Source organism: Hyphomicrobium sp. CS1GBMeth3, from assembly GCF_900117455.1.
Lineage (GTDB): Bacteria > Pseudomonadota > Alphaproteobacteria > Rhizobiales > Hyphomicrobiaceae > Hyphomicrobium_C.
This window is the reverse complement of sequence record NZ_FPHO01000002.1, coordinates 336474-394144: the sequence shown is the minus strand read 5'-3', so window position 1 is coordinate 394144 and position 57671 is coordinate 336474. Positions and strand designations below refer to the sequence as shown.

Sequence of the window (57671 nt, the reverse complement as noted above, 5' to 3'; positions counted from 1 at the left end):
TCGGCTCCACGCTACAGAAGAATGCCGAGCTAGCCGACATCCTCTCCGCGCGCGCCATCGACTACAAAACCGAGCTGGACCACCCCCTGCACCAGGGCGATATCGCGCTGCTCGCGGGCGGAGAGAACGTCACCCATCGCAGCTTCGTCACGGAGGCCTGGGTCGACAACCCGATCGAGGATCTCCTGCGCCGCCTTCCCGCGTACCGCCGCTAGCGACCAGTTGCCGGTCGGACACTCTGCCGTTCGCCGACGGTCAAAGTCCCTCCCAACAGGGATTACTTTAAGCGGCCTTTAACGGCTGTCCATTAATCGTACCACACGGTGTTCGCTGGATCGTTTGCATGGCGACGCACAAGCGGGGCGCAGACCTCGGTGCAAAGAGAGAACATTGCGATCCGGAACCCAGGGATAGGACCTTCGCCACAAGGAGAGACCACAGTGTTTGCCATGCGCCGCCCCGGCGATACCAAGACCGGCGATTCCAAGACCTCCGTCGACTCTCAAGCCACCATCCCGACCGGTACCACCTCGCAGGACCTTGTTGCGGCCATTGAGGAATTGATCCGCGACAGGCTGCACGCGAACGTCGTTGTCGACGGCCCGATCTCCGAAGCCCTGTCCCGGCTCGTCGCATTGGTGCAGACGGCCTACACCAACCAACTCAGGCTGGCCGGCGACCTCGGCAAGGAAGCCTGCGAAGCCGCCGTCAATATCGGCTGGCTGTCCCATGATTTCAGCGAGGTTGCACAGTCGACCGTATCGATATCGAGCGCCGTCGAGGAAATGGCAGCTTCCATTGCCGAGCTGTCGACCGTTTCCGCCCAGAGCGCGAACCAGACAGAGAATGCGCGCGATACCATGCGCAGCTGCATCAACGATGCCCGCGCCGCCGTCGATGCCATGAGCAATATCCAGAACCAGTCGAGCAAGATCGGCGATCAGGTCTCCGTGCTCCAGGCCGCCGTCGACCAGATCGGCGAGATGGCGACCTCGATCGACTCCATCGCCCGCCAGACCAACCTCCTCGCCCTCAACGCCACCATCGAGGCCGCCCGAGCAGGTGAGGCCGGCCGCGGCTTTGCCGTCGTCGCCGCCGAGGTGAAGACGCTGTCGGTCGAGACGGGCAAGGCCACACAAGAGATTCGCTCCCGCGTCGAGGCCCTCACCCGTGAAATGCGCGAGATCCGCGCGGCCGTGACCGACAGCCTCAAGTCGGTCTCGTCCGGTAGCTCGGTCGTGACCCAGGTCGGCACCATCATCGAAAGCATGGGCGACGAAGTAGCCGAAGTCGCCGAGCGCATCCGCAGTCTCTCGGACGTGCTCGAGCAGCAGCGTGCAGCCACATCCGAGATCACCCATAACGTCGTACGCATCTCGGAGAAAGCCACCAAGAGCAAGGACGAGGTGCAGAAGATCGGCAAGCGCCTCGAGGATTGCGAGGGCATCCTGCGCAAGGCCTTCGACAGCGCCGAGCTTCCGGTGCGCTGTCAGGCCCTCATGCGGGTCGGCGCCGAAGCCCTGTTCTGGAAGCGCCAGCTCGCACAGATCCTGCTCGGCGCAACGCCGGCGCCCGCGACAGCGCCGCAGCTTCCCCAGGCGGGGGTCATGGCCGAGGCCGAGGAGATATCACGCACGACCTCCGGCGCCTCCATGTTTGCAGCAGACCTCTCATCGGCGCTTTCCGCCGCCCAGACGCAAGCCGCGAAGATGGTCGACGAGGTTCGCAACCAGAACTGGGGCGCCGCGACGCCGGCTTACATCGCTTGCGACGAGGCCATCGCCAAGATCCACGAGGCCGTCGGCAAGCTGCTCGAGCGCGCTAATATCGCTGCGGCGGCGTAACGCAGGTTCATAGAGTTCTCCCAAACGATCAGGGCGGGTGCCACACGGCATCCGCCCTGATCGTTTGTGCGCATGCGCGAAGGCAAGCTCATGAAAGCACCCGGCAAGAGCCCTTACACGAGATCCTTGAGCCGATAGTAGAGCATCCCCAGTGCCAGCAATTGATTGCCGAGGAACTGCCCGACCGGTAGGCGGATGTGGCGAATCTTCTCGAACAGGTCGAGCTTCTCCATCGTGCCCGAGATGGCCTCCGCCACGATCTGCCCCGCGATGTGCGTGGTATTCACACCGTGCCCGCAGTAGCCCTGCATGTAATAGACGTTCGGCTCTCGCCTCCCGATGGCGGGAACGCGCGTCAGCACGATGTCGATCTTGCCGCCCCAGGCATAATCGAGCGTCACATCCGCGAGCTGCGGAAACACCTCGACCATGCGCGGCCGCAACGTCGCACGGATGTCGCGCGGATCGCGGTTCGAATAGTTGCAGCGCCCGCCGAACAAGAGCCGCTTGTCGGCCGAGAGCCGGAAGTAGTCGAGCACGACGTTGCTGTCGGCGACCGCAAGATCCTGCGGATTGATCTTGGAGACGATGCTCTCCGGAAGCGGCTCCGTCGCCACGATATAGCTGCCCGTCGGGAACAGGAGCCCGTGCAACGGTCCGGTCTGGAAAGACGGATCCATGATACCGGCCAGCACGATGGACGCCGCATCGACACGCCCGTTGGCCGTCACCGCGTAGGGCTTCGATCCTCCGACGACCTCCGTGACCGGGCTTTCCTCGAAGATCTCAACGCCAAGCGCCGCCGCGGCCCGCGCCTCTCCAAGGCAAAGGTTGAGCGGATGCAGATGCCCGCTGCGACGATCCACCATCGCGCCGTGATAAAGCTCGGAACCGATCACGCCCCGCATGTCGCCCGGCTCGACCAGCTCGAGCCCATCGCCATCGCCCGCCGCGCGCCGCTCCTCTACGTAGGCACGCATCGCCTCCATGTGGCGCGGCCGCGCCGCAACCTCCATCCAGCCCCGCTTCAGATCGCAACGGATCTGATGGCGTGAGACGCGATCCTCGATGATGTCGTTGCCGAGGTAGCGGATGTCGCTCAAAAGCTTGCGCCCCGCCTCGCCGAGCTGCTTCTCCACGCGGTGCTCGCCGCTGATGCCGGCGATCATCTGCCCGCCGTTGCGCCCCGACGCGCCCCATCCCACGCGCTGCGCTTCGAGCACGACCACCTTGTAGCCGCGCTCGGCCAGCGACAACGCCGTCGCGATGCCGGAGAAGCCGCCGCCGACGATGCAGACGTCCGCCGTGATCGTGCCTCGAAGCGCCGGATAGCGCGTATCGTCGTTGGCCGTGGCCGCGTAATAGGAATTGATGTGTGTCGCCGACATGCGCGTTTATCTAAGACGTGTGCGGCCCGGTTGCGAGCGGGAAAGCGCCGCATCGTGAACCCGGACCAGATGTAGCACTCTGGCTGACACGGAAGCGCCAGCCTCTGTTTTCCCCTGGCCCTGCTTTACCTCTCCCCGTCGGGGAGAGGTGGGCTTCCGAGCGGACGCAAGGAAGACGCGTGAGGGACTGCGGTGTCTCACAGTTAGCAACATCCGCCCCCTACTTGGCGCCCGCGTCCACGGCCGCAAGCTCACGCGCCTGCCGCTGACTCGCGCGCTTCGTCGTATAGGACGCCACCAGCACGCCGATCGTCACCAGCCCGATCATGATCGTCGACACGGCGTTGATCTCGGGCGTTACGCCCAAGCGAACCTGGCTGTAGATCTTCATCGGCAGCGTCGTGGCGCCGGGCCCCGTCGCGAAGCTCGCGATCACAAGGTCATCAAGCGATAGCGTGAAGGCCAACAGCCACGCCGAGATGACGGACGGCGCGATGATCGGCAGCGTCACCTGCAGAAACGTCTGCACCGGCGTGGCGCCGAGGTCCATGGCCGCTTCCTCCACCGACTTGTCGAAATCGTAGAGGCGCGCCTGTACGACCACGGCTGCAAAGCACATCGAGAAGGTCGCGTGGGCGATGACGACAGTCCAGAAACCACGATCGATGTTGATGGCCACGAATAGGAGCAACAGCGACAGACCCGTGATCACCTCCGGCATGACGAGCGGCGCGAAGATCATACCCGAGAATAGCGTGCGCCCGGGAAAGCGTCCCATGCGCACCAACACGATGGCCGCCAGCGTACCGAGCACCACCGCAAGCGTCGACGAAACGATCGCGACGCGCAACGTGACCCACGCTGCATTGAGGATGCTCTCATTCCGCAGCAGGCTTCCGTACCACTTCGTAGACCAGCCACCCCACACCGTCACCAGCTTCGACTCGTTGAAGCTGTAGATCACGAGCAGCAGGATCGGGATGTAGAGAAACGCGAACCCGAGTGCGATCGAGGTAGCGTTGAACCAGCTGAAGCGTCTCATCACCCGGCCTCCCGCAATTTTTGCTGACTGCGCTGGAACAGCACGATCGGAACGACGAGCACCAAGAGCAGCACCACCGCCACCGCCGACGACACCGGCCAGTCACGATTGTTGAAGAACTCGGTCCACAGCGTCTTGCCGATCATCAGCGTATCCGAGCCGCCGAGAAGATCCGGAATAACGAACTCGCCGGTAGCCGGGATGAATACGAGGAAGCAACCCGCCACCACGCCCGGTAGCGACAGCGGGAACGTCACCTGCCAGAACGACTTCCACGGCGGCGAGCCGAGATCGGCGGCCGCTTCGATCAGCGAGGGATTGATCTTCTCGAGGCTCGCATAGAGCGGCAGGATCATGAAGGGCAGATACGAATAAACGATGCCGATATAGACCGCCGTCGGTGTGTTCATGATCGTCAGCGGCTCGCTGATGACACCGATGTTCATCAGGAACATGTTGAGCAGCCCTTCCTTCTTCAGGATGCCGATCCAGGCATAGACGCGGATCAGGAACGAGGTCCAGAAGGGCAGGATCACGAGCATGACCAGCGTCGGCTGCCACTCCTTGGGCGCGCGCGCCATGCCGTAGGCAATCGGGTAAGCCACCAGCAGCGTGATGAACGTCGAGATCGCCGCGATCTTGAGCGCCGAGAAATACGCGTTCACGTACAGGGAGTCCTGCATGATGAAGACGTAGTTCTCAAGGTCGAGCTGGGACACGAAATCGACGATCCCGGCGAACCCCTGCGAGAGATCCAGCGTCGGCGTATAGGGCGGGATCGCCGTCGCAATGTCCGACAGCGAGATCTTGAAAACGATGAAGAACGGGACAAGGAAAAAAACCAGGAGCCACAGGTAGGGCACCGAGATCAAAAGCCAGCGGCGCATGTGAAATCTCCGAGCCTAGCGGGTGACGACGATCCCGGTCTCCGGTGGCCACTCGAGCCACACCTTGTCCTCCCAGCTGATGGGATGATCCACGAGGCGCGACGAGTTGGTGCGCAAGGCCTTCACCCGTTGGCCGTTCTCGAGTTCCACGTGGTAGTGCGAGATCGAGCCGAGATAGCCGACGTCGACAACCTTGCCCGGCACCGCGTTGCTGGCGTCCGATGGCTTCTCGAGAGAGATATGAATTTTCTCGGGCCTCAGCGTCAGCCAGACCGTTTGATCCCCGACGCATCCCTCCGGCGCGATGGCCTTGAAGCGAGCCAAGCCCGGCCCCCAATCCAGCTCCGCAAAGCCGCCGGACACGCTAACGACCTTGCCCTGCAGCAGGTTCACGTCACCGATGAAGTTCGCCACGTAGCGCGAGTTGGGCGCTTCGTAGATGTCTCCGGGCGTCGCAATTTGCACGAACTCGCCGTGATCCATGACCGCGATGCGCGAGGAGACGGTCATCGCCTCCTCCTGGTCATGCGTGACGATAATGAAGGTCGTGCCGGTGCGCTCCTGGATGCCCATGAGCTCGAACTGCGCCGTCTGCCTGAGGCGCTTGTCGAGCGCGCCGAGCGGTTCGTCGAGCAACACGATGCGCGGCTTCTTGGCGATCGCACGCGCCAGCGCCACGCGCTGCTGCTGACCGCCCGAGAGCTGATGCGGCTTGCGCTTGCCGAAGCCGGAGAGCTCCAGCATCGTCATCGCTTCCTCGACACGCGTCGCGATCTGATCCTTCGGCATGCCCTCCTGCTTCAGGCCGAAGCCGATGTTCTGCTCGACGGTCATGTGCGGAAACAACGCGTAGGACTGAAACATCATGTTGACCGGCCGCTCGTAGGGCGCAAGCTCCGTGATGTCCTCCCCGCCAACGAGAATGCGCCCGCTGGTCGGCTTCTCGAAGCCTGCCAGCATGCGCAGGAGCGTGGTCTTCCCGCAGCCCGACGGTCCGAGCAGCGCGAAGAACTCGCGCTCGTAGATGTCGAGCGTGCAATCCTTGACGGCGACGAAATCGCCGAACCTCTTGACGACGTTCTCGAAGCGCACGATCGGCCGTTTCGACGGATCTTTCCATGGCGCGAAACCGGACTGCGGCGCGGGCGTACGGCCTGTCGGTATCTGGCCGGTCCCGGTGACTGTGGCTAGCGACGAGGTCTGCACGGCGGCCCCACTCATGATGAAATTCCTCGCGTTTCGCGGCGAACTCGGGATCGCCGCCGCGGCCTGAACGAAAACCGCGCCCGGGAGCCTCCCGGGCGCGGCGTAGGTTTCTCTATTGGCCGGTCACCACCTTGGTCCAGATCCTGGTCACGGTCCGTTGCGTCTTGGCGTCATAGGGATCCTTGACGAAGAGCCGCTTGAGCGTCTCCTCGTCGGGGAAGATAGAGGCGTCGGACTTCACCTCCTCGTCGATGAACTCCAGCGAGGCGATATTGCCGTTCGCGTAATTCACATAGTTCGACGCCTTGGCGATCGCCTCCGGCTTCAGGATGTAGTTGAGGAACGCGTGTGCCTCCTCGATGTTCTTCGCGTCCGCCGGGATGGCCAATTGATCGAACCACATCTGCGCGCCTTCCTTCGGAATCTTGTAACCGATGGTGACGTTGTTCTTGGCCTCCTCCGCGCGATCGCGCGCCTGCAGGATGTCGCCCGAATAGCCAACAGCGATGCAGATGTCGCCATTGGCCAGAGCGTTGATGAATTCCGAGGAATGGAATTTCTGGATGTTGGGCCGAATAGACTCGAGCAGCGCGCCGGCTTTCTGCAGGTCACCCGCATCCTTGCTGTTGGGATCGAGGCCAAGATAGAGCAACGCCACAGGGATGATATCGTCCGGGGCATCCAGGAGATAGATGCCGCAGTCCTTGAACTTGGAGACGATCTCCGGCTTGAAGATCAGATCCCAGGAATCGACGGGCGCATCCGGCATGCGTTCCTGGATCTTGGCTTCGTTGTATCCTATGCCCGTCGTACCCCACATGTAGTTGATCGAGTACTCGTTGCCAGGATCGTAGAGCGCTGTGCGCTCGGCGATCAGCGGCCATACGTTTTTGAGGTTCGGAAGTTTCGACTTGTCGAGCTTCTGAAACACGCCGGCCGTGATCTGCCGCGAAAGGAAAGGCCCGGTCGGAACAACAAGATCGTAGCCGCTACCCCCCGCGAGGAGCTTCGTCTCGAGCAGCTCGTTGCTGTCGAACACGTCGTAGATCGGCTTGATGCCGGTCTCTTTCTCGAATTCTTTCAGCACCTCCTCGTCGATGTAGTCCGACCAGTTATAGATGCGAACCTCTTTCGCAGTCGCCGCCCCGGCAACGAACAACGACATCATGGCAACCGAGCCTGCAACGTAAGCACGGGCGCTGGAAATCTTGATCATGCGACTCTCTCCCACGGGAGCTATGAAATTCGAACGGTCCAAGACCCTGCAGCACCGATTTCCGCCGCCGGCCCGACGTGCCCATTGTGATCACATTATTCGCGCGCTACAAGTCTTTCGTTGAGGTTGGCGCACGAGATCGACACGGAGGCAGTCACGCTTTCGTGCAGAATTCGGAGTGATCGGATTTGTGCAATGCGCAACGATAAGGCAGGAGAGCGGACTTTGGCGGAGAGATCCGGGCGCAGCCGCCGTCGCGAACGAGACATCGAAAGCGTCACCCCCGCACGTCTCAGTCCCGCGCACCGCCCGACATCGGCCGACCGCAGTCAAATCGCTGTCACGACGCACGAAAGCGTCTATCGCGGACTTCGCGATCGCATCCTCTTCGGTGGCTTCCTGCCGGGCAGCGCCGTGACGCTGCGCGGCCTCGCCGAGGACCTGGGCGTGAGCCCGATGCCTATTCGTGAGGCAGTGCGCCGCCTCATTGCCGAGCGCGCCTTGAAGATGCAGGACAATCGCCGCGTCCTAGTACCGCCGATGACGAGCGAGGCCTTCGAACAGATTGTTTTTGCGCGAAAAGCACTCGAACCGGAACTCGCCGCCCGTGCCATGGATCACATCGGCCCCGCCGAGCTGCGCCGCATCATCACGCACGACAAGGCCGTCGATCGCGCCATGGCCGCAGGTGATGTGCACGGCTACATGGAGAACAACTTTCGCTTTCACTTTGCCATCTACAAACACGCCCACGCCGACACGCTGCTGGCCCTCGTCGAGAGCATCTGGCTGCAGTTCGGGCCCTTCATGCGCATGGCCTACAACCGCTGGGGCACCTCCGATCTCGAGGACCAGCATCAGGCCGCAATCGCCGCCCTCGAGCGGCGCGATCGCAAAGCGCTGCGCTCCGCCATCGCCGCCGACGTGAGCCAGGGCATGACGTTCATCGGAGAAATCGTATTGAAGCGCTCTCAGTAAGGATTTGAAAACCAAGGCAACCTTTTTAACCGGGAAATACCGGAAATGGGCGACCCTTGAGTTTTGGCGGCTTTTGTGATCACATTATCAGCAAACTTGAGCCGCCCCCGGAGACGCAATCGGGAACGTGATGCGCACCGGGCGGCGGCGTGCGCCGGGCTCGTCACAGGGCCAGCCGCACGAGACCTCAGCCTATTCGATCAAGGTGGATAATGTCAGCCGACACGGGAACGATGGCCAGTCTGACGGGGGAAACATTCGGCGACGGAACGGAGCCGGAGAAGCTGCGCGCCTGGCTGCAGCACCACCGCATCGAGGAGGTAGACTGCGCGGTCCCGGATATTGCCGGCGTTGCGCGCGGCAAAACCATGCCGGCAGAGAAGTTCGCCAAGCTCGATCCGGTGCACCTTCCGATCTCGATCTTCCACCAGACGATCACCGGCGACTACGTCGGCTTCGAGGAGGACGGCCAAGCGCTTTACGCCGAAAGCGATCTCCTTATGGTGCCGGATCTCAGCACCATCCGTCCCGCACCTTGGGCGTCGAGTCCGACGGCCCAGGTCATCCATGACGCCACCTGGCAGAACGGTGCGCCGGTCGAGATCGCGCCGCGCTCGGTGTTGAAGCGCGTGCTCGCCCTCTACGAAAAGGAGGGCTGGACCCCGGTCGTCGCCCCGGAGCTCGAGTTCTACCTGACCAAGACCAACCCCGATCCGGATTATCCGCTTGAGCCGCCGACGGGCCGCTCGGGCCGCGCTGGCGCCGGGCGTCAGGCTTACAGCCTCGGCGCCGTCGACGAGTACGACAAGATCGTCGACGACATCTACGAGTACGCCGAGCGCCAGTACCTGAAGATCGACACTATTATCCAGGAAGGCGGCGCCGCGCAGCTCGAGATCAACCTCTTGCACGGCGACCCCGTCGACCTCGCCGATCAGGTATTCCTGTTCAAGCGCACCATCCGCGAGGCGGCGTTCACGCACAACTGCTACGCGACGTTCATGGCCAAGCCCCTCGCCAACGAGCCGGGCAGCGCCATGCACATTCACCAGAGCGTCGTCGACGCGAAAACCGGGCGCAACATCTTCACCGACGAGACCGGTGGAGCGAGCAAGCTGTTCTATCAGTTCCTGGCCGGCCAGCAGCACTTCCTTCCGCCCGCGACCTGCCTCCTCGCGCCCTACGTCAACTCCTACCGCCGCCTCGTTCCCGGCGGCGCGGCGCCGATTAACGTCGAGTGGGGCCACGATAATCGCTCGGCCGGCCTGCGCGTGCCGTTCTCGTCCGCTTCCGCACGCCGCATCGAGAACCGTCTCGCCGGTTCGGACGCCAACCCGTATCTCGCCATCGCCGCGAGCCTCGCCTGCGGCTACCTTGGCATCAAGATGGGGCTCGAGCCGCGCGAAGCGGTGATCGGTAATGCCTACCGCAACGATCACCAGCTGCCACGCGGACTTCTCGAAGCGCTGACGGCCTTCGAGGATTCGCCCGAGCTGCACGAGATTCTCGGCAAGCGCTTCTGCCACGTCTATCTGTCGCTGAAGCGCAGCGAGTTCGAGGAGTTCATGCGCGTCATCAGCCCCTGGGAGCGCGAGCATCTCTTGCTCAGCGTCTGAACGCCCTGCTTACGTGCCAACAGGAAGACGAAACGTGACACCGATCGGCCAGCCCACGAAGACGCGCAAGACGGAGCTCCTGGAGCTTTGCGCGCGCATTGGATTTACGCCGCCGAACCCGGTCTGAGCCTGCGCGCAAGCGCGGCTAATGCGTCTCGCGTCGCGGCAGCCCCGCGCGAGGCAAGAACCGTTCCGAGCCCCCGCTCGCACTGGAGGATCTTCCATGTCGAATAAAAGAGTGAAGAACAGCACCGCCGAGTGGCGCGATCTCGATGCCCGGCATCACTTGCATCCCTTCACCCAGCACAACACGCTGCGTCCGGCTGGCGCGCGCGTGATCGTCAAGGCCGACGGCTCCTACATCTGGGATAGCGAGGGCCACCGCATCCTTGACGGCATGGCCGGGCTTTGGACGACGAACATCGGTTACGGCCGCGCCGAGCTGGCCGATGCCGCGCGCGACCAGATGCTGGAGCTGCCGTTCTACAATACCTTCTTCAAGACCACGCACCCGCCGGTCGTTGAGCTGTCGCAAAAGCTCGCCGAGCTCGCGCCGCCGCATATCAACCAGGTGTTCTACGGCTCCTCCGGCTCGGAATCGAACGACACCGCCATCCGCCTCATTCGTCACTACTGGACGCTCAAGGGCGAGCCCAACCGGCGCATCATCATCTCGCGCAAGAACGCCTACCACGGGTCGACGATCGCCGCGGGCTCCATGGGCGGCATGTCCCACGTGCACCAACACAGTTATCCCGTCTATGAGGGCTTCCGTCACGTCATGGACCCCTATTGGTACGGCGAAGGCAAGGACGGCGAGAGCCTGGAGGAGTTCGGACTGCGCGCCGCCAAGGCGCTGGAGGACGAGATCCTGGCCGTTGGCCCCGAGAACGTGGCAGCCTTCGCCGGCGAGCCCGTTCAAGGCGCCGGCGGCGTCAAGATCGCGCCCGATTCCTATTGGCCAGAGGTGCAGCGCATCATCGACAAGTACGGCATCCTGTTCCTCGCCGATGAGGTCATCACCGGTTTCGGCCGTCTCGGCACATGGTTCGGCTCCGAATACTATGGCATCAGGCCGAACCTGGTCACTTTCGCGAAGGCCGTAACCTCGGGCTACCTGCCGCTCTCAGGCGTGCTGATCGACGACACGATCGTCGAGGCGCTGATGGCTCATAACGACGACTTCAACCACGGCTACACGTTCTCGGGTCACCCCGTCGCCTGCGCCGTGGCGCTGAAGAACATCGAGATCATGGAGCGCGAGAAGCTGGTGCCGCGCGTCGCCGAGTACAGCGGCCCCGCCCTCGCCCGCCTGCTTGCCAAGTTCAAGGATCATCCCCTCGTCGGCGAGGTCCGCTCGGTCGGCATGATGGGCGCCATCGAACTCGTGGCGGATAAGCGCACGCACCGCCGCTTCGACAACCCTGGCCGCGTCGGTCTCATCTGCCGCGATCATTTCTTCCACGAAGGCTTCATCATGCGCGCCGTCTTCGACACCATGGTCTGCGCCCCGCCATTGATCTGGAGCGACGAGCAGTTCGCGGAAGCCGAGCGCGTCATCAAGAAGGCGCTCGACCAGACGCTCGCCGACGTCGCCGGAGAGATCGCAGCATGAGCCGGCCGGTCGTCATCATTCCGTGCGACACTAAGGTGATCGAAGGCATGACCTTCGACGCCGTGGGACGCAAGTACTCGGCGGCCGTGGCCGAGGTGGCGGAGTGTCAGCCGTTGCTGGCGCCGCTCGGCCCCAGCATGCTCGACATGGGCGCGCTGCTCGACATCGCCGACGGCATTCTGCTGTCCGGCGCCATCTCGAACGTGCATCCGAGCCATTACGGGCTCGATGAGCCGCCGCTCAACGAGACGGCCATCGACCACGAGCGCGACAGCCTCACGCTGCCGCTCGTGCGCGAGGCGCTGCACCGCAAGCTGCCGCTGTTCGCGATCTGTCGCGGCTTCCAGGAGCTGAACGTGGCGCTCGGCGGCACGCTGGATCAGGCGGTGCACGCCGTCGAGGGACGCAACGACCATCGCGAGCGCTCGGACATCCCGATCGACGAGCGGTTCGGCCCTGCACATCCGGTGAAGCTCTCCGGGACACTCAGGAATTGGGTCGGTCAGGACGAGATCATCGTCAACTCGCTGCACTGGCAGGGCATCCAGCGCCTTGCGCCTTCGCTCGCGGCGGAGGCGCACGCCAAGGACGGTCTTATCGAAGCGGTGCGCGGGCCCTCCGAACATCCATTTCTGCTCGGCGTGCAATGGCACCCGGAATGGCAAGCGAAAAACAACAAAGCCTCAGTCGAGATCTTCCGTCGTTTCGGCGACGCGGTTCGGAATCTGAGCTCCAACGGTCTCGCAGCATGACCAACACACCGATCACAGTCGACGAGACCAAGGAGTTCCTGGCCGACAACCCGACGGTCAGATGGATCGACGTATTCACGTTCGATCTCAACGGCATCGCGCGAGGCAAGCGCTACCGCCGCGACGACCTCCTGAGCCTCGCCAAGAGCGGGCTCATGATGCCGGCCTCGGCCTTCATCATCGACCCCCGCGGAAACTCCATCGGCGAGACCGGCCGTCTCTGGGAAACGGGTGACCCTGACGTTCCGGCGCACATCCTGTCCGGCACCCTGACACCTGTCCCCGTCAACGGCGCGACGCATGCGCAAGCCGTCATGAACCTCGAGACCGACGGCGAGATGGACGCGCGCGCCATCCTCGCCAATCAGGTCGCCCGCATGAAGAGGCAGGGCCTCACACCTGTCGCAGCCGTCGAGCTTGAGTTCTATGTCACGCTACCCGGCCCGCACGGCGCCTTCACGTTGGAGCCACCGGCCGGCCTGACCACCGACCCGGATGCAGCCGGCACTTATGAGTTCGCCGACCTCGATGCGCTGGCGCCGTTCATCGACGACATCTATCGCATCGCCGCCGCCCAGGGCCTGCCCGTCGACGCCGTGATCCAGGAGAGCGGCCCTGCGCAGTTCGAGATCAACCTCAAGCACCGCGACGACGCCGTGCGGGCGGCGCTCGACGGCCTGCTCTTGAAGCGCGCCGTCAAAGCTGCCGCGCGCGAGCACAAGCTGAACGCCACCTTCATGGCCAAGCCGCATCATGACTGGTGCGGCTCCGGCATGCACATTCACCTGAGCATGCTCGACAAAGCGGGCGCCAACGCCTTCGCCGGCAAGCCCATCTCGCCGCTATTCCGCCACGCCATCGGCGGCCTGTGCGCGACCATGTCGGATTTCATGGCCATCTGGGCACAGTACGCAAACTCCTACCGCCGCTACGTTCCCAAGTCCTACGTCGCGGCCGCGCCGCACTGGGGCTACAACAACCGGACCGTGGCTCTGCGCATTCCGCCCGGAAACGGCCCGGCAACGCGCATCGAGCACCGCGTTGCCGGAGCCGACGCCAATCCCTATCTCGTGATAGCAGCGATCCTCGCCGGCATAGCCCACGGCATCGAGGCCAAGGCCGATCCCGGCCCGCACGCCCAGGGCGACGCCGAGGAGATCGACGCGCCGGAGACGCTGCCGACGGCGTGGGTGAACGCGCTTGAAGTTTTCGAGCGTTCGGCGGTCGCCCGGGAGGCATTCGGCGCCGGCTTCCATGATGTGTTCACGCGCCTGAAGCAGACGGAGCGCGTGAACTTCGAGCGCATCGTCACCGCGCTGGACCATCTTTGGTACGCGCACGTTGCATGAGGCCCAGACATGACCTCGACAGAGTGCTTCCGGAAAAGTGGATCCGGTTTTCCGAACAGAAGCACGATCAAAATAAAAGCGAGGGTGTGAAAATCCACGCCACACGAGGTATGCAATGACAACGCAACACACCCTTGCACACTTTGAAAAAGTCGCCGGAAGCATCGCTCTTCCCGGCAAAGCCGTGATCGACGGCGAGACGCTCGCCGCGGTGAGCGGCGTCACGTTCGACAACGTCTCGCCGCGCGACGGCCGGGTGCTGAATCAGGTCGCGGCCTGCGCCGCCGCCGATATCGACATCGCCGTTGCCTCTGCCCGCGCCGCGTTTGACGATGGCCGCTGGCGCAAGCTCTCCTATCGCGACAAGAAGCGCCTCCTTTTCAAGCTCGCCGATCTCATGGAGCGCGAGACCGAGAACCTCGCCGTGCTCGAAAGCCTCGACGTCGGCAAGCCGATCTCGAACGCGCTATCGGGCGACGTCCCGCAGGCCATTCGCACCCTGCGCTACTACGCCGAGGCGCTCGACAAGATCTATGGTGAGGTCGCACCCGAAACGCAGGATCGCTTCTCGTTCGTCGTGCACGAGCCGCTCGGCGTCATCGGAGCCATCGTGCCGTGGAACTTCCCGCTGCACATGGCGATGTGGAAGGTGGCGCCCGCGCTGGCCATGGGCAATTCCGTCGTGCTGAAGCCCGCGGAACAAAGCCCGTTGACCGCGCTGCGGCTCGGCGAGCTTGCGCTCGAGGCCGGCCTGCCGCCCGGCGTTCTCAACGTGGTACCGGGCCTTGGCGGCGACGCCGGAAAGGCGCTGGCCTTGCACAACGACGTCGACATGATTGCCTTCACGGGCTCGGGCGCCGTCGGCCGGATGCTCATGAAGTATTCGGGCGAGAGCAACCTGAAGCGCGTCAGCCTGGAGCTCGGCGGCAAGTCCCCGCACATCATCTTTGCCGACTGCCCGGATCTCGACAAAGCCGCCGAGCACGCAGCTTGGGGCATCTTCTACAATCAGGGTGAGGTCTGCACGGCGGCCTCCCGGCTTCTCGTGCACGAGAGCATCGCCGACGCCTTCCTCGACAAGCTGCTGCGCGTCGCCGAGCCGATCGCAGCCGGCGATCCGCTCGAGCCCGCGACGGTATTCGGCGCCATGGTCTCGGCCGAGCAGATGCAGACCGCGCTGCGCTACATCGAGACCGCCAAGAAGGAAGGCGGCGTGCTGCGCCTCGGCGGAAATCGCACTCGCATGGAATCGGGCGGCTATTACGTCGAGCCGACCGTGTTCGACGACGTCGGGCCGCAAGCGACGCTGTCGCGCGAGGAGGTCTTCGGACCCGTCCTCGCCGTGACGCGCTTCACCGACACCGCCGACGCGTTGCGCATCGCCAACGATACGCCCTTCGGGCTGGCCGCCGGCCTCTGGACGCGCGACGTCAGCCTCGCCCATCGTGCCGCACGCGAGATCAAGGCCGGGCTCGTCTGGGTCAACGGCTGGGACAGCTGCGATATCACGATGCCGTTCGGCGGCTTCAAGCAGTCTGGCTTTGGCCGCGACCGCTCACTGCACGCCCTTCACAAGTATGCCGACCTGAAGTCGGTCTCCATCACGCTTCCCTGACGGAGAGAGCCATGAATGTTTCGCCTCCCCGCTATCCCAACGCCGCACTGATCGGCGGCGACTGGGTAACAAGCAAGGACACCTTCCCGGTCTTCGACCCCGCGACCGGCGCCGAGATCACACGCGTGCCGAACCTCGGCGCCGCTGAAACCAAACGCGCTATCGACGCCGCCGAAGCCGCGCTCCCCGCGTGGTCGGCCAAGACCGCGAAAGAGCGCTCGCAGATCATGAAGCGGTGGTTCGACCTCATCACCACCGAAGCCGAGCAACTGGCCCAGCTCATGACCGCCGAGCAGGGCAAACCGCTCACGGAATCGCGCGGCGAGGTCGCCTATGGCGCGTCCTTCATCGAGTGGTTCGCCGAGGAAGGAAAGCGCGCCTACGGGCGCACGATCCCCACCACGACTGCCGGCAAACGCTATCTGACTATCAAGCAGCCGGTCGGCGTCGTGGCTGCCATCGCGCCGTGGAACTTCCCGATCGCCATGATCACGCGCAAGGCGGCACCCGCCCTCGCAGCCGGTTGCACGGTCGTCATCAAGCCGGCCGAGGACACGCCGCTCTGCGCCCTCGCGCTGGCAAAGCTCGCGCTCGACGCGGGCATCCCTCCGGGCGTGTTCAACGTCGTGACCACCAACGATGCGGCCCCCGTCGGCAAGGTGCTGTGCGAGGACCCTCGCGTGCGCAAGCTGTCGTTCACGGGTTCGACAGAGGTCGGCAAGATCCTCTATCGCCAGTGCGCCGACACGGTGAAGAAGCTGACGCTCGAACTTGGCGGCAACGCACCGTTGCTCGTGTTCGACGACGCGGACCTCGCCCAGGCCGTGGCCGGCGCTATGGCCTCGAAGTATCGCAACGCCGGGCAAACGTGCGTTTGCGCCAACCGCATCTTCGTGCAGGCTGGTATTTATGATCGCTTTGCCGAGGCCCTCGCGGCCGAAGTAGAGAAGCTCAAGGTAGGCCCCGGCACGGCGCTAGGCGTTACCGTTGGCCCGCTGATCAACGCCGACGCGATCAAAAAGGTCGAAAGCCTCGTCGGTGACGCCATCGGCAAGGGTGCTAAGGTCGTGACCGGGGGCGCACCCGCCGATGCAGGCCCCCTCTTCTACCAGCCGTCCGTTCTCACCAACGTGACGCCCGACATGACCATCGTGCACGAGGAGATCTTCGGCCCCGTCGCAGCACTGATCCGCTTCGAGACGGAAGCCGAAGCGATCAAGCTCGCCAACGACACGCCGTTCGGCCTCGCCGCCTACCTCTTCAGTCGCGACATCGGCCGCGCCTGGCGCGTGGCGGAAGCGCTGGAGGCAGGCATGGTCGGCGTCAACGAGGGCATCTTCTCGAATGAAACCGTTCCGTTCGGTGGCGTGAAGGAGAGCGGCCTCGGCCGCGAAGGCGCCGCCGAAGGGCTCGACGAGTACCTCGAAACCAAGTTCATCTGCCTCGGCGGAATCTGAAACCTGCCAACGCTCTCGCGCAACGAAAGTCGAACCGATGACCACCAACGCCGAGCTCCAAGCCCGCCGCACGGCCGCCGTCCCGCGCGGCATCGGCCACGCGACGCAGATCTATGCCAAGCGCGCCAAGAACGCCGAGATCTGGGATGAGGAAGGCAAGCGCTACGTTGATTTCGCCGCCGGCATCGCAGTCGTCAACACGGGACACCAGCACCCGCGCATCGTCGAGGCAGTTAAAAAGCAGCTCGAGGACTTCAGCCACGTCTGCTTCCAGGTGACGCCGCACGAGAATTACGTCGCGCTCGCCGAGCGCCTGAATGGGCTCGCGCCTGTCGCCGGCCCGGCGAAGACCATGCTCGCCTCAACCGGCGCCGAAGCGGTGGAGAACGCCGTCAAGGTCGCGCGCTGCTTCACGGGCCGCCCCGGCATCATCTCGTTCTCCGGCGGCTTCCACGGCCGCACGCACATGGGCATGGCGCTGACCGGCAAGGCGGTGCCGTATAAGAAGGGCTTCGGGCCGTTTCCGGCCGATATTTACAACGTCGCCTTCCCGAACCTCTACCACGGCACCTCGACCGCCGAGAGCCTGAAGGCGCTGAAGGCACTCTTCAAGTATCAGGCCGATCCATCGACCATAGCGGGCATCATCATCGAGCCGGTGCAGGGCGAAGGCGGCTTCAACATCGCGCCGACCGAGTTCTTGATCGCGCTACGCGCACTCTGCGACGAGCACGGCATCGTGCTGATCGCCGACGAGATCCAGACTGGCTTCGCCCGCACCGGAAAGCTGTTCGCGCTCGAGCATTCCGGCGTCAAGGCCGACGTCGTGACGCTCGCCAAGGGCCTGGCCGGAGGCTTCCCGCTTTCGGCTATCGTCGGACGCGCCGACATCATGGACGCCTCAGGCCCAGGCGGCCTCGGCGGCACCTACGCCGGGAACCCCATCGCCTGCGCCGCCGCCCACACCGTGCTCGACATTATCGAGGACGAGAACCTCACCGCGCGCGCCAATACAATCGGCGAGATCATCCTCGGCCGCTGCCGCGAGCTGGCCGCGCGCTCGAACTTGAATTGCATCGGCGACGTGCGCGGCCTTGGCGCCATGTGCGCCGCGGAATTCGTGAAGGACAGAACCAACGGCGAGCCATCGCCGGAGCTCACCGGCGAGGTCTTGAAAGCCGCGAACGCGCGCGGCCTGATTCTTCTCTCGTGCGGCACCTACGGCAACGTCATCCGCTTCCTGCCGCCTTTGACCGCCAGCGACGAGATCGTCAAGGAAGGCATGGACATCTTCGAAGCCAGCCTGACCGAGGCCGTCGGCCGTCTCCAGTAACCAATCGCCGTTTCGAAAGAGCATCTCGCCATGACCGTTCAGCTCAAGACCAACGACCTGGAAGCCTTCTTCATGCCGTTCTCCGCGAACCGGCAGTTCAAGAAGGCGCCGCGGCTTCTCGCCTCGGCGAAGGACGTGCACTACTTCACGCAAGACGGCCGCAAGGTGCTGGATGGAACCTCGGGGCTCTGGTGCGTGAATGCGGGCCACTGTCGCCCGAGGATCGTCGAGGCCATCCAGAAGCAGGCCGCCGAGCTGGACTTCGCCGGCACCTTCCAGATGGGGCACCCGAAGGCGTTCGAGGCGGCGTCTCGCCTCGTCAACATCGCGCCCAAGGGTTTCGACCACGTGTTCTTCACCAACTCCGGATCGGAGTCGGTCGAGACCGCGCTCAAGATCGCCATCGCCTACCATCGTGCCAGGGGCAACGCATCGAAGGTGCGCCTGATCGGCCGCGAGCGCGGCTACCATGGCGTCAACTTCGGCGGCACGTCTGTGGGCGGTATCTCGCCCAACCGCAAGATGTTCGGCACGCTGCTGGCCGGCGTCGATCACATCCGCCACACCCATGATCTCGCGAAGAACGCCTTCTCAAAGGGCGAGCCCGAGCACGGCGCCGAGCTGGCTGACGACCTCGAACGCCTCGTCGCGCTGCATGACGCCTCAACCATCGCCGCAGTCATCGTCGAGCCTGTCGCCTGCTCGACCGGCGTGCTGATCCCGCCGAAAGGCTACCTGAAGCGGCTCGCGGCCATCGCCGCCAAGCACGATATCCTGCTGATCTTCGACGAGGTCATCACCGGCTTCGGCCGCCTCGGCACGCCGTTCGCCGCCGATTACTTCGACGTCTCGCCCGACCTCATCACGACGGCAAAGGGCGTCACCAACGGCACCATCCCCATGGGCGCCGTCTTCCTGAAGAGCCACGTCTACGAGGCTTTCACGAACGGCCCCGAGAACGCCATCGATTTCTTCCACGGCTACACGTACTCCGGCCACCCGATGGCCGCAGCCGCAGCGCTCGGCACGCTCGACACCTATCATGAGGAGGGCCTGCTCACCCGCGCCTCCAAGCTCGCGGCGTACTGGGAAGAGCGCGTCCACACGCTGCGGGAGTTGCCACACGTCATTGACGTGCGCAACATCGGCCTCATCGGCGCCATCGAGTTCGCACCGAAGCCGGATGCCCCCGCGGAGCGCGCTTACAATCACTTCGTCAAATGCTTCGAGAAGGGCCTCCTCGTGCGCCAGACGGGCGACATCATCGCGCTCTCGCCGCCCCTCATCATCACCGAGAGCCAGATCGACCAGCTCTTCGACACCTTCACGGCCGTCCTCAAGGACGGCGATTGACAAGGCACACCATGCGCACCATCGAGAACGCTTACGGCGGCCGCAAGATCGCCTCCGCTTCGGACCGCACGTCCAATGTCTACAATCCCGCCACCGGCGAGGTGACGGCCAGGCTGCCGCTCTCGACAGTGGACGAGATCAACGACGCCGTCGCCGCCGCGAAGAAAGCAGCCACGTCGTGGGGATCGACGCCGCCGATGAAGCGCGTCGCGCCGATGTTCCGTTTCAAGGAGCTTCTGCACAAGAACGCCGACGAGATCGCACGCGCCATCTCCTCCGAGCACGGCAAGACTCACCCCGACGCGTTGGGTGAGTTGCAGCGCGGAATCGAGGTCGTCGATTTCGCCTGCGGCATCCCTCACCTCTTGAAGGGTGAGTACAGCCGCAACATCGGCCCTGAGATCGACTGTTGGTCCGACCGCCAGCCCCTCGGCGTCGTGGCTGGCATCACGCCATTCAACTTCCCCGCCATGGTGCCGATGTGGATGTTCCCCGTCGCGGTCGCCTGCGGAAACACGTTCGTCCTGAAGCCGTCCGAGCGCGATCCCTCGGCGCCAATGCTGATCTGGGAGCTGTTCCAGGAAGCCGGATTCCCGGACGGCGTGCTCAACGTCGTGCACGGTGACAAGACGGCCGTCGACACGCTCCTCGACCATCCCGACGTGAAAGCCGTGAGCTTCGTCGGCTCGACGCCGATCGCCGAGTACGTCTACACGCGCGGCGCCGCTGCCGGAAAACGCGTACAGGCCCTTGGCGGCGCCAAGAACCACATGATCGTCATGCCCGACGCGGACATGGACAAGGCCGTCGACGCGTTGATGGGCGCCGGCTACGGCTCAGCCGGCGAACGCTGCATGGCGATCTCGGTCGCCGTGCCCGTCGGCAAGCGGACGGCCGACCAGCTCGTGGAGGCGCTAGCCCCGCGCGTGCGCGCGCTGAAGGTCGCGCCCGCCACCGATTCCGAGTCCGAGATGGGCCCGGTGGTTACCGCCGAGGCCAAGCGAAAGATCACGGGGCTTATCGATACAGGCGTCGCCGAAGGCGCCAAGCTGGTGGTTGACGGCCGAAACCTCGTGTTGCAGGGCTACGAGAACGGCTACTTCCTCGGCGGCACGCTGTTCGACCACGTCACGCCTGACATGACCATCTACAAGCAGGAGATCTTCGGCCCCGTCCTCTCCGTTGTGCGCACCGAAAGCTATGACGAAGCGGCCGACCTCGTGAACAGCCACGAATACGGCAACGGCACCGCCATCTTCACCCGCGACGGCGACACCGCCCGTGCCTTCGCCGACAAGATCGAGGTCGGCATGGTCGGCATCAACGTGCCGATCCCGGTTCCGGTCGCCTATCACTCGTTCGGCGGCTGGAAGCGCTCGCTGTTCGGCGATCACGCCATCTATGGCCCCGAGGGCGTGCGCTTCTATACGCGCATCAAGACCGTGACCGCCCGTTGGCCGACAGGCATCCGCGCCGGCGCCGAGTTCAACTTCACGGGTCGCAACTGAGGCAAGGCGAACCCGTCATTCACGCGAAAGATAGACCTGAACGGCCCAGATCTCATCGGACGTGAACTGGATCTGCGGCATCCCGAGATGTCGCGAGCCTATTCCTTCGGCTAACTCGAACACGAGCCGTTCCGGCGGATACGACCGTAACGTCTCCCACAGGTTGGGTGCGGTCTTGACCCGGCTCGATGCATCCGCGGTGACCGCGTGGCACCGGCCACAACGCCGCTCGAGCAAGGCCTCTCCGACGTCCTCGGCGGCCCGAGCTTCGCCCGCGCACACGAGCAGCGCTGCTGCAATGCCCTGCCAGTATATCCGCAAAAACGGCCCTCCTGAATTCGGCGACGAGATCGTATTGCAACTTGATGCTCTATGTCCGCTGGCAGCAGGTCTCTGATCCCGATCAAACCAAGCTGTCCCCGAGTGGTGTTATTTTTCAATTTCCAACACCAGGAGCCTTCATGCCTCAAAAAGGGTTTTCTCTCGCGGCGATTTGCGCCCTCACTATATCGGCGCTCCCGCTTCCGTCGGCCGCGCAACGCCCGCCCCAGGCCAAGGGCGATCCGCGGGAGGCTGTCGCGCTCTCCCCGGCCCAAGCCGAGGAGCTGCTGTCCGGCATGCGGACGTATCTTGAGACAATTCAAGGTATCGTCGCTGTGATGGCAGAGAACGACGTCAGCCGCGTACCCGAGATCGCCGCGAGATCGGGTGCTAAGCTCCTTCAGGACGCGGACCCGGCAACGGGCCTCAAGGTGCCGATCGGCTTCAGCATGATCAGCTTCGACACACACGACAAGTTCGACAGGCTCGCCGAGAAGGCACGGCGCGGAACCTCACGCGCCGAGGTGCTCAACAGTTTGCGGGACATCCTCGGAAACTGCATCAGCTGCCATGCAACGTACCGCTTGGCCCCATAGTGTCCCGTCACCAAGCAAAAGGAACCAAGGGAGATCCGCTCATGATCAATCGCAGGATGCACTACATCCTCAAGGATCAGAACCCGCTCCTCATGCATGCGGGAGAGAACGTCCAGAGCGCGTGCAAAGCCATGCGGGAGCGGCACGTCGGCTCCGTCCTCGTCGTGGACGATCACGAACACTTGCTCGGCATCTTCACAGGCCGGGACGCGGTTAAAGTGCTGGCTCAGGGAGGCGGCGCAGCGAAGGTCACACTTGAGCAGGCGATGACCCCGCATCCCGTAACGATCACACCGGAGCACAGGGCCATTGATGCGCTGCGGGCCATGAGCGACGGTGGTTTTCGCCACGTTCCCGTCGTGGATCGCGACCGTATTTGGGGCGTCGTATCGCGGGCCGATTTCAAGGGCGTGGAAATAGATCGCCTGGACGAGGAAGAAGACTTGGCGGAACGTATCCGCTGAGCCGAACTTGCGTGGTTCCATATATCGAGCGAGGCCCAGAGGCTTGGAACATCGGCGGGAATAGTCGGTGGCGTTTGGTGCCCGATCAGATGACACTCCGCGCACACGCTCTTTGCCAGCGCGTGGCCCTTGTCGGGGTCGGGGTGACCGGCCCTGCCAGACTGGGATCCCAGCAGCAGACCGATGGCAGTGGCTGCGGCGCGTCGCGCCAGACCATGCCGTCCGTCGCCTTGTCGCGAGAGGAGATCCGCAATGTCGTCGCCTGCATCATGACGCTGAGAGCTGAGAACGGGGAGACGCGGTAAACGTCCGAGAGGCGCCCACTTGAAATCGCGATTTCTCGTCGACTTCCTTCGACTTGGACATGGATGACATCTTCCATCCATTCGCCATGCGTTGCCCTGGCTCGTTGCATCGCTAGAATAGCCAAGGCCACCGCCGCTGCTGCCACGCGAGCATCCCCAGTCGGCCGTCGGCGCACTAGGGAGGATGACCATAATGACACCTTGGGAAATCCGCACCACCGAGTTTGTGAACTGCAACTGCGCCTATGGCTGCCCCTGCCAATTCAATGCCCTGCCCACGCACGGCAACTGCCAGGCCGTCGCCTGCAACGAGATTACCGAAGGCCGTTTTGGGGACGTGAACCTGACTGGCTTGCGTTTCGGCGGCATTTTTGCCTGGCCGGGCGCGATCCACGAGGGCAATGGCAAGGCGCAGCCGTTCGTCGACGAGCGCGCAAGCGAGGCACAACGCGACGCCATCCTGAGAATCATCTCTGGCCAGGATACTGATCCGATGGCCACGGTGTTTGCCGTTTTCGCTGCGACCGTCTCGGAGGTCTTCGATCCCGTCTTCGCACCGATCGAGTTCGACGTCGACGTCGATGCCCGCCGTGGGCGCTTTGTCGTTCCCGGCCTCATCGAATGCCATGGCGAGCCCATCCGCAACCCGGTCACCGGCGCCGAGCACCGCGCGCGAATCGACATCCCGGACGGCTTCGAGTACGAGATCGCCGAGATCGGCAGCGGCTCCAGTAAGACCCGTGGCAAGATCGAGCTCACGCTCGAGAACACCTATGGCCAGTTCGCCCGCCTGCATCTGAACAATCACGGTGTCATCAAGCACCGCGCGGCGTGAGCGGCGGACGCATGCCAACGGAGACGACCCGCGTCGAGGCAGTCCTCAAGAGCGAACGGCTCATCATTGCGGTCGGCCTTGCGCTGCTTACGGCGCTCTCCTGGTGGTGGGTGCTGAGCGGATCCGGCACCGGCATGAGCGTTCTTGCCATGACGACATGGACCTTCCCGCCGCCAGCGAGCACCGGAATGGCACCGGAGTGGACTGCCGGATACGCAGTCGTCATGTTCTTCATGTGGTGGATCATGATGATTGCGATGATGACGCCGAGCGCCGCGCCGACCATTCTGCTCTATGCTCATGTCCACCGCTACGAGCGCAAGCTCGGCAGGATCGCCGGCGCAACAACACCGACGTTCGCCTTTGCCCTGGGCTACCTGCTGGCCTGGATGAGCTTCAGCGCATTGGCCACCGGTCTGCAGTGGGGGCTTGAGCGCGCCGGGCTGATGCACACCATGCTGATGTGGAGCACCAGCTCTCTGCTCTCCGGCGTGCTTCTCCTCGCGGCGGGAACATATCAGCTAACGCCGCTCAAGCACGTTTGTCTCGATCACTGCCGCGCGCCCGCCCAGTTCCTCGCCGCAAACTTCAGACCAGGCGCCTTGGGCGCGCTGCGCATGGGCGCGAAGCACGGCGCCTACTGCCTCGGCTGCTGCTGGCTATTGATGGCGCTGCTTTTTGCTGGCGGGATCATGAACCTCGTCTGGATCGCGGGGCTCGCAATCCTTGTCCTCGCCGAGAAGATCCTGCCGCACGGACCGTGGATAGCTCGCATATCTGGCGTCGCAATGATTGCCGGCGGGCTTTGGCTGCTGCTGGGACCCCGGTATTTCGCATGACGTCGTCAGGTCCTGTCCTGGACCGAGCACACCGCGGCGCGCCGGAAATTTAACGAAAAGGCCGGCATGGTGCGTGGTTCCATGCCGGCCCAGTTGCTCGCAAACCTAGAACTTCGGAGGAAGCGCTAGGACCATGATCGCTTCGGGCCGTGCGAGCCCGAAGTAGGCATCGTCGGTCCTCTAGGGGAGCGAGAACACGGTCAGAGAGCCGCCGAGCGTCGTGTACTGCTTGAGGCTCGCATAGCCGCCGACGGCACCAAGGCCCTCGGTCGGATTGTCGAGGCCCGCTGCGAGGCCGATGCCGGCCCAGCCGCCGACGCCCGAGTAGACGCCGACGTACTGCTTGTCCTTGTGCGTGTAGGTGAAGGCGTTGCCGATGATGCCGGACGGGGTCTTGAAGCGGAACAGCTCAGAGCCATCCTTGAGATCGAGCGCTTTGAAGTAACCTTCGAGCGTGCCGTAGAAAACCACGCCGCCCGCCGTCACGAGCGCACCCGACCACACCGAGAACTGCTCCTTCTTCGACCACACGATCTTGCCGTTGACGTGATCCCAGGCAATGAAGTTGCCGAGGTGATCGGAGCCCTCCGGCGGGAACATCGACACCGTCGAGCCCACGTAGGGCTGGCCAGGCGCGTATGTCACCTTGAACGGCTCGTAGTCCATGGCGACGTGGTTGGTCGGCACGTAGAACAGCTTGGTCAGCGGCGAGTAGGCTGCCGGCTGCTGATCCTTGGTGCCGAGCGCAGCCGGAACGATGCCGCGCGTATTGACGTCAGGACCGTTGAGGAAGGTCGAGTACTTCGGATCCACCTTCGGACGGCCGTACGTCGCGCTCTTCGGGTCGAGGTCAACCTCCGTCGCCCAGTTGACGGCCGGATCGAACTTTTCGGCGACCAGCGGAATGCCCGTCTCGCGGTCGATGGTGTAGCCGAAGCCGTTGCGATCGAGGCGCACCAGCACGTCATGCGTCTTGCCCTTGATCTCGACGTCGTCGACCAGAATCGACTCGTTGACCGCGTCGTAGTCCCACTCGTCGAACGGCGTCAGCTGATACGCCCACTTGGCAACGCCCGTGTCGACATCACGCGCGATGATCGCGAGCGACCACTTCTGGTCGATCGGCTTGCCGTCGGGTCCTGCGCGCTGCGCCGGGTTCCAGGTCGAGGGGTTGCCCGTACCGTAGTAGATGAGGTTGCGCTTGGGGTCGAACGAGTACCAGCCCCAAGTGGTACCGCCACCGATCTTCCACTGATCGCTGGTCCAGGTCTTGACCGAGCTGTCCTTGCCGACCGGCTTGCCGAGCGACGTGGTTTTCTCGGGATCGAACAGGATCTGATCGTCCGGGCCGACCGAGTAGGCTTTCCAAACGCGGCTGCCGTCCTTGAGGCTGTAGGCCGTGAGGTGGCCCTGCACGCCGTACTCGCCGCCGGAGATGCCGACGATCACCTTATCCTTCGCGACAACCGGAGCGCTCGTGCCCGTCTCGCCGCGCTTCGGATCGCCATTGGTCACCTTCCAGACCTCTTTGCCGGTCTTCGAATCGAGTGCGACCAGCGTCGTGTCGGCCTGATAGAGGAAGATCTTGCCGTCGCCGTAGGCAACGCCGCGATTGACCGTATCGCAGCACATCACGCCGATGACCGACGGATCCTGCTTCGGCTCATACGACCAGATGATTTTGTTCTCGTCGGCGAGGTTGAGCGCGTAGACTGTGTTCGGGAACGGCGTGTGGATGTAGATCGTATCCCCGATCACGATCGGCGAGCCCTCGTGGCCACGCAGGACTCCAGTCGAGAAGGTCCAGGCGACCTTCAGGTCCTTGACGTTTGATACATTGATCTGATCGAGTTTCGAGAAGCGCGTATGGGCATAATCGCCATTCTGCTGCGCCCAGTTGTTGGGGTCTTCCGAAAGCTTCTTGACCTCGTCATTGGCAAAAGCAGGAAGCGAAAACGCCATTGCTCCAGCAAGAGCAATTGCAAAAGTCCTCTGTTGCATAATTCCTCCGTGCCCACCCGATGGCATGTCCAGCACATGTCTCTGGGATATCAAGGGAAACGCGAGGAGATTAATTCCGCACCGATGGGAAGTCGCATTGCAATAGCACGTAGGGCTTATGACAAATTGACCCATGACAAATGCCATCAGCAGTCAAATTATATCGGAAATAGATGGACAGTTTGTGCACCAATGTTATTCGCTTGTAAGAAAACAACAATGTTCGATAACGGATTTTCAATTGCGCAGACCGCAGATTAAGTTCCTGAAAAATAAAACGACGACGGAGCACCGAAATATGCGCAGTCTGCTGGCCACCACGCTTGCCCTGATGTTTCTCGGAGCAGCATCCACCGCGCACGCGCAAACCTGCGGCGAAGGCGCGGGCGGGTTCGGACGGTGGCTCGAGAGCTTCAAGAAGCGCGCAACCGCAGAGGGCGTATCTCGGCGCGCCATCGCGTCTGCGCTGAGTGGCGTCACCTATGACCCGCGCATCATCCGCCTGGATCGCAATCAGCGGTCGTTCAAACTTTCATTCGAACAGTTCTACGCGCGCCGCGTCGGCACGGCGCTGATCAGCCGCGCCCGTGCGCGCCTCAAGACACACCGCGCGACGTTCGATCGCGTCGAGCGCCAGTTCGGCGTACCGCGCGAGATCGTGGTTTCCATCTGGGGTCTGGAAACGAACTTCGGAGCCGACACCAGCGGCAAGTATTCGATCATCCGCTCGCTGGCGACACTGGCCTACGACTGCCGCCGCTCCGGCTTTTTCACCGGCCAGCTCATCGACGCCGTGCGCATCGTGGACCAAGGCCACATGTCGCCGGCCGAGATGCGCGGCGGCTGGGCCGGCGAGATCGGTCAGACGCAGTTCCTACCGACACCCTATGTCCGCTACGCCGTCGATTTCGACGGCGACGGGCGCAAGGATCTGATCCGCAGCGTGCCCGACATTCTCGCCTCCACCGCCAACTTCCTCAAAGGCCACGGCTGGCAGCCTGGGCAGCCATGGGGACCCGGCACCCACAATTACAATGTGATCCGCGATTGGAACCGTGCCCAGGTCTATCAGCGCACGATCGCCATCATGGCGTCGAAACTCGCCGGCCATTGAGCTGACAGAGGATCACCGGGCAACGATCGTTCCGCGTCTTGCAGACGTTGCCCCTACGCCGCGGCAACGGGCTGTGCTTTGCCGTCGCCGAGCCGGTCGAACCCGAGCGAGGCAGCTACGGCGGAATGCATGATCCGCCCGTCGCGCACGTTAAGCCCCGCCGCGAGATGCGGATCGCGATCGAACGCCGCGAGCCCCTTGTCGGCGAGCTTGAGAACGAATGGCAGCGTCGCATTGTTGAGCGCCTGCGCGCTCGTCACCGGCACCGCACCCGGCATGTTCGCGACGCAGTAGTGGATGATGCCCTCCACCTCGAAGGTGGGGTTGGCGTGCGTCGTCGGCCGCGAGGTCTCGAAACAGCCGCCCTGATCGATCGACACGTCGACCAGCACCGCGCCCCGCTTCATCGACGCGAGCATCTCGCGGCGAACGAGCTTCGGCGCGCTCGCTCCCGCCACCAACACCGCACCGATCACCACGTCGGCCTCGAGCACCGCCTCCTCGACCGCGTGCAGCGTCGAGGCTTGCGTCGCCACGCGACCCTGGAACAGCTCGTCGAGCTGCCGCAGCCGCGGTAGCGACTTGTCGATCACCGTCACGTCAGCGCCGAGCCCCGCTGCCATGCGCGCCGCGTGCGTCCCCACCACGCCACCGCCGAGCACCACCACCTTGGCCGGCCGCACGCCCGGCACGCCGCCCATCAGCACGCCACGCCCGCCCGTCGGCCGGCGTAACCCAATGGCCGCGGCTTCGATCGAGAGCCGCCCCGCGACCTCGCTCATCGGCGCCAGCAGCGGCAAGCCACCGGCGGGGTCCGTCACCGTCTCGTAGGCGATCGCGGCAGCGCCCGAGCGCAGAAGCCCGCGCGCCTGCTGCGGGTCAGGGGCGAGATGCAGATAGGTGAAGAGAATCTGGTGCGGCTTCAGCAGCGCATACTCGACCGGCTGCGGCTCCTTAACCTTGACGATCATCTCCGCCGCCTCGAACACGGCTTCCGCCGTCGGCAGGATGGTCGCGCCGGCCCGTTCATAAGTGGCATCGTCGGCGAAGATTCCGGCCCCGGCGCCCGATTGTACGAGCACCTCATGCCCGCGCGACGCCAGCTCCCTCACCGATCCAGGAACCAGTCCAACACGATACTCGTCGGGCTTGATCTCTGTCGGGACACCGATGCGCATGGGATCTCTCCTGGCCGCCGCGCGTCTGATATGGGCACGGAAATCATACCTGCAAAGTCCAGCGGTCGACCCCGCAATTTTAGGTCCTGCAATTTTACTTGTGGCAGGACGTCAACAAACAGTAACTTTATAACACTTCCTGACATCCACCAGCTGCGGCGACGGCGCCAGACCTCGCCCTGGCGCTGCGATGTCGCCTGCCCACGCCCAGGATCAGTGCATGCCTAATGCCCCCAGCCCGCAATCGCCTTCGCCCCTCGCGCGGCTCAAGCGCGCGTGCCTCGCCCTTCCGGCCGCGATATCGCGCAGTTGGTACGCGTGCCCATTCCGCTGGCAGATCCTGATAGCCATCACGCTTCTGACGCTGCTGACCGGCCTTATTGGGGGCATTCTTGCCGTCTTGGACGCCCGCAACCGCGCTGCGGTCGAGACCCAGTCAAACGTCGAACTCTGGCGCCACCACATCGCAGCACAGGCTCAGGAAATCGACAGCATAGCCGATCTCGCGCCCTTCTCGTGGCGGCTCGCGCAGGAGATGGCGCAGGTTCGCCACGTGACGATCCACGTCCGCGATGCTGACGGAAAGCCTCTCACCGAGCCGCAAGACCCACGGGCCACCACGACGCACCACCATCGCGAACAGGTTCCGGATTGGTTCGTCGCGCTCGCAAAACCAAAGAAAGAGGTGCAGACCGTCCCCATCACCGTCGGCAACCAGCAGATCGGCAGCGTCGTCATCAAGGGCGAACCCGATGACGAGATCGCCGAGGCCTGGGAGCTCCTGGAGATGATGGCGCTGCTTTGGCTCGGGGGCACGGCGTTGATGATGGTCGGGCTCTATTTCGTGCTGGGCTATGTCCTCGATCCACTGGTCGCGCTCTCCGAGGGCATGCACGAGCTCGAGGACGGTCATTACGGTCTGCGCCTCGAGCCGCCACGGGTGCGCGAGCTGGCAACGATCGTCGGCAGCTTCAACACGCTCGCCGGAGCGCTCGACAGTGCCCACGCAGAGAACAGCCGCCTCTACCGCCAGCTCGTCGCCGTGCAGGAGGACGAGCGCCGCCAGATCTCGCGCGATCTGCACGACGAATTCGGTCCCTGTCTGTTCGGCATCACCGCCGGCGCCGGCTCCATCGAGCGCCACGCCCGCGCGCTGCCCGAAAGCCAAGCAAAGCCGATCCTGTCCTGCGTCGAGGAGATCTCGCACGTCTCGGAGCGCTTGAAGAGCCTGACGCGGTCGCTTCTGAACCGGCTGCGTCCCGTCGCGCTCGGGCGTGTCACCCTGTCGGAGCTTCTCGACGAGCTGATCGTGACGTTCAAGCGCCGCCATTCCGATACGCGTTTCGAGCAGAGCTTCCAGGGGCTCGAAACGAGCTACGGCGAGGATATCGATCTCACACTCTATCGCTGCGTCCAGGAAGGACTGACCAACGCCATGCGCCACGGCAAACCCTCACTGGTGTCCGTGACGATCTCCACCAACGAAGCGCCGTCCGGCTCCGTGATCCGCCTTCGCGTTGCCGACGACGGCGTCGGCATCGCGGATGGCGCCACCGTAGGCTTCGGCCTCTCCGGCATGCGCGAGCGCGTGCGTGCCCAGTCCGGCACGCTCGTCATCGAGCCCACGTCGCCGGCTGGCACGGCGCTGCTCGTCACGCTGCCCGTGCGTGCGAAGGACGCAAAGCCGGACGCCGGATCGCAGAAAGGCGAATCAGTCTAAGCCGCGCGCTCTCGCACATCGACCGATACGTCGAGCGAATGCGGCCCGGAATCGAAGATCACGCCGTCGACGGGCGACACATCCGAGTAGTCGCGCCCAAACGCCAGCCCCACGTGGTCCGTGCGGACCTGCAACGCGTTGGTCGGATCGAGTTCCTGCCAGCCGGCTTCCTCGCCGCACCAGACGGACACCCACGCGTGCATCGCGTCGGCCCCCTCCAGGCGCGGCATGCCGGGCGGCGGCTGCGTGCGCAGATAGCCGCCCACGTAGGCAGCCGGCAACCCGAGCGAACGCAGACACCCGATCATGATATGCGCGAAGTCCTGGCACACGCCGCGCCGTGTCGCGAACGCGACGCGCGCCGGCGTCCGCACGTCCGTTGCCTCCGGATCGTAGATGAAGTCGGCGCGGATCTGAGTCATCAGTGCAATCGCGCCCGACAGGACCGGCCGACCGGGCGTGAAAAACGGCTCTGCATAATCGAGGAACGCCGCATCGATCGGCACATGCGGCGACGGGAAAACGTAGTGCACCGGCGAGCGCGCCGAGAGAGAGGTCGTCCCCTGCGCCCACGCGCGCACGTCCTCCCAAGCCGGCGTATCATCGGGCACTAGGGGCAACGGCGGCGTAAGCTGGATCGTGCAACGGCTCTCCACCGTCAGTCTGTTGTGCGGCGCCTGGATCGTGATGTGAGTCGCAGCATTCCCGAAGAAGTCGCGCGTCACCACAAGTTCGCTCGGCACAGGATCGACCCGCATGTCGCGCTGGAGAACGTCGAATCCCGGCCGAGGCAGCGGCAGCAGCTTCAGCACATGCGCCGCGAACGGCACGAAAGAGCCGTAGGCATAGGAGGTGACTTGCCGGATGTCGTAGATCATGGCGTCTCTCCCGCAACAAGCCGTTCGCGCCCGCGGAAGAACGAGAACGTGATCTCATCGGAAAGGTGCATCAGGCCGTTCTCGATGCCGAGGATGTCGTCCGGCTGAATGAGCGCCGGATCCCACGCAACGACCGTCTCATAAAGCCGATCGGCCACCGCAACGGCAGGCGACGACCTCCCCGACGGCGGAAGCAGCGGCAACGCCAGCATATGTTCCTTGAGCCGCGCCATCTGGAACGCGAGCGACCGCGGGTTACTCTCGTCGATCAACACGAGATCGACAACCGGTGCGAACGCGGCCCCGAACGGATAGCGCGACCGGTAAGTCAGCTGGCAGTCGTCGAGCTCAAGCAGAAGATCCATCTCCTCGCGCGAGCCACCATCGCGCCGCGCGAACTGGCGAACAAAACGGCAGGTCGCAAGCGCCCGCTCGATGCGGAAACCGAGCTTCAAGAACCGCCATCCGACAACCCGGTTCATGGTCTCGAGCTGATAACCCGTGACGGCAGCGATCGTGCGCAGCGCCTGGTTCGCGCGATCGAACACTGCCACATCTGTGGCTTCCAGGCTGGGCGGCGCGTGCACGAAGGCGTGAAGATCCTCGAGTGCCCGCCAAGCATCGGGCGGAAACCGTTCCCGCACTCCAAGCCCCGCCTGACGTGCCGCGGCGATCAGCGACGGCACCGCACCCGGGAGATCCGTGTTTCTCAGCGCGGTCTCAGCCGCCTGTTCGGCTTCGCCCGCAGGATAGAGCACGTCCGTCGCGCCCCAGCGGAACAAAAGCTCTCCAATCCCAGCAAGATCCGCAGCACCCGGGCTGCGCTTTGCGGAAACGCGCGCGGCCAGCGCCCGCACGAGCCGCAGCGTCGCCTCCGCCCGCTCAGTATAGCGCGCGAGCCAGAACAGATTGTCCGCCGCGCGGCTCGGCAGCACGCCGGGGTCGCGCCGCACGATGATCTGGGTTTCGCCGGGGATCAGCGTCGTTTGCGCCACCGGCCCATTCGCCAGAACCCAGACGTCGGCCGAGCGCGCACCGCGCTGCATGGATACCGCGCGCAGATCCTGGCTTTTGCCGATGAGCGCGAACCCGCCAGGCATCACCACGTATCCATCAGCCGTCGCTGCCACGAAGACGCGCACGTTGAACGGATGCGGCTCGAGCTGCCCGTTGTCCCACACGGGCGTCGTCGAGAGCGTCGCCACCTCCTGCGCCACGAAGTCGACCCCGCGACGGGCGATAGCATCGCTCAGCTTCGCGCGGCTCGCATCATCCATCTCCGAGACGACCCACGGGCCGCCCGGCGGTATCCCGCTGCTCGTGCGCGAGAACGCCGGCGCGATGACATACGCATCGAGCCGCGCCAACACCGCGTCCCGCACCGCCGGCTCTCCGCACCACAGCGTCGGCAGATGCGGCAGCATCAGCTCCTCGCCGAGCAGGTTGCGCGCAAGCCCTGGCAGGAAGCCGAGCAGCGCGCGCGATTCCGCAAGCCCCGAGCCGAGCGCATTGGCAAGGGTGACGCTGCGCCGCCGCGCCGCCCTTGCGAGCCCCGGAATGCCGAGCCGCGAGCGCGCATTGAGCTCCAAGGGATCGGCGAAGTCGCCATCGATGCGCCGCATCAACACGCGCACCTTGTGCAATCCATTGACGGTCCGAAGATAAACCTCTCCGCCGAGCACCATAAGGTCCATGCCCTCGACCAGCCGGAAGCCGAGATAGCGCGCGAGGTAGGCGTGCTCGAACGATGTCTCGTTCAACGGCCCGGGCGTCAGGAGACACACGCCGGCATCCCCAACCTCACGGTGGCTCGCGAGCTCGACGCGCTGCGCATCGAAGAAGGAGGCCAGGCGGTGCACGTCGAAAGCGCCCAGAACGTCCGACAGCGCCCGCGACAGCGCGATCCGGTTCTCGAGCGCATAGCCCGCGCCGGATGGCGCCTGCGTGCGGTCCGACAGCACCCACCATTGCCCCGTCGGGCTGCGACCGAGATCAATCGCGTAGAGATACAGCTGGCGCGGCGGCGGCCCCGCCTGAACGAGCGGGCGCAGGAAGTCCGGGCTACCGGCCATGAGCGCTGCCGGAAAGCCCAAGCCTGCGAGCTTCTCTCCACCGCTATAAGCGTCCGCCAGGATCGCCTCCATGAGGCGGGCCCGCTGGATGGCGCCGGCTTCGATCGCGGCCCAGTCCTCGGGCGAGATCAACAGTGGCACGTGCGCCAGCGGCCATGGACGCTCCCCCGCCGCGGGATCGTCGTAGACTCGATAGAAGACGCCCGAGTCCTTGAGGTAGCGGTCAGCCGCGGCGAAACGCTGCGCAAGCGCCTCCGCTGGCTCGGCCGCCAGTCGATCGACCAGCGGCGACCAGTGGCCCCGCACGCGCCCCTGCGCATCGACCATCTCGTCGTAGACACCGGGCGCCGGACGGTAATCGCCGATCAGCGCCTGGCGCGCGGGCGAACCATCATCTGCAGCAGCCTCAGTCGTCACGACACGCAAGCCCGTTCCCTCCCCCTCCATGCGGAACACCTGTCCCGATCATGACGGGAGAAAGAGCGACGGGCAAACAATCGATCATGACGGCGGTCGCCGCAGATCGAGCGTGGCCGGATAATCCTCGTTGCGCTCGAGCGGCGGCGCCTTGACCAGGCCCGGCGTGTGACCGTGGTCCTGGAACCGCGCCAGGCGGCGCGCCTCGGCCTCATAGGTGTTGACGGGAAACGTATCGTAGTTGCGCCCGCCGGGATGCGCGACGTGATAGACGCAGCCGCCCAGCGAGCGGTGGCTCCAGGTGTCGAGCACATCGAATGTCAGCGGCGCGTGCACGGGCAGCGTGGGATGCAAACCGGCCGCCGGCTGCCACGCCTTGTAGCGGACACCGGCGACGTACTCGCCCTGCTGACCGGTCGAAATGAGCGGTACGCGGCGCCCGTTGCAGGCCAGCACGTGACGGTGGGGATTGAAGCCTTCCACCTTCACCTGCAGTCGCTCCAGCGACGAGTCCACGTACCGCACCGTCCCCCCGGACGTCCCTTCCTCTCCCATGACGTGCCATGGCTCGAGAGCTTGTCGGAGCTCGATGCGCACGCCGCCGTGCTCGACGCTGCCGTAGAACGGGAAGCGGAACTCGCGCTGCGCCTCGAACCACTCGGGCTTGAACGCGTATCCGGCCCGCTGCAGCCCGTCGAGCACATCGAGAAGATCACGCCAGAGGAAGTGCTCCAGCATGAAACGATCGTGCAGCGCCGTGCCCCAGCGCACGAGCTCCCCGTCCTCCGGCTCCATCCAGAACTTGGCGATCAGCGCCCGGATCAGCAGCTGCTGCGCAAGGCTCATGCGTGCATCCGGCGGCATCTCGAACGAGCGGAACTCGACGAGACCAAGACGCCCCGCCGGGCTATCGGGCGAATAGAGCTTGTCGATACAGATCTCGCTACGGTGCGTGTTGCCCGAGGAATCGACGAGCAGGTTGCGCAAAAGCCGGTCCACGAGCCACGGCGGCGGCGCCGTGCCGCTCCGCGGCGCAGGGATCATGCCGAGGGCGATCTCGAGCTCATAGAGGCTCTCGTGCCGCCCTTCGTCGACGCGCGGCGCCTGGCTCGTCGGCCCGATGAACAAACCCGAGAAAAAGAACGACAACGACGGATGCCGCTGCCAGAAAACGATCAGGCTCTTGAGCAGATCAGGCCGGCGCAGGAACGGGCTCTGCCACGGCGCAGCGCCACCCACCACGACGTGGTTGCCGCCGCCCGTCCCGGTATGCCGCCCGTCAACCATGAACTTGTCGGTGCCGAGCCGCGAGTGCCGCGCCTCCTCGTAGATCGCTTCCGTCGTCGCCACGCACTCGCGCCACGTCGAGGCAGGATGGATGTTGACCTCGATGACGCCGGGATCGGGCGTCACCTTGATGACGTTCATGCGGTGGTCGGCCGGCGGCGCGTAGCCCTCGATATGGACCGGAAGCCCGAGGTCCTCGGCGGTGGCCTCCACCACGGTCAGCATCTCGAGATAATCCTCGAGCGTGCCGAGCGGCGGCATGAACACGCAGAGCTTGCCTTCCCGCAGCTCGACCGCCAGCGCCGTGCGCACCGATGCACCTTCGATGTCATGCGACAACGGCATCGGCTGGCGATAGGGATTGTCCCCCACATGCCGGTAGACTTGCATCAGTTCATCCGGATCCGGCAGCTCTCCGCGCGCCGCGAAAGGATCGTCAGCGATGACATGCGGGACCGCATGCGGCGGCAGCCACGGCAGGCCGCCCAGCGGAAGCCTGAGCCCGAGCGGGCTGTCGCCGGGAGCCAGGAAGAGATGCTTGCGCCTGAGCTTCCACTTCTCACTCATCCAGCCGTTGCCGGCGCGCGATTGCCACCTCTGGATCGGAAGCACGAACCCGGACGCCACGCTGAGGCCGCGGTCGAACACGCGTGCAATGCGCGCCCGCTCCTCTTCGTCGGCGAGCCTGCTGTCGGCCGGATCGACGTTGACGGGAAGCTGCGCCTCCTTGGCGATCCAGTGAACTGGATCTTCGTAGGCAGCCATCACGTGATCGCAGCCGACCCCCAATCGCTCAGCGATACCCTCAGTGAACGCCTTGGCGCCCTCCACGTCCGTCGGCGCCATATAGCCCTCACGTGCCACCAGCCCATCGTTGCGCCAGACGGGCTTTCCATCGCGGCGCCAATAGAGCGCGAACGTCCACCGCGGCAGGCTTTCCCCTGGATACCACTTGCCCTCCCCGTAGTGCAGGAACCCGCCCGGCGCGAACTTGGCGCGAAGCCGTCGGATGAGATCGTCCGCCCGCGCGCGCTTGGTCGGGCCAACCGCGGCCGTGTTCCACTCGGGAGACTGATAGTCGTCGATGGAAACGAACGTCGGCTCACCACCCATGGTGAGGCCCACGCCCTGCACCGAGAGATCGCTGTCCACCACGTCGCCGAGCTTGAGCAGACTCTCCCAGCTCTCCTCGGAAAACGGCCGCGTCACGCGCGGCTTCTCGGCCACCCGCGTCACCTTCATGTCGAACGCGAACTCGACCTCCGCGGCATCGACCGTGCCGGTGATCGGCGACGCCGAGCGATAATGCGGTGTCGCCGCCAGCGGAATATGTCCCTCGCCACAGAACAGCCCAGACGTCGGGTCGAGCCCGATCCAACCCGCGCCAGGCAGGTAGACCTCGGTCCAGGCGTGCAGATCGGTGAAATCGTGCTCCGTGCCCGAAGGCCCGTCGAGCGCCTTGATGTCCGGCGTGAGCTGGATCAGATAGCCGGAGACGAAGCGCGCCGCGAGCCCAAGATGGCGCAGCGCGTGCACGAGCAGCCACGCCGAGTCGCGGCACGATCCGGAGCCGAGCTCGAGTGTCTCCTCTGGCGTCTGCACGCCCGGCTCCATGCGGATGAGATAGCTGACTTTGCGATTGATCTGCGCGTTGAGCGCCACCAGAAAATCGATCGTGCGCTGTTCCTCCCGCGGAATATCGGCGAGAAACTGCGACAAGCGCGACCCCGCAGGCTCCGTCACGAGATAGGGCGCAAGATCGACGGCAAGCTCGTTCGAGTAGGAGAACGGATAGCTCTCCGCATAACTCTCGACAAAGAAGTCGAACGGGTTGACGACCGACATGTCGGCCAGGAGATCGACCGTAACGCTGTACTCGGTGGTCTTCTCCGGAAACACGTACCGCGCGAGCCAGTTGCCGTGCGGATCCTGCTGCCAGTTGACGAAGTGATTGCTGGGCTCGACCTTCAGCGAATAGCTCGGGACACGCACCCTGCAGTGGGCCGCCGGTCGCAGTCTGATGATCTGAGGACCGAGCGAGACCGGACGGTCGTAAACGTAGCGGGTGACGTGATGGAGGCTGGTCAGAATGCCCATGTGAGGCGCGCACCTCGAACGTGATGGACGAGCGTGGCACACCGAAAGCGCCGGGAGAACCGCCTGCCCAGATTTTGCACTGCAACGATGCTGCCTTGTCGCGCCAGGGTGTCAAGCAGGGAACTGCGAACCATTGGCCTAATGTTTAGTCACATACTTGCCTGCGGTTTCGGCAATTGCGACGAAAGTGCGACAGAATGCTTGACGACGACAAACACGCCTGCTGCACTGCACGCGAGCACCCGGCGGGAGGGCAAGCTTAATGCACTATCACACTTATGAACTGGCGCACGCGATGCTGCACCCGGTGCGCCTGATGACGAGGGCGCTGAAGGCGCAGATCGAGACGCCGCTTAATCCCTTCGCGGCGACCGAATTCGCCAAGAACATCGCCGCGGCCTGCGAAGTCTTCGAGGGCATGACGCGCCGTTACGGTAAGCCGGAGTTCGGGATCAAGGAAACTAAGATCCACGGCCTCACGGTGCCCGTGCGCGAGGAGGTCGTGCTCCGCAAGACGTTCTGCAATCTCCTGCATTTCGACCGCGACGAATCCGTCGTCGGCAAGCGCTACGACCCCAAGGTGCTGATCATCGCGCCGATGTCAGGCCACTACGCAACGCTGCTGCGCGGCACCGTCCAGGAGATGATCAAGGAGCACAACACCTACATCACCGACTGGGCCGACGCGCGCGACATTCCCGTTTACGAGGGCTCCTTCGACTTCGAGGACTTCGTCGACTACATCATCGAATTCGTCCAATTCCTGGGTCCGAACACGCATGTGATCGCAGTCTGCCAGCCCGCCGTTCCGGCGCTCGTTGCAGCCGCAGTGATGGCCGCGAACGACGACCCGGCCCAGCCTGCCTCGATGACGCTGATGGGCGGCCCTATCGACACGCGGCGCAACCCGACCAAGGTCAACAAGCTCGCGGAGGAGAAGCCGCTCTCCTGGTTCGAGAGCAACGTCATCAATTACGTGCCTTTTCCGAACACCGGCATGGGCCGACGCGTCTATCCGGGCTTCATCCAGCTCACCGGCTTCATGACCATGAACCTGGAGCGCCACACGCAGGCGCACATGAAGCTGTTCGAGAACCTCGTCAAAGGCGACTGTGACTCGGTTGCGGCCCACAAGACGTTCTACGAAGAGTATCTCGCCGTCATGGACCTGCCGGCCGAGTTCTACCTGCAGACCGTCAAAGCCGTGTTCCAGGACCATGTGCTGCCGAAGGGCGAGCTAACGCATCGCGGGCAACGCGTCGATTGCTCGGCTATCCGCAAGACCGCGTTGATGACTGTCGAGGGCGAGCGCGACGATATCTGCGGCCTCGGCCAGACGGAGGCCGCGCACGACCTTTGTTCGAACATCCCCGTCGACGAGCATTACTATTACGTCCAACCCGGCGTCGGGCATTACGGCGTCTTCAGCGGCACGCGTTGGCGCACGGAGATCCAGCCGCGCATCCGTGAGATGATACGCTCCGTGCAGTTCAAGCGCCGGCTCGGAGAGACCGATACCAAACTGCCGCTTCCCTACCGCTCACTGCACGCAACACGCGAAGAGATCGTCGACTGGCGCGCGCCCCAAGGCGGCAACAACGGTGCGGCAAACAGTACGGCCAACGGTGCAGCACCGAACGGCAGCGCTAACTGATGCGCTGACGAAGCCTAATTTCGCTCACCACACGCCACCCTCGGTCGATGGATGCGCCTGCAATGCGGGCGCGTTGACTCTCGCGGTCGTCCAACTAGAGTGCGCCGCATTCCCATCCCGTCTGCCTTCAATCCAAGGGTTTCCCGATGAGCGCCGTCCGCACGCCCGCGAAACATTTTGCCCCTCTCGCCATCGGGGCGCCCGCGCCTTACCGCGCGCTGCCGGTGCGCATCGAGCGCATGATCCACTTCGTGCCGCCGCACAACGAGAAGATCCGCTCCAAGATCGGCGACATCGCGCGCCAGGTCGACGTCGTGCTCGGCAACCTCGAAGACGCGATCCCGGTCGGCGATAAGGAAGCCGCCCGCAAGGGTTTCATCCAGATGGCGCGCGAGAACGACTTCGGCGCAACCGGCCTCTGGACGCGCATCAACTGCCTGAACTCCCCGTGGGTTCTCGATGACGTGACGGAGATCGTGCGCGAGGCGGGCAACAAGGTCGACGTCATCATGCTGCCCAAGGTCGAGGGCCCGTGGGACATCCATTACCTCGACCAGCTGCTCGCCCAGCTCGAGGCCAAGTACGCCGTTCAGCGTCCGATCCTGATCCACGCCATCCTCGAGACCGCCGAGGGCGTCAAGAACGTCGAGGCCATCGCCGCAGCCTCGCCCCGCATGCACGGCATGAGCCTCGGGCCGGCCGATCTCGCCGCGTCCCGCGGCATGAAGACGACGCGTGTTGGCGGCGGCCACCCGGACTATGCGGTGCTTGCCGACGCCAGCGCAGACGCCAAGGCCGAGCGCGCCCGTGCGCAACAGGATCTCTGGCATTACACCGTCGGCCGCATGGTCGATGCCTGCCTCTCCTACGGCCTCAAGCCCTTCTATGGCCCGTTTGGCGACTTCTCGGACCCGGCAGCCTGCGAAGCGCAGTTCCGTAACGCCTTCATCCAGGGCTGCCTCGGCGCCTGGTCGCTGCATCCGACGCAGATCGAGATCGCCAAGCGCGTGTTCTCGCCGGATGTCAACGAAGTAGCGTTCGCAAAGCGCATCCTCGACGCCATGCCGGACGGCACGGGCGCGGTGATGATCGACGGCAAGATGCAGGACGACGCCACCTGGAAGCAGGCCAAAGTCATCGTCGATCTTGCGCGCCTCGTCGCCGAGAAAGACCCGGAACGAGCGGCCGCCTATGGCTTCTAAGGCAGCCCGGCCTACGGCGATCAACTATGTTTGACAGATATGTTGACATCGGCGCGGTGCTCCCGTCGAATGGGCCACGGGGATAGGACCATGCCGCGCAAACAGACAGTTGTGTCGCCGCGTCGCCGCGAGCGGAAAGCCCGGGCCCAGGACCCGGCCGTGCGCAAGGCGAAGTATGCGCTTGGTCAGGTGGTACGCCACCGTATCTATGCCTTCCGGGGCGTCGTGTTCGACATCGACCCCGTCTTCTCGAACACCGAGGACTGGTACGAGGCCATTCCCGTCGAGAGCCGCCCAGTCAAGGACCAGCCGTTCTACCATCTGCTGGCCGAAAACGCCGACACCGAGTACATCGCCTATGTTTCCGAGCAGAACCTGCTACCGGACGAGAGCGGTGAGCCCCTGCGCCATCCGCAGATCGACGATTACTTCGTCGAGGACGAGAACGGCCGCTATCACGCTGTTTTCATTCAGCCGCATTAATCATCGCCTGGCGCCGCTGGCACGCAACGATGACGCGCTGACGACCGTCGCTCGCGCCGCCGCTTCAAGCCGATTACCAAACAAAAAGGCCGCTCGAACGAGCGGCCTTTTCCAGTGTCAGCAGCTGAGAGAGCTTACTTCTTTTCCTTAGCAGCAGCAGCAGCGGCGGCAGCTTCAGCGGCGCCCGGCTGCGGCGGCAGCTCCTTCATCTTCTCGGTCTTGAACTTCTCGTAGGCTTCCTGCTGGCGCTGGCGGATCTGCGCCATCAGCTGACCGCGCGCCTTCTTGTACTCGGCGTTGTCGACGGGCTTACCGGCGAACGCCTCGGTGAAACCGTCGAGCGGAACCGGGAAGCCGATCGGCTGCGCCTGGGCGTTCATAGCCAGCACCATGATGCCGCCACCGGCCTTCATCTGATCGACGATTTCCTTCGTGGCATCGGTCTCAGCCGTGCAGCCCGAGGCGTGGCACAGCGAGAACTTGAGATCGAGCGGCTTCAGCTCCTTGTCGTCGACCTGCTCGTTCTTAGCGGCCTTCGCCCACTGGTCCTTCGTGTAGACGGCGGCTTTGAGGCCGGGCGGAATGGCCATGCCAAGCGGCACCATGATCATCAAGTGGTCGTTGTCGCTGCCCTCGACTTGGCGGATCGCCGCCGAGACCAGCACCATGCCCGAATTGCCGTCGAGGCGCTCGTGGTGCGTCAGGCAGATGTTCTTCTCTTCTTTGACTTCCTTGCCTTCCTTGTCGTGGTGGACAAGCGGAGACTTCTCGCAGAGCTTCACCCACGCGCTCTGCTTCTGGCCTTCGGCGGCTTTTCCATCCTTGGCAGCCGGAGCGGCATTGCCGTCCTTTGCGGCGGGCGCGGCCTTCTTAGCGTCCTGCGCAAAAGCAAGGTTGCCGGGTGCGGCGAGCCCGAACACGAGAGCCAGCGCAGCGCTTCCCGCAAGCACGCCGCGCCCCAAGCTCGTTGCGAAGCCAAATCTGTGCGACATCGGAAAATCGACCTTTCGTATATGAGCCAGTCCAAAAGCCGCTTAGCACCCCCGGCCAGCAGCTTCGCCCCACCTCGCTGCGCTCAAGCGGCTATCGTTGGCGCGCGCCTTTGACGCTTTTAGGCGTCATCCGGCCCGGCACTAAAGCCCGGAATGCGGCAATCCCGTGGCCGGACGATCCGCTCCTTAACCGTGCACAGGCCGTCGCGCTAGGGCCGTTGCAATAGCGCCACGCATCGCCTGCCGCCAATACGCCATTCATCTGCCGGCGAGGTGTGCTACGTGAGCCAAGAGCCTCTAGGAAATCCAACGCGTTGCGTATGGCCCCTCGCGGAGAACGGCGTGCACAGACCAATCCTCGCAATACTGACGATCTTGGCCCTCGGGTCGGGCCTCGCGACCGGGAATTTTTCCGCGCGCGCCGAGCCGGCCCACGCCATTGCGATGCATGGCGACCCCGCACTCCCGGCGGGCTTTCCGCACTTCCCATACGCGGATCCCAACGCCCCCAAAGGCGGTCGTGTGACGCTCGGCTCGTCCGGCTCCTTCGACAACCTCAATCCGATGATTGTGCGCGGCGAGCCCGTGCAGGGCATCCGCGAGTTCGTCGTCGAGAGCCTGATGGCGCGCAGCCAGGATGAGCCATTCACGCTCTACGGCCTGATCGCGGAGAGGATCGACGTCCCGGAGGATCGCAGCCAGGTCACGTTCCATCTCGACCGGCGCGCCCGCTTCTCCGACGGCGAACCGCTGACGGCGGAGGACGTTCTGTTCTCATTCGAGATGCTGCGGGACAAGGGCCGCCCGAACTACCGCACCTACTACCGCAAGGTCGCCAAGGCCGAAGCAGTGTCCGATCACGAGGTGCGCTTCGTGTTTGCCGACGCCGAGGATCGCGAGTTGCCGCTGATCCTTGGCCTCATGCCGATCCTGCCACGGCACGCCATCGACCCTGAGCGCTTCGAGGAGACAACGCTGACGCCGCTCGTTGGCTCCGGCCCCTACCGCATCTCCGCGGTCGATCCTGGTCGTTCAATCACCTACCGTCTGAATCCAGAGTATTGGGCGCGCGATCTTCCGGTGAACCGCGGACGCTTCAACTTCGACGAGATACGCTTCGAGTACTACCGCGAGGGCTCCACCCTGTTCGAAGCCTTCAAGACCGGCACCATCCGGGTGCGCACCGAGGACGATCCCGCCCTGTGGGCCAAGGGCTACGACTTCCCCGCCGCAAACGACGGACGCGTCGTACGCGAGGAGATCCCGATCGGCTTGCCCGCCGGCATGACCGGCCTCGTCTTCAACACGCGCCGTCCGGTCTTCGCCGATCCGCGCGTGCGGGAAGCATTCATCCACCTGTTTAACTTCGACTGGGTCAACAAGAGCTTCTTCAACGGCCTCTATAAGCGCAGCCAAAGCTACTTCGAGCGCTCGATGCTCGCGTCCACCGGACACCCGGCCGATGAGCGCGAGCGCGCGTTGCTGGCGCCCTTCCCCGACGCGGTGCTGCCGGAGATCATGGACGGCACCTGGCGTGTTCCCGAGAGCGACGGCACGCCTCACAACCGCACCAATTCGCGCAAGGCCTACGAGATGCTGGAGGCCGCCGGCTACAGCATGCAGGACGGCCGCCTTGTGCACACGGAAACCGGCCGGCAGCTCACGTTCGAGATCCTCGCCGCAACGACGAGCCAGGAGCGCCTGCTCGGCGCCTTCCGCGGCGATCTCGCCAAGATCGGCATCGCGGCGCGCATTCGCGTCGTGGACAGCGCCCAGTATCAGGCGCGCCTCAAGGACTACGACTACGACATGATCCAGTTCACCTGGCCATCGTCGCTGTCTCCCGGCAACGAGCAACTTTTCCGCTGGTCCTCGCGCGTGGCAGACCAGCCAGGCTCCTACAATTACGCCGGCGTAGAAAACCCCGCCGCCGACGCCATGATCGCGGCCATGCTCGCCGCCAAGGGGAACGAGGAGTTCATCTCGGCCGTGCGCGCCCTCGACCGCGTGCTGCTCTCGGGCCATTATGTGGTGCCGCTCTTCCACTCCCCGGCGCAATGGGTGGCATCCTGGAAGGATCTCGCACACCCCGGCGCCACGCCGCTGTTCGGCTTCAACCTTGATACGTGGTGGGTCCGCCCCTAGAGCTCTCCCGCGTGCCGACGATCAGAACAAGAAGAATGTACACGCCGCTTTTCGTGCCCGCCGCCAATCCGCCGTTCAACACGGCCCGCTACTGCATCGGGCGTGCGGCAGCGGCGACACCGGAAAAGCCCGCCCTGATCGTCGTTGCCGATGCGGCGGCAGAGCCTTCAGAGGCGTGGACCTACGCCGCCCTCGAGGATGCCGTGCTGCGCACAGCCGGCGCCCTGCGCGCGCTCGGGCTCACCCCCGGCGACCGGGTCATGATCCGTCTCGACAACACGAGCGCCTACGCGATCCTGTTCTTCGGCGCCATCGCGGCAGGACTCGTTGCGTTGCCCGCATCCAGTCAGCTCACCGGTCGCGAAGCGATGTTCCTGCTCGAGGACAGCGGCGCAGCTCTCATCGCCTGCGCGTCGTCGCTTGATGCCTCCAGCCTCGCGCACGCACCGATCGTGCTCTCGCCCGACGACGTAGCCCGCATGATGCGCGAGGGGCCGCGCATCGACTACGCTCCGACGCACGCCGAGGACCCAGCCTTCCTGATCTATACTTCCGGCACCACGGCACATCCCAAGGGCGTGCTGCATGCACAGCGCGCAGCCCTCGGCCGCCGGCCTATGTACCAGGGCTGGTACGGCATTACCCCCGACGACCGCGTGCTGCATGCCGGCGCCTTCAACTGGACCTTCACGCTTGGCGTCGGCCTCACCGACCCATGGGCCAACGGCGCCACGGCTCTGATCTACGTCGGCGAGAAAGACCCCGCCCTCTGGCCCCGCCTGATCGAGCGCACAGAGGCCACGCTGTTCGCCGGCGTGCCGGGTCTGATGCGCCAGATCCTGAAGTACGCAGACCTTTCCTCCTCTGCGATGCCTACCCTGCGCCACGGCCTGATCGCAGGCGAAGCGCCCCCGGCTTCTCTATTCGACGAATGGACCGCGCGCACCGGCCGCCACCTTCACGAAGCGTTGGGCATGAGCGAGATCTCGACCTACATCTCGACGGCGCCCAGCGTGCCACGCAGGCCCGGCACCGTTGGCAAGGCCCAGGCCGGCCGCCGCGTCACGATCCTGCCGATAGACGGTTCCGACGAGCCGCTGCCACCCGATAGCGAGGGCCTCATCGCCGTGCATCGCTCGGACCCTGGCCTGATGCTCGGCTACTGGAACCGGCCTGACGAGCAAAGCGAGGTCCTGCGCGGCGATTGGTTCGCGGGCGGCGACATTGGCCGCATGGATATTGACGGCTACATCGCCCACCTCGGCCGCAACAACGAGATCATCAAGGCTCTCGGCTATCGCGTCTCACCGATGGAGGTAGAAGCTGTGCTCGCGACGCACCCTGCGATTGCTGAGGTCGCCTGCGCCGAGGTGACCGTGCGCACCGACGTGCACGTGGTCGGCGCCTTTATCGTTCTCAAGCCCAACACGCAGTTGGACGCCTCAGCCGTCGGCGCCTTCGCCCGCGAGCGGCTCGCCGCCTACAAATGCCCACGCGAAATCCGCTTCGTCGACGCCCTTCCCCGCACGGTCAACGGCAAAATCAAACGCGCCGCGCTCATCCACTCATAACCCGAAGCTGACGTCGCGAGGTTGGAGTTACGGCCAAGGCGACTTTTTTCCTCGGTCGAGGAAGCAACACGACTTCCAACACTGATTCTGCACGCACAACGGGAACGGAAATATCAGCACAAGAATGTCAACGCAGAAGCAGGGGAAAAAATGCGCAATGCAGTGGATAAAGCCCCCGCTGCATACGCGAGAGCGGCGCGATTAGCGATACCTTCGGCGCGCTTTTAGCGGGGTAACGAGCGATGCGCGGAGCTTTGAAGACTCGGATAGGCAGAACAGTTGGCGTGGTTCTGACCCTTGGGCTCGTTGCCGTCGGACTGCTGAGCAGCGCCCAAGCGCAAAGCCCTCCAGTTGAGCTAAAACGTGCTGACGCCGTCGCGCTCGTCATGTCGACGTTTGTTAGACTCAATGATGCGAATATGTCGGCTAATTATTCGGTCCTTCGGTCGACGAGCGCACCTGATTTTCAGACTCGCTTCAGCGAGCGAAATCTTGAATTGATGTTCGAGGGCATGCGCATTCGACGTATCGACCTGTCGAAGGTTGTCAGTCTGCAACCGGCTATTGTCAGCGCAAGATTCCATACTGATCAGAAGATCCTACAATTGATCGGCTTTGTCGAAACACGTCCGATCCAGACGAAGTTCGCTTTCAGCTACACGAATTACAAAGGTTCATGGCTCCTGTACGGGCTGGCCATCGACTTCGAGGCAGTGCCACAGTCACTGCCCAAGCTGCAGCAAGCTGAGGGAGCCGCTTCATACGAGCATAGATGATCAGGAAGTTATCGGACGTCAGGAAATCGAAATCGGCCTGTAGTGCTCAGGCCACAGATTGGATCAAAAGATGGCGCCCATAAAATTCTTCTGTTGAGATTTAACGCTTTGGTAACGATAACACGAAGGCGTTAGGCAGTGGACTGTGCATTTTTGCACCGGCTACAGGCCTGATGTCTCGACAGCAGAAAAGGCGCCTGCGGCGCAGCAGCTGAGAGATGCGGGCGGGGCGGTCCGCAATACCTAGGCTGGGGACCTTAAGTCTCCATCGACGAATGACCACAAGCGCGGGGTAGCGCGGTGTCGGGCTTGGAGTGTGCCGAGCCTGTATCGCTATTGGGTCGCCAATTTCGATGGCGGCGGTCTACCAGCGCGTGCGGGTCGGTTCTCCCCATCGCGAAAAAACAATCGGGTTTCACTAGGGGCCCGACCAATTGGACCGACGTTCCTAAAGTCCCGGGGGCGGGGCCTGCCTTTATGAATTTCATGACCCGACCACGGGTCGAACGCTGCTGCGCGCCTGCGCAGCGGGCGCGGTTGATTACGTGTGTGTGCGTGGAGTGTGCGTCATGCGTGCCGATGTCAGGCGGGCGAAATCAAAGGCCTGCAGCGTCGTTTGCAGTGCTTCCATTTTTGCTTTTGCATTGTGGGTGGTCTCCTATGGAATCGGCGTCACCCCAGCAGCGGCTCAAGGGTCGTCTGTGTGTGACATTGGAGACGCTGTTGGGCCCAACACTCTCGTGGGTTCTCAAACGCAAAACAGCAATAGTGACGCTCAAAGGTTGGCTTTCGTCCAGCAAGTCACCGGAACAAATCAAGTGGTCCAGGTCGCCTGCTCCTTCGGATCGGGACAGAGTGGCACATGGGATTCAACTCCCCAAACGACAACCCACATCCTCGTCAAGGCTTCGACGATTCAGCAGGTCTTCGATGTGCCGGATGCGACCACAGGTCAATGGTCGACGCAGTGCATCCGGAATCCTGGCAACCAGCAACCCAGCGTATCCGGAGTGTTTTGCTATCAAGTCGGAGGACAAACCGGGAAGGGATCGATAAGCGTTACGAAGAAAGTTCAGGGAGGCACAGGTACTTTCAATTTCACCATTGCTGGCCCGACCCCTCAAAATTTCAGTATGTCTCCACCATTGGACGGCGAACAGACACAGGGATTCGGAGCGCAGAATCCAGGTCTTTATACCGTTGCGGAATCGCTTCCTCCGCCTGCCGGTTTCGATCTTACAAGCATATCGTGCACGAGCAGCAACGGCGACGTTTTCAATCCGGATGTTAATGCGGGCACAGTCGCTGTAGATCTGCAAAGCGGAGAGACAATCAACTGTACGTTCACAAACGCAAAGCAGCCGTCTCGCGACGAAGGCACTCTCAAGATCGTGAAGGTTACGAACGGTGGCGACGACGCATTCAATTTCGCTGTCGACCCGGGAAATGCCCAACTATCCATCACTACCCAGAACGGGCAGGGAGAGACTAATCCGCTTGTACTAGCTGCCAACCAAACCTATTCCGTCGAGGAGTTGGACACAGCCGGCTGGACCTTGACGGGGGCGATATGCGTAAACGATCAGCAACAAATGCAAGGCACGCCAAGCGGCAGGACGATTACAGATATCCAACTCGATCCTAACGAGGATATCGTCTGCACGTTCACCAACAAGCGCGATGACGATCCTGATGACGATCGTCCTGAGGAAGAGACCAAGCGCTTTATCCACCGACGCGTCGACAATCTTCTGACCTACGGTCCGGATCGTGCGCGCATTTTGCGTCGACTGCAGAGCGACGAGCCGGTCCAAAGCCTCAAGGACGGTCCGTTGAAGCATTCGGAGGAGGGCAGACCGGACTCCATGATGCTCGGTCGCGCTCCAATGGGTGTTACATCAGGCTTCGGCGGAGCGCTAGGTTCCAGCATCGGCCTTGGAAATTCTCCCCGTGGCTATCCCAGCAGCGTGCTGGCACTCGGTTACAACAATCCGTTCGTTCACGACGGCATAATCGTGAAGGACGAGACCCAAGTCGCACCCCACGCGGATCCGGCAACTCCGTCCATTTTCTCGCAGTTTGCGTCGAGTTTAATGCCACTTGCGGCTGGCGAGACGTCCTTCAAGTTCGGCACCAGCCTCAGCGAGGTGCGAGCCGCTGCTGCGAGTGCGGAGGAGCAGAAGGCGCGCGCCAAGGCTGAGCGGGCAGGCTTCGACGCCGTCCCGTACACCAATCCATACACCTCCATGCGGCAGGGCTTGGACGTTTGGGTTGAGGGACACGTCGCCCGCTACAATGACAACATCGGCGGCATCAAGCGGGACGGCGATTTCCGCATCCTTTACGTCGGTGCCGACTACGTGCTTGCGCCCGGTATCCTGGTTGGAGCCTTGGTCCAAGTCGATCATACTGAGGAGGAGATAAATGACCCCGCGCTAAGGGGCAGTATCGATGGTACGGGATGGATGGCCGGCCCCTATATTGGCGTACGTCTGCTCGACAACCTATTCTTCGACGCCCGCGCGGCCTGGGGTCGCTCCAGCAATGATATCTGGCTGGACGATCCCACGAATAATGGTCGCTTTGATACGAACCGGTGGTTGGCCAACGCGTCGCTCACCGGCAACGAATACATTGGACCGTGGCGGCTTTCCCCGCAGCTGGCGATCGCTTACGGCAATGAGGACTCGGATGCTTACACAATGGGCCTCGGGCAGGCCGTTGGGAGCACCGAAGCCACCATCGGCCGCCTTACGGGCACGATGGAAGTTGGCTACCGGATGCAGCGCATCGACGGCACGATCATCGAGCCCCACGTGTCTATCGCGGGGATCTGGAACTTCGATACCGACGACCTCTCGATTGGCGGCGTCCTGCACGAGACAGACGAAGCACGCGCAAAGGTCGAGGGCGGGGTGTTGGTCAGCACTCCTCAAGGATGGGGGTTTAGAGCGGCCGCTAGCTATGATGGTATCGGGGCCAGTGACTATGATGCATACTCAGGCTCGCTTTGGATCAACATTCCTCTGAATTGAGGAGAGCATTGCGATCCTGCGCTCGGGCTCGGGCCGAGGTGGCCGTGCGCACTGACGTGCACGTGGTCGGCGCCTTCATCGTTCTCCAGCCCAACACGCAGTTGGACGCCGCAGCCGTCGGCGCCTTCGCCCGCGAGCGCCTCGCCGCCTACAAATGCCCACGCGAAATCCGCTTCGTCGACGCCCTTCCCCGCACGGTCAACGGCAAAATCAAACGCGCCGCGCTCGTCCGCTCATGACCCAATTCGGACCTATGCAGTGCGTGAGGTGAGCGGCAGCTCAGCGCCCAGTTGTCGTCGTTCCGCCGCCCAACGAGTGATCCCAAGAGCCGTCATTCGTTCATCCGAACGCGCGAGCAGGCTGGACTTAAGACTGAGACTTTTCTGCCGGTCCGCTTTCAAAATTGCGAATGGCGGAGTACCGGACGTTCTTCCCGACCCGCCAGGCTTCCTGCGGCCTATGCTTCCTGCCCGGTATGCGCCGTCCCTTTCGCGATCCAAATATTATAGTCGATGGGCCGCTCAGACAGGGGCAGCTGGCGCACGGTGCGGATAGTCTTCGAAGCACTCGAGCAGCAATTCGGTGAGGATCCGTACCTTCCGTGAGGGATGCTGCCCTGGCGGGCGGATGACGTACACACCTGCCGGAGGCGGTGGATACCGTGTCATGACCGGAACAAGCGCGCCGGAGGCCACATATTCATGGGTGACGCCATCGGGGATCCAAGCAATGCCGAGCCCTGCCACTGCTGCGGCGGCGAGAGCTACAGCGTTGTCGGCCTTGAAGCGCCCCTGCGGACGAACCGTGAAGATCTTGTCGCCATCCATGAACTGCCAGGTTTCGGTGCCCTGCATGAGGGCCTGATGGGCAACGATCTCGTCCGGTGTCTCCGGGGCACCGTGGGCTTTGATATAGTCCGGGCTCGCGACGAGCTTCCCATAGATCGGCCCGACGCGCCTTGCGATCAGGTTAGAGTCCTGGAGATAACCAACACGGATCGCACAATCAAAACCCTCCCCGATGAGATCGACGAAGCGATCGCTGTACGAGGTATGGATGTGCAGCTGCGGGTGGCGTCGCGCCATGTCCGCGAGCACGTGAGCGAAGTGAGTCGGTCCGAAAGAAAGTGGCACAGCAACTCGCAAGCGGCCGCGAAGGTCACCGGCCGGCAGGATTGTTTCCCTGGCCGCGTCGATCTCGGCGCTGACTCTGGCTGCATGGTCTCGAAACGTGATCCCGGCTTCCGTGAGAGCAGCGCCGCGGGTGGTGCGTGCAAGAAGCTGGATGCCAAGTTCCGCTTCAAGCCGGAATAGCCGCCGGCTGACAATCGACTTGGAGACGCCGAGCCGGCGCGCGGCGGCCGAAACGCCCCCGGCATCAGCAACTTCGACGAATGTCGTCAGGTCTTCGATGTCCAATTCGGCGTTCCCCATTTCGCAACACAGCGTAGCTCGAAGGAGCACTACCGTATCACAAATGGGAATGACAAATCTCCGTCCGGGCAGCGCCACAGTTGCGCATGTCTCCCGGCAACCAGCCTCACCCGCAACGGCAGCAGAGGATAGTCATGACCTTTCGAAACGGCCTTGCTTCGCTTCTTCGTCCCGAAGATTCGGTCCTCGTTCTGATCGACCACCAGCCTTATCAACTCACAAACCTGAACAGCCACGATCCGCAAGCTGTGGTCAACAACACGACCGCGCTGGCGAAGCTAGCAAAAGCCTTCAATGTTCCGACCATTCTCACCAGCGTGATCGCGGCGCGCGGTGGACTTCTCTTTAAGCAGATCACCGACGTATTTCCGGACCAGGAAGTCATCGATCGCACTTGGGTGAACACCTGGCAGGACGAGAATGTGGTGAACGTCGTCAAGGCGACCGGCCGCAAGCAGCTGATCATCGCCGGCCTGTGGACCGAGGTCTGTGTCGCAATGCCTGTGATCCAGGCCGCCGGCGAAGGCTGGGACGTGACCGTGATCACCGACGCGTCGGGCGGGATTTCGAAGGAGTCTCACGAAGTTGCCATCCAGCGAATGATCGCGGCCGGCGCGAACGTGATGACCGTGATGGCGCTCGCTGGCGAATGGCAACGCGATTGGGCGCGCACCGAGCATGTCGAGGAGCTGACCGAGATTCTCATCCAGCACTTCGCCGGCAGCGGCATCGCATATCTTTGGGAGCAGCAGCTTCTCAACACGCCGGTACCGAGCACCGCGGGCTGATCTGAGTGGGATGACGAGACTCTTGAACGATACGTTGCGAGAAAGCTGACTGCTTATCGAAGCTCGTCATCCCCCATCTACAATGGCTGCTTTCAGCATTTGGCGTTTCATCACCGAAGGGCCGAGATCGGTGGAAGCCGGTCAGCGGCTTTACATCCATCAATTTAGAAGGCGGACATCCACTTCCAGACCCGTCGGTCCGCCGCAAACGCGCGGACGTCGGCTAGTTCGTCGAGCGCCGTGCCGATCGGCCTGCCAGCGCCGTGTCCGACGCGCGTGTAGACGCGGAGGATCCTCGATCGATCACAAGGTCGGCGGCCTGAAGCGCCGACAACGAGCGGAACGGCAGCTTGTTACCTTTGCCCACCGAAACCGGACGAACCGCTGCCGGCCCAATCGCGACGTTTTTAGATCGCTCTAAGAACAGTCGAAGGCAGTGATCTTCAGCTCAATGCAGCGAGGCACAGCTACTCTCGCTACTCGGCAGGCGGTTAAGAATTGACGGGCAGCTCGGCGCGTCCAGGCTTCTGCGACTTGCCATTATTGGGCGTTGAAGCCCACGTCCACGCGGCAGACGCAGCTGATGGCGGACGCGACCGCTCGTTCTCGAATAGGACGATACCAAGGAAGATGAGCGAGATCGGCAGCAAGTACCATTGCCCCACCACGAAACTCGCATAGCCGATGCCAGTCCAGAGGGCGAGCGTCACCATACGCCAAGCCCCGGAACCACGCAGAGGCGTGCCGCGCGAGAAGCGGAATGCCTCTGTGACCCCATAGATCACTAGGCTCGAAAACACCGGGAGCAAGAGAGCGATCTGGCCTGCGACGCTGATCGCGAACGAGATCGCGACCCATAGGACGGCAATGAGAGCAGCGTTCGCAATCTCGCGACTGCGCACAATTTCAAGCAATTGCGCTTCCCTCTCAGCTGGGACAACCTTCAAGGCTAGACCTAGGCGACGAAAGGCATCTGTGGAAATTGATAAATGCAATTTGTTTCATTGCGATTATTGATGGTCGTCGTGAGCAGACGGAATGGAGGCGGTGCTAGGACGAGATCTCTCCCATGCGTAAGCGGTAAATTGCTTCGAGCTGGTCGGAGTTTGTAACTCGCACGGCCAAATCCCGGAGCAGACCATCGTGCAGGCCATAGATTAGGCCATGGACCGATAGGGGTCGGCCGCTCGACCAAGCATTCTGCACGATCGTCGTATGGCACACGTTTTTGACCTGCTCGATGACGTTGAGCTCGCACAGGCGGTCGGCCCGTGTCTTGAGGTCTGCGATGCCATCAAGCTCAGCCCGATGACGGGCATAGATGTCCTTTATGTTACGCAGCCAGTTATCGATAAGACCGAATTGGCGCGAGCTGCACGCCGCGTGAATGCCACCACATCCGTAGTGCCCGCAAACGACGATGTGCTCAATTCTCAGAACCTCAATCCCAAACTGCAACACTGAGAGGCAGCTCATATCTGTATGCACGACGAGGTTCGCAACGTTGCGATGAACGAACACCTCGCCTGGCTTAAGACCCAGGATATGATTAGCGGGAACACGGCTATCTGAGCAGCCGATCCAAAGGAACTTGGGTGTTTGCTGTTCTGCGAGCCGCTGAAAGAATGCGGGATCATTCCTCTGGCTGTCTTCAGCCCAACGACGGTTGTTCTCGAACAGTTTGGTCAGTTCTGACACACCCACACTCCGCTTGCCGGTTGCCCGCAGCTTACGTCGGCTGCAACGCCTTGCTGCGGGTAAGGGATGAGACGCCTCCTAGATTGGCAAATTGAATAACTTATGTGATAGCTATTGTTATTTTCAATTATAGGAAGTTCGCCGTGCCGAAGAAGCTACTCAACCTCGACGTAGACCTCCTGCGGACGTTCGTTGTGATATCGCAAGCCGGTAGTTTCACCCGCGCAGCTGAGCGCCTTTTGCTCCAGCAGTCCACGATTTCGCTTCAGATCAAACGGTTGGAAGACGCACTTGGACAACGGCTGCTCGATCGAACTCCGAGATCCGTCAGTCTCACGCCGGAAGGCGAGGCCGTGCTCGGCTACGCCCAAAAGATTCTCGACCTCAACGACGAGGTGGTCTCGTTAATCCACGAACCCCAGATGCGAGGTACCGTGAGACTCGGCACGCCCGAGGACTTCGCGACGCATCACCTAAGCGGAATTCTCGCCCGCTTCGTTCAAGCATATCCGTCTGTCGCGCTCGAAGTTACCTGTGACCTCACCCTCAATCTACTCAACGGATTTCGATCTGGGGACTTCGACATCGTTCTGGTAAAACGGGAGCAGGGTGCGGGCACACAGGGCTTGAGGGTTTGGCGCGAACCGCTGGTTTGGGTATCGGGAACGCACGATTTCATCTCGGAAAATGGCGCGCTTCCCCTGGTCGTTTCTCCGGAACCTTGTGTCTACCGCAAGCGCGCAGTTCAGGCTCTGAAGCGCGTTGGGAAGCGATGGAGGATCGCATACACCTGTGCCTCTCTCGCAGGAGCTCTCGCAGCCGTGCGAGCGGGTTTGGGCATTGCTGTACTCCCCCGGGAGATGGTTTCTCCCGGCTTCCATATGATCGACGGAGAGCCTTTGCCCGATCTGCGGGACACCGAGATCGCACTTCTTGCTATTCGCCATATCTCGGCGCCGGCAGCAAGGCTGCGCGACCACATCATCCGCTGTCTTGGAGACGGAACAGAACAGGTTCGTGCGCATGTACCGGAGCGGGTGCAAACCGGGGAACATGTCAGGTCTCGTATGCGCCCCAACAAGGGACTTGAAGAGACCCGGGGACACGATCAACCTAATAAATCTTCCTTTTCGTGAGTACGGCTCAGATCTCTTTTCCCCTACCAGACGTACGACAGATCAGAGTTCCGGCCCCACACCCTCAAGCCGCCTTGGCATCCTTGGCAGCGATCTCGGCCAGCGTCGAGACGAGTTCGCGCACGCCCTTGAAGCGCACGTCGGTTTGATCCCAATCGCCGCGGAAGACGAGCTTGTGGTCCGGCTGCAGCCTGGCGAGCCCACGCGAAGCTTGCAGGAATTGCGCAAGCCCCTGCGCATTGCCGAACGCGTTGCGATGGAATGTGACCACTGCGCCCTTGGGTCCCGCATCCACTTTCGCGATGCTCGCCGCGCGGCAGAGCCCCTTGATCTCCATGACGTCCAGGAGATGCTCCACCTCGTCCGGCAGCTCGCCGAAGCGATCCACCAGTTCGGCCGCAAAGGAATCGATCTCCGCCCGCGTCTCGAGCGACGACAGGCGCCGGTAGAGACCGAGCCGGAGTTGCAGATCGGCGACGTAGGTCTCCGGAATAAGCACGGATAGCCCAATGGCGATCTCCGGGCTCCACTTGTCGTCCGCTTCCGCCAGATCGCCGCCCTTCATGGCCGCGACTGCCTCCTCCAGCATCGACTGGTAGAGCTCGAAGCCGACCTCGCGAATATGCCCCGACTGCTCCTCGCCGAGCAGGTTGCCCGCGCCACGGATGTCGAGATCGTGCGAGGCGAGCGAGAAGCCCGCGCCCAGCGTATCGAGCGACTGCAGCACCTTGAGACGCTTCTGCGCGCCTTCGCTGAGCGCCTGCCCCGGCGGTGTCGTGAAATAGGCATACGCACGCCGCTTCGAGCGCCCGACGCGGCCGCGCAACTGATAGAGCGCCGCCAGGCCGAACATGTCGGCGCGATGCACGATCAGCGTATTGGCGTTCGGCACGTCGAGGCCGGATTCGACGATCGCCGTCGAGAGAAGCACGTCGTACTTGCCCTCGTAGAACGCCGTCATGATGTCCTCGAGCTCGGATGGCGCGAGCTGGCCATGCGCCCGCGCGATCTTGAGATGCGGCACCGCTTCGGAAAGGAACGTCGCCACGTTGTCGAGATCGGAGATGCGCGGCGCGACGTAGTAGGTCTGCCCGCCGCGGTCGCGCTCACGCTTCAAGGCATCGATCAGGATCACCGGATCAAATTCGGAAATGTAAGTGCGGACCGCAAGCCGGTCCACCGGCGGCGTCGTGATGAGCGACAGCTCGCGTACGCCGGTCAAAGCCAACTGCAGCGTGCGCGGGATCGGCGTCGCCGACAGCGTCAGCACGTGCACGTCCTCGCGTAGCTGCTTCAGCCGTTCTTTGTGCGTGACGCCGAAATGCTGCTCCTCGTCGATGACGAGCAGGCCGAGCCGCTGGAATTGGATCTGCTTGCCGAGCAGCGCGTGCGTGCCGACGACGATATCGATGGTGCCGTCCTTGAGCCCGTCCTTGACGGCTGTGAGATCCTTCGCAGCAACGAGTCGGGAGGCCTGCGCCGTCTTGAGCGGCAGGCCTTGGAAGCGCTCACGCACGGTCTTGTAGTGCTGCCGGGCGAGCAGCGTCGTCGGCACGACGATCGCAACCTGCAGCCCGTTGATGGCCGCCACATAGGCCGCGCGCAGCGCCACTTCGGTCTTGCCGAAGCCGACGTCGCCGCACACCAGCCGGTCCATCGGGCGCCCCGACTGCAGATCGCCGACCACCGCCTCGATGCTGGCTTCCTGATCCTCCGTCTCCTCGTAGGGGAAGCGCGCCACGAACTCGTCATAGTTGGACGGCGGAGCCAGCACCGGCGCCTCGCGCAACTGCCGGAGCGCCGCGATCTTGATCAGCTCGCTCGCCATCTCGCGCAGGCGCTTCTTGAGGCGCGCCTTGCGTGACTGCCAGCCGACACCGCCGAGCTTATCGAGCTGCGCCGAGCCATCGTCGGAACCGTACCGCGACAGAAGCTCGATATTCTCGACCGGCAGATAGAGCGTATCACCGCCCGCGTACTTGAGCTCGAGGCAGTCGTGTGGCGCGCCCAGCGCCGTGATCGTCTTGAGGCCGTGAAAACGTCCGATGCCGTGATCGGCATGCACGACGAGATCGCCTACCGAAAGGCTCGTCGCCTCGGTCAGGACATCGGCGGCGCGCTTGGCTTTGCGCCGCGGCCGCACGAGCCGGTCGCCGAGGATATCCTGCTCGGCCACGACCACCAGCTCCGGCGTCTCGAAGCCCTGCTCGAGCCCCAGCACGGCGAGCCCCGTCACGCCAGGATCGAGCGCCAGCGCCTCCGCATATCCCTCGACTTTCGCCTGCGCCTTGAGCCCATGATCGGCGAGCAGCGAACCCAAACGCTCGCGCGCGCCGGGCGTCCACGCCGCAACCATCACGCGCCGATGCGAAGCCTGCGCCTGCTTGATGTGCCCGACGACGGCATCGAACACGTTGGCGTCCGGGTTCTGCCGCTCAGGCGCGAACGAGCGGCCCATGCGGCCGCGCCACGGACGCACACCCTCGCCCTCGGTCATCTCGAACGGCGTCAGGCGCACGACCTTGCGCCCGCTGAGCGCCTTGCTCCACGCCTTTGCGTCGAGGAACATTCGGTCCGGCGGCACAGGCTTGTACGGCGGCGCCCCGAAACGCTCGCTCTCGAGGCCTTCCGTGCGCGCCAGATAGTGCTCACTGACCTGATCGAAACGATGCTTGATCGCGTCGTCGACTAGATGATCGAAGGTGAGCGCCGCATCGCCCGTATAGTCGAGCAACGTCTCCAGCGTCTCGTGGAACAACGGCAGCCAATGCTCCTGGCCCGCATAGCTCCGCCCGGCGCTGACCGCTTCGTACAACGGATCGTCGCCCGTCGCGCCGCCGAACAGCTCGACATACCGCGAGCGGAACAGCGCCGTCGCGGCTTCTCCGAACGCGATTTCCGACACCGGCATCAGCACGAGCTTGCGCAGCGCCTTGGACGTACGCTGCGTCTCAGCGTCGAATGTCTTGATGCTCTCCAGCGTGTCGCCGAAGAAGTCGAGCCGCACCGGGTTCTGCCGTCCGGGCGGAAAGAGATCGATGATACCACCGCGCACGGCGACCTCGCCTTGCTCCATGACGGTGCCCGTGCGTGTGTAGCCCGCAAGCAGAAGCCGCGACACCAGCCGGTTCATATCCACGCGCTGCCCGGGCGCGAGGCTCTTCATGGCGTTGCGGATGAAGTCACGCGGCGGCACGCGCTGCAGGATCGCGTTGACGGTCGTCAGCACGATCAGCGGCTCGCTGCGGCTTGTGAGTGCAAGCCGGGCAAGCGACGTGATGCGTCGCGCCACGATCTCGGGGTTGGGGCTCGAGCGATCGTAGGGAACGGTATCCCAGGCCGGGAACGGCACCACGCGTACACTGGGCGCAAAGAAGCGCAATTGGCCTTCGAGCTCGGTAAGCCGCCGGTCGTCCCGCGCGACGTGAACGATGAGACCCGACTTCTTGCCGTCAGCGGCTTCCTCGACAAGGCG

Annotated in this window: 44 protein-coding genes (2 of these 44 cut by a window edge); 28 read left to right on the top strand and 16 right to left on the bottom strand. The window is 63.5% G+C overall.

Features of this window, described 5'->3' with window-relative positions:
* Both CS1GBM3_RS01940 and CS1GBM3_RS01935 read left to right on the top strand, forming a co-directional pair.
* A protein-coding gene (locus CS1GBM3_RS01940) for an alpha/beta hydrolase (RefSeq protein WP_072393474.1) crosses the window boundary here: on the top strand, positions 1-215 show its 3' portion. The gene continues 850 nt to the left of window position 1, outside the view; 215 of the gene's 1065 nt are visible here — the last part of the coding sequence; its start codon lies beyond the left edge, outside the window; its stop codon occupies positions 213-215.
* A 234-nt stretch (positions 216-449) separates the two neighbouring features.
* Entirely contained in the window at positions 450-1844 is a 1395-nt protein-coding gene (locus CS1GBM3_RS01935; RefSeq protein WP_244534576.1) for a methyl-accepting chemotaxis protein, read from the top strand.
* 113 nt (positions 1845-1957) lie between these two features.
* On the opposite strand, the gene CS1GBM3_RS01930 is transcribed toward CS1GBM3_RS01935, so the two are convergent.
* The 5 genes from CS1GBM3_RS01930 to CS1GBM3_RS01910 all read right to left on the bottom strand — a co-directional run bounded on the left by CS1GBM3_RS01930 (position 1958) and on the right by CS1GBM3_RS01910 (position 7535).
* Entirely contained in the window at positions 1958-3232 is a 1275-nt protein-coding gene (locus tag CS1GBM3_RS01930; RefSeq protein WP_072390654.1) for an NAD(P)/FAD-dependent oxidoreductase, read from the bottom strand.
* A gap of 220 nt (positions 3233-3452) precedes the next feature.
* The gene (locus CS1GBM3_RS01925; RefSeq protein ID WP_072390652.1) at positions 3453-4274 is read right to left on the bottom strand and encodes an ABC transporter permease; all 822 of its coding nucleotides are present in this window, start codon (positions 4272-4274) and stop codon (positions 3453-3455) included.
* Positions 4274-5161 carry an ABC transporter permease subunit gene (locus CS1GBM3_RS01920; RefSeq protein WP_072390649.1) on the bottom strand — a complete coding sequence of 296 codons (888 nt, stop codon included), beginning with the start codon at positions 5159-5161 and terminating at the stop codon, positions 4274-4276. The genes CS1GBM3_RS01925 and CS1GBM3_RS01920 overlap by 1 nt, the downstream gene beginning before the upstream one ends.
* Positions 5162-5176: 15 nt before the next feature.
* On the bottom strand, positions 5177-6382 hold the full coding sequence (locus tag CS1GBM3_RS01915; protein WP_083566956.1) for an ABC transporter ATP-binding protein: 1206 nt from the start codon (positions 6380-6382) through the stop codon (positions 5177-5179).
* A gap of 97 nt (positions 6383-6479) precedes the next feature.
* Positions 6480-7535, bottom strand: coding sequence for a polyamine ABC transporter substrate-binding protein (locus CS1GBM3_RS01910; RefSeq protein WP_244534575.1), 1056 nt, complete (start codon positions 7533-7535; stop codon positions 6480-6482).
* 273 nt (positions 7536-7808) lie between these two features.
* On the opposite strand from CS1GBM3_RS01910, the gene CS1GBM3_RS01905 reads away from it, so the two are divergent.
* From CS1GBM3_RS01905 to CS1GBM3_RS01860, 10 genes are all read left to right on the top strand, one after another.
* Positions 7809-8561, top strand: a complete 753-nt coding sequence (locus CS1GBM3_RS01905; RefSeq protein WP_244534522.1) for a GntR family transcriptional regulator — start codon at positions 7809-7811, stop codon at positions 8559-8561.
* A gap of 212 nt (positions 8562-8773) precedes the next feature.
* Entirely contained in the window at positions 8774-10177 is a 1404-nt protein-coding gene (locus tag CS1GBM3_RS01900; protein ID WP_072390643.1) for a glutamine synthetase family protein, read from the top strand.
* Positions 10178-10400: 223 nt separating this feature from the next.
* Positions 10401-11792: an aspartate aminotransferase family protein gene (locus CS1GBM3_RS01895; RefSeq protein WP_072390640.1), complete on the top strand. Its 1392-nt coding sequence runs from the start codon at positions 10401-10403 to the stop codon at positions 11790-11792.
* Positions 11789-12544, top strand: coding sequence for a gamma-glutamyl-gamma-aminobutyrate hydrolase family protein (locus CS1GBM3_RS01890; protein ID WP_072390637.1), 756 nt, complete (start codon positions 11789-11791; stop codon positions 12542-12544). The genes CS1GBM3_RS01895 and CS1GBM3_RS01890 overlap by 4 nt, the downstream gene beginning before the upstream one ends.
* On the top strand, positions 12541-13893 hold the full coding sequence (locus CS1GBM3_RS01885; RefSeq protein WP_072390634.1) for a glutamine synthetase family protein: 1353 nt from the start codon (positions 12541-12543) through the stop codon (positions 13891-13893). The genes CS1GBM3_RS01890 and CS1GBM3_RS01885 overlap by 4 nt, the downstream gene beginning before the upstream one ends.
* A 115-nt stretch (positions 13894-14008) precedes the next feature.
* Positions 14009-15508, top strand: coding sequence for an aldehyde dehydrogenase (locus CS1GBM3_RS01880; RefSeq protein WP_072390631.1), 1500 nt, complete (start codon positions 14009-14011; stop codon positions 15506-15508).
* A gap of 11 nt (positions 15509-15519) precedes the next feature.
* Complete coding sequence (locus CS1GBM3_RS01875) at positions 15520-16965, top strand: NAD-dependent succinate-semialdehyde dehydrogenase (RefSeq protein ID WP_072390628.1); 1446 nt, start codon at positions 15520-15522, stop codon at positions 16963-16965.
* 37 nt (positions 16966-17002) lie between these two features.
* Positions 17003-18298 (top strand): 4-aminobutyrate--2-oxoglutarate transaminase, encoded by a 1296-nt coding sequence (gabT, locus tag CS1GBM3_RS01870; RefSeq protein WP_072390625.1) that lies wholly within the window; start codon positions 17003-17005, stop codon positions 18296-18298.
* Between the two features lie 30 nt (positions 18299-18328).
* Entirely contained in the window at positions 18329-19651 is a 1323-nt protein-coding gene (locus CS1GBM3_RS01865; RefSeq protein WP_072390621.1) for an omega-aminotransferase AptA, read from the top strand.
* Positions 19652-19662: 11 nt separating this feature from the next.
* Positions 19663-21159, top strand: a complete 1497-nt coding sequence (locus CS1GBM3_RS01860; RefSeq protein ID WP_072390618.1) for a CoA-acylating methylmalonate-semialdehyde dehydrogenase — start codon at positions 19663-19665, stop codon at positions 21157-21159.
* 15 nt (positions 21160-21174) lie between these two features.
* Here the strand turns inward: CS1GBM3_RS01860 and CS1GBM3_RS01855 are convergent, their stop codons facing one another.
* A complete protein-coding gene (locus CS1GBM3_RS01855) occupies positions 21175-21480 on the bottom strand; it encodes a c-type cytochrome (RefSeq protein WP_072390615.1) in 306 nt (101 codons plus the stop codon).
* Positions 21481-21620: 140 nt separating this feature from the next.
* Here CS1GBM3_RS01855 and CS1GBM3_RS01850 point away from each other — a divergent pair, with 140 nt between their 5' ends.
* From CS1GBM3_RS01850 to CS1GBM3_RS01830, 4 genes are all read left to right on the top strand, one after another.
* On the top strand, positions 21621-22076 hold the full coding sequence (locus tag CS1GBM3_RS01850; RefSeq protein ID WP_210186193.1) for a hypothetical protein: 456 nt from the start codon (positions 21621-21623) through the stop codon (positions 22074-22076).
* A 41-nt stretch (positions 22077-22117) separates the two neighbouring features.
* Positions 22118-22540 carry a CBS domain-containing protein gene (locus CS1GBM3_RS01845; RefSeq protein WP_072390612.1) on the top strand — a complete coding sequence of 141 codons (423 nt, stop codon included), beginning with the start codon at positions 22118-22120 and terminating at the stop codon, positions 22538-22540.
* 498 nt (positions 22541-23038) lie between these two features.
* Entirely contained in the window at positions 23039-23680 is a 642-nt protein-coding gene (locus CS1GBM3_RS01835; protein ID WP_072390608.1) for a DUF1326 domain-containing protein, read from the top strand.
* A gap of 11 nt (positions 23681-23691) precedes the next feature.
* Positions 23692-24519, top strand: coding sequence for a DUF2182 domain-containing protein (locus CS1GBM3_RS01830; RefSeq protein ID WP_072390605.1), 828 nt, complete (start codon positions 23692-23694; stop codon positions 24517-24519).
* Positions 24520-24699: 180 nt separating this feature from the next.
* On the opposite strand, the gene CS1GBM3_RS01825 is transcribed toward CS1GBM3_RS01830, so the two are convergent.
* Positions 24700-26520: a methanol/ethanol family PQQ-dependent dehydrogenase gene (locus CS1GBM3_RS01825; RefSeq protein ID WP_072390602.1), complete on the bottom strand. Its 1821-nt coding sequence runs from the start codon at positions 26518-26520 to the stop codon at positions 24700-24702.
* Between the two features lie 298 nt (positions 26521-26818).
* Here CS1GBM3_RS01825 and CS1GBM3_RS01820 point away from each other — a divergent pair, with 298 nt between their 5' ends.
* On the top strand, positions 26819-27634 hold the full coding sequence (locus CS1GBM3_RS01820; RefSeq protein WP_072390599.1) for a lytic murein transglycosylase: 816 nt from the start codon (positions 26819-26821) through the stop codon (positions 27632-27634).
* A gap of 53 nt (positions 27635-27687) precedes the next feature.
* Here the strand turns inward: CS1GBM3_RS01820 and ald are convergent, their stop codons facing one another.
* Positions 27688-28812, bottom strand: coding sequence for an alanine dehydrogenase (ald, locus tag CS1GBM3_RS01815; protein ID WP_072390596.1), 1125 nt, complete (start codon positions 28810-28812; stop codon positions 27688-27690).
* Positions 28813-29032: 220 nt separating this feature from the next.
* On the opposite strand from ald, the gene CS1GBM3_RS01810 reads away from it, so the two are divergent.
* Positions 29033-30532 (top strand): ATP-binding protein, encoded by a 1500-nt coding sequence (locus CS1GBM3_RS01810; protein WP_072390593.1) that lies wholly within the window; start codon positions 29033-29035, stop codon positions 30530-30532.
* Here CS1GBM3_RS01810 and CS1GBM3_RS01805 read toward each other — a convergent pair.
* Genes CS1GBM3_RS01805 through CS1GBM3_RS01795 form a run of 3 tightly spaced genes read right to left on the bottom strand, consistent with a single transcriptional unit; the run spans position 30529 to position 37283 of the window.
* The gene (locus CS1GBM3_RS01805; protein ID WP_072390590.1) at positions 30529-31410 is read right to left on the bottom strand and encodes a transglutaminase family protein; all 882 of its coding nucleotides are present in this window, start codon (positions 31408-31410) and stop codon (positions 30529-30531) included. The two genes, CS1GBM3_RS01810 and CS1GBM3_RS01805, sit on opposite strands and share 4 nt — an antisense overlap.
* Complete coding sequence (locus CS1GBM3_RS01800; protein WP_072390587.1) at positions 31407-33929, bottom strand: circularly permuted type 2 ATP-grasp protein; 2523 nt, start codon at positions 33927-33929, stop codon at positions 31407-31409. The genes CS1GBM3_RS01805 and CS1GBM3_RS01800 overlap by 4 nt, the downstream gene beginning before the upstream one ends.
* A 54-nt stretch (positions 33930-33983) precedes the next feature.
* Positions 33984-37283, bottom strand: a complete 3300-nt coding sequence (locus tag CS1GBM3_RS01795; protein WP_072390584.1) for a transglutaminase family protein — start codon at positions 37281-37283, stop codon at positions 33984-33986.
* Between the two features lie 262 nt (positions 37284-37545).
* Here CS1GBM3_RS01795 and phaZ point away from each other — a divergent pair, with 262 nt between their 5' ends.
* From phaZ to hspQ, 3 genes are all read left to right on the top strand, one after another.
* Positions 37546-38937 (top strand): polyhydroxyalkanoate depolymerase, encoded by a 1392-nt coding sequence (phaZ, locus tag CS1GBM3_RS01790; protein WP_072390581.1) that lies wholly within the window; start codon positions 37546-37548, stop codon positions 38935-38937.
* 146 nt (positions 38938-39083) lie between these two features.
* On the top strand, positions 39084-40139 hold the full coding sequence (locus CS1GBM3_RS01785; protein WP_072390578.1) for an HpcH/HpaI aldolase/citrate lyase family protein: 1056 nt from the start codon (positions 39084-39086) through the stop codon (positions 40137-40139).
* Positions 40140-40229: 90 nt separating this feature from the next.
* The gene (gene hspQ / locus CS1GBM3_RS01780; protein ID WP_083566953.1) at positions 40230-40622 is read left to right on the top strand and encodes a heat shock protein HspQ; all 393 of its coding nucleotides are present in this window, start codon (positions 40230-40232) and stop codon (positions 40620-40622) included.
* A gap of 134 nt (positions 40623-40756) precedes the next feature.
* Here the strand turns inward: hspQ and CS1GBM3_RS01775 are convergent, their stop codons facing one another.
* A complete protein-coding gene (locus CS1GBM3_RS01775) occupies positions 40757-41614 on the bottom strand; it encodes an invasion associated locus B family protein (RefSeq protein ID WP_072390575.1) in 858 nt (285 codons plus the stop codon).
* Between the two features lie 444 nt (positions 41615-42058).
* Between CS1GBM3_RS01775 and CS1GBM3_RS01770 the strand changes: the two genes are divergently transcribed.
* The 5 genes from CS1GBM3_RS01770 to CS1GBM3_RS01750 all read left to right on the top strand — a co-directional run bounded on the left by CS1GBM3_RS01770 (position 42059) and on the right by CS1GBM3_RS01750 (position 49380).
* Complete coding sequence (locus tag CS1GBM3_RS01770) at positions 42059-43759, top strand: extracellular solute-binding protein (protein ID WP_083567238.1); 1701 nt, start codon at positions 42059-42061, stop codon at positions 43757-43759.
* Positions 43760-43794: 35 nt separating this feature from the next.
* A complete protein-coding gene (locus CS1GBM3_RS01765) occupies positions 43795-45330 on the top strand; it encodes a class I adenylate-forming enzyme family protein (RefSeq protein WP_072390572.1) in 1536 nt (511 codons plus the stop codon).
* A gap of 284 nt (positions 45331-45614) precedes the next feature.
* A complete protein-coding gene (locus CS1GBM3_RS01760) occupies positions 45615-46106 on the top strand; it encodes a hypothetical protein (RefSeq protein ID WP_072390569.1) in 492 nt (163 codons plus the stop codon).
* A gap of 569 nt (positions 46107-46675) precedes the next feature.
* Complete coding sequence (locus CS1GBM3_RS01755) at positions 46676-49141, top strand: autotransporter outer membrane beta-barrel domain-containing protein (RefSeq protein ID WP_083566952.1); 2466 nt, start codon at positions 46676-46678, stop codon at positions 49139-49141.
* A gap of 44 nt (positions 49142-49185) precedes the next feature.
* The gene (locus CS1GBM3_RS01750; protein WP_280172623.1) at positions 49186-49380 is read left to right on the top strand and encodes an AMP-binding enzyme; all 195 of its coding nucleotides are present in this window, start codon (positions 49186-49188) and stop codon (positions 49378-49380) included.
* Between the two features lie 282 nt (positions 49381-49662).
* Here the strand turns inward: CS1GBM3_RS01750 and CS1GBM3_RS01745 are convergent, their stop codons facing one another.
* Positions 49663-50559 carry a LysR family transcriptional regulator gene (locus tag CS1GBM3_RS01745; RefSeq protein WP_072393456.1) on the bottom strand — a complete coding sequence of 299 codons (897 nt, stop codon included), beginning with the start codon at positions 50557-50559 and terminating at the stop codon, positions 49663-49665.
* Positions 50560-50708: 149 nt separating this feature from the next.
* Here CS1GBM3_RS01745 and CS1GBM3_RS01740 point away from each other — a divergent pair, with 149 nt between their 5' ends.
* On the top strand, positions 50709-51362 hold the full coding sequence (locus CS1GBM3_RS01740) for a hydrolase (protein WP_072390559.1): 654 nt from the start codon (positions 50709-50711) through the stop codon (positions 51360-51362).
* Positions 51363-51853: 491 nt separating this feature from the next.
* On the opposite strand, the gene CS1GBM3_RS01735 is transcribed toward CS1GBM3_RS01740, so the two are convergent.
* Positions 51854-52276: a hypothetical protein gene (locus CS1GBM3_RS01735; RefSeq protein WP_072390556.1), complete on the bottom strand. Its 423-nt coding sequence runs from the start codon at positions 52274-52276 to the stop codon at positions 51854-51856.
* A gap of 136 nt (positions 52277-52412) precedes the next feature.
* The gene (can, locus tag CS1GBM3_RS01730; protein WP_072390553.1) at positions 52413-53060 is read right to left on the bottom strand and encodes a carbonate dehydratase; all 648 of its coding nucleotides are present in this window, start codon (positions 53058-53060) and stop codon (positions 52413-52415) included.
* Between the two features lie 143 nt (positions 53061-53203).
* On the opposite strand from can, the gene CS1GBM3_RS01725 reads away from it, so the two are divergent.
* On the top strand, positions 53204-54196 hold the full coding sequence (locus CS1GBM3_RS01725) for a LysR family transcriptional regulator (RefSeq protein ID WP_083567236.1): 993 nt from the start codon (positions 53204-53206) through the stop codon (positions 54194-54196).
* 64 nt (positions 54197-54260) lie between these two features.
* Here CS1GBM3_RS01725 and mfd read toward each other — a convergent pair whose 3' ends face one another.
* Positions 54261-57671: the 3' portion of a transcription-repair coupling factor gene (gene mfd, locus CS1GBM3_RS01720; protein ID WP_072390547.1), read on the bottom strand. The gene runs 78 nt beyond the window's last position; the window shows 3411 of its 3489 coding nt (coding positions 79-3489); the start codon falls outside the window, past its right edge; its stop codon occupies positions 54261-54263.

Excerpts from the sequence above, each read along its gene's own strand:
- CS1GBM3_RS01935 (WP_244534576.1), top strand. The coding sequence starts at position 450 with ATGCGCCGCCCCGGCGATACCAAGACCGGCGATTCCAAGACCTCCGTC.
- CS1GBM3_RS01930 (WP_072390654.1), bottom strand. The coding sequence starts at position 3,232 with ATGTCGGCGACACACATCAATTCCTATTACGCGGCCACGGCCAACGAC.
- CS1GBM3_RS01925 (WP_072390652.1), bottom strand. The coding sequence starts at position 4,274 with ATGAGACGCTTCAGCTGGTTCAACGCTACCTCGATCGCACTCGGGTTC.
- CS1GBM3_RS01920 (WP_072390649.1), bottom strand. The coding sequence starts at position 5,161 with ATGCGCCGCTGGCTTTTGATCTCGGTGCCCTACCTGTGGCTCCTGGTT.
- CS1GBM3_RS01915 (WP_083566956.1), bottom strand. The coding sequence starts at position 6,382 with ATGAGTGGGGCCGCCGTGCAGACCTCGTCGCTAGCCACAGTCACCGGG.
- CS1GBM3_RS01910 (WP_244534575.1), bottom strand. The coding sequence starts at position 7,535 with ATGATGTCGTTGTTCGTTGCCGGGGCGGCGACTGCGAAAGAGGTTCGC.
- CS1GBM3_RS01900 (WP_072390643.1), top strand. The coding sequence starts at position 8,774 with ATGTCAGCCGACACGGGAACGATGGCCAGTCTGACGGGGGAAACATTC.
- CS1GBM3_RS01895 (WP_072390640.1), top strand. The coding sequence starts at position 10,401 with ATGTCGAATAAAAGAGTGAAGAACAGCACCGCCGAGTGGCGCGATCTC.
- CS1GBM3_RS01890 (WP_072390637.1), top strand. The coding sequence starts at position 11,789 with ATGAGCCGGCCGGTCGTCATCATTCCGTGCGACACTAAGGTGATCGAA.
- CS1GBM3_RS01885 (WP_072390634.1), top strand. The coding sequence starts at position 12,541 with ATGACCAACACACCGATCACAGTCGACGAGACCAAGGAGTTCCTGGCC.
- CS1GBM3_RS01880 (WP_072390631.1), top strand. The coding sequence starts at position 14,009 with ATGACAACGCAACACACCCTTGCACACTTTGAAAAAGTCGCCGGAAGC.
- CS1GBM3_RS01875 (WP_072390628.1), top strand. The coding sequence starts at position 15,520 with ATGAATGTTTCGCCTCCCCGCTATCCCAACGCCGCACTGATCGGCGGC.
- gabT (WP_072390625.1), top strand. The coding sequence starts at position 17,003 with ATGACCACCAACGCCGAGCTCCAAGCCCGCCGCACGGCCGCCGTCCCG.
- CS1GBM3_RS01865 (WP_072390621.1), top strand. The coding sequence starts at position 18,329 with ATGACCGTTCAGCTCAAGACCAACGACCTGGAAGCCTTCTTCATGCCG.
- CS1GBM3_RS01860 (WP_072390618.1), top strand. The coding sequence starts at position 19,663 with ATGCGCACCATCGAGAACGCTTACGGCGGCCGCAAGATCGCCTCCGCT.
- CS1GBM3_RS01850 (WP_210186193.1), top strand. The coding sequence starts at position 21,621 with ATGCCTCAAAAAGGGTTTTCTCTCGCGGCGATTTGCGCCCTCACTATA.
- CS1GBM3_RS01845 (WP_072390612.1), top strand. The coding sequence starts at position 22,118 with ATGATCAATCGCAGGATGCACTACATCCTCAAGGATCAGAACCCGCTC.
- CS1GBM3_RS01835 (WP_072390608.1), top strand. The coding sequence starts at position 23,039 with ATGACACCTTGGGAAATCCGCACCACCGAGTTTGTGAACTGCAACTGC.
- CS1GBM3_RS01830 (WP_072390605.1), top strand. The coding sequence starts at position 23,692 with ATGCCAACGGAGACGACCCGCGTCGAGGCAGTCCTCAAGAGCGAACGG.
- CS1GBM3_RS01825 (WP_072390602.1), bottom strand. The coding sequence starts at position 26,520 with ATGCAACAGAGGACTTTTGCAATTGCTCTTGCTGGAGCAATGGCGTTT.
- CS1GBM3_RS01820 (WP_072390599.1), top strand. The coding sequence starts at position 26,819 with ATGCGCAGTCTGCTGGCCACCACGCTTGCCCTGATGTTTCTCGGAGCA.
- ald (WP_072390596.1), bottom strand. The coding sequence starts at position 28,812 with ATGCGCATCGGTGTCCCGACAGAGATCAAGCCCGACGAGTATCGTGTT.
- CS1GBM3_RS01810 (WP_072390593.1), top strand. The coding sequence starts at position 29,033 with ATGCCTAATGCCCCCAGCCCGCAATCGCCTTCGCCCCTCGCGCGGCTC.
- CS1GBM3_RS01805 (WP_072390590.1), bottom strand. The coding sequence starts at position 31,410 with ATGATCTACGACATCCGGCAAGTCACCTCCTATGCCTACGGCTCTTTC.
- CS1GBM3_RS01800 (WP_072390587.1), bottom strand. The coding sequence starts at position 33,929 with ATGGAGGGGGAGGGAACGGGCTTGCGTGTCGTGACGACTGAGGCTGCT.
- CS1GBM3_RS01795 (WP_072390584.1), bottom strand. The coding sequence starts at position 37,283 with ATGGGCATTCTGACCAGCCTCCATCACGTCACCCGCTACGTTTACGAC.
- phaZ (WP_072390581.1), top strand. The coding sequence starts at position 37,546 with ATGCACTATCACACTTATGAACTGGCGCACGCGATGCTGCACCCGGTG.
- CS1GBM3_RS01785 (WP_072390578.1), top strand. The coding sequence starts at position 39,084 with ATGAGCGCCGTCCGCACGCCCGCGAAACATTTTGCCCCTCTCGCCATC.
- hspQ (WP_083566953.1), top strand. The coding sequence starts at position 40,230 with ATGCCGCGCAAACAGACAGTTGTGTCGCCGCGTCGCCGCGAGCGGAAA.
- CS1GBM3_RS01775 (WP_072390575.1), bottom strand. The coding sequence starts at position 41,614 with ATGTCGCACAGATTTGGCTTCGCAACGAGCTTGGGGCGCGGCGTGCTT.
- CS1GBM3_RS01770 (WP_083567238.1), top strand. The coding sequence starts at position 42,059 with ATGCATGGCGACCCCGCACTCCCGGCGGGCTTTCCGCACTTCCCATAC.
- CS1GBM3_RS01765 (WP_072390572.1), top strand. The coding sequence starts at position 43,795 with ATGTACACGCCGCTTTTCGTGCCCGCCGCCAATCCGCCGTTCAACACG.
- CS1GBM3_RS01755 (WP_083566952.1), top strand. The coding sequence starts at position 46,676 with ATGCGTGCCGATGTCAGGCGGGCGAAATCAAAGGCCTGCAGCGTCGTT.
- CS1GBM3_RS01740 (WP_072390559.1), top strand. The coding sequence starts at position 50,709 with ATGACCTTTCGAAACGGCCTTGCTTCGCTTCTTCGTCCCGAAGATTCG.